This window comes from Olivibacter sp. XZL3, from assembly GCF_004368405.1.
In the GTDB taxonomy this organism is placed as follows: Bacteria; Bacteroidota; Bacteroidia; order Sphingobacteriales; family Sphingobacteriaceae; genus Olivibacter.
Genome location: NZ_SBJH01000041.1, coordinates 57,672 through 112,072 on the forward strand (window position 1 = coordinate 57,672; position 54,401 = coordinate 112,072).

Below are 54,401 nucleotides of genomic sequence, written 5' to 3' on the forward strand. Positions count from 1 at the left end.
CTATCGAAAAATGGGTATAGAGGCCTGTCTTTATGGACGGTTAATAAAAAATTCAGAAGGCACAAACCTCCAATATGCGGAATGTTCTTGGATGTTGGAAGATAACTATCTCATGAATCATGCCATTGAACAGATAAATGGCCAACAATATAAGCGCTACCGCTTATTTGAAAAGACCATTTAAGTTTAATTCTGTAATTGCTGATATACAGCTAGATCCTTACAGTAGTGGTTGTTTCTCTACCCAAGAGAAGAGTGCTGGATAATACGATCGTTTTTCTGCCCAACTGTATTAATGGCTGTGCGATGCTGGCTATTTTTGACTTTTTGACCACAATAGTCTTAAATGAAATCCTTTATTTTGCGGTGTAGGTGGTACACATCTAAACTAATTGAATTAAGAAGTGAAAATAATTATTGCAAAGATCCATAGCAGCTATACTCATATTTGCTTATTGTTTTTGTTCGCTTTATCTGCTCAAATAGCTGTAGCGCAAACGACTATCGTTCGCGGCGTTATAACGGATGCAGTAACGAAGGAAACACTCCCTTATGTAAGTATTCTAATACCCGGAACTACTATCGGCACATCTGCCGACGACGAGGGCCATTTTAGTATTAAGATAGATGGGAATTATTCGAAGCTTAAATTTGCCTATATCGGTTATGTCACTGTAGAAAAAGATATTAAGCCAGGGGAAGACCAAGTGGTGAATGTACAGATGAGCGTTGATGCCAAGATGTTGAACGAAGTAGTGGTCACAGGCAAAAGGGGACGATATAGAAATAAAAATAATCCAGCTGTTGAGTTGATTAGGCAGGTTATCGCTCACAAAAAGGAAAATCAAATGGAAAATTACGACTTTGTTCAATACGAGGAGTATAGTAAGTTGTCCATGGCTTTAAGTAACCTGTCGGATAAATTTAAAGAGAAGCGAATATTCAGAAATTACCAGTTTCTGTTTGCCGAACAAGATTCCAGTTCGATTGGCGGTAAAAACGTTTTGCCTGCCTATATGGAGGAAAAATTGTCTAACATCTATTTCCGTAAAAACCCATATAAAAAGAAGCGGTACGTTTTAGCGGATAAAAAGGCTGAGTTTGATCCGCACTTCATTGATAATGATGGCGTGAGCAATTACCTTCACCGATTGTACGAAGATATCAATATTTACGATAATGATATTTCGATTACCACTAATCTGTTCTTAAGCCCCATTGCCAATAATTCGCCTACTTTTTACAAGTTTTTTATTAGTGATACCGTAAAGACGGAACAACCATGGCTTGTTGAACTTAGTTTCGTTCCCCGTAACAAGGCAGATATGTTGTTTGAGGGTAAATTGTTCATCACTTTAGACGGCAATTATGCAGTCCAAAATGCCTATCTAACCGTAAATAAAGATATTAATTTAAACTTTATGCGGGATTTGCAGGCAAAGTTGGAGTACAGCAAAAATCCCGACGGGCGGTATCATTTAAGTAAAAGTACGCTTACCATGGAATTCGCGCTAGGGGATAAGGGCGGTGGCATATTAGGCGAGCGTACCGTTTCTTTTCAGAAATACCTGATCGGACAGTCGCAAGCCGATAGTATCTATAAGGGTCCAGATGAAGAAATTGCTTATAATCCCGAAGTCAAAACAACGGAGGAGTATTGGAAAAGTGTGCGTCACGTGCCCTTGGAACTTCGGGAAGTCGGTATCTATAAAAATGTAGATACGCTTCAAACGATCAAGTCTTTTAGACGCATCATGGACTGGGGAACGGTGCTGCTAGCTGGATATAAGTCGTTTGGCAAGTTTGAAATGGGGCCTGCTAGCACCTTTTATAGTTTTAATCCTGTAGAGGGATTTAGGTTACGTTTAGGAGGACGAACGACTACCGACCTCAGTAAAAGGATGTTTTTTGAAACCTATGGGGCTTATGGCTTTCGGGATGAAAAGTGGAAATACTTTTTAAGTGCTACATACTCGTTGAACAACAAATCAGTATATTCATTTCCGCTTCATTATATAAAAGCCAGTTATCAACACGATACAAAGATACCGGGCCAGGAACTGCAATTTGTTCAGGAAGACAACTTTTTACTTTCTTTCAAACGAGGTGATAATAACCGCTGGCTTTATAACGATATTGCTAAGTTCGAGTATGTGCATGAGTTACCGAGTAGGTTCTCTTACAAAGTTGGCTTTACACATTGGCGGCAGCGTCCTGCCGGCGTATTGGTTTATCAACGCGAAGATGCCAACGGGAATCTTTTTAACGTTAATGAACTTACTTCATCGGAGGTCAATGTTGAACTTCGCTATGCACCGAAAGAGCAGTTCTATCAGGGCAAAGTTTATCGCATCCCGATATTTAACAAATATCCGATATTTACCTTGCGCTATAATATGGGCTTAAAAAATGTATTCAACAGCACAAACGATTACCACAACTTTAGCGCAAACATCTTTAAGCGTGTATATTTGTCGCAGTTTGGCTACTCAGACGTAACCCTCGAAGGTGGATACATTTTTGGAGAGAACATCCCTTTTCCATTGCTTAGCATACATCGGGCGAATCAAACCTACGCGTATCAGCTAAACTCTTATAATTTGATGAACTTTCTTGAGTTCGTAAGCGACCACTATGCAGCTGTTAATGTACAATATTACCTGAACGGGTTTATTTTTAACAAAATCCCGTTGCTTAAGCGGCTAAAATGGCGTGAGGTTATCAGCTTCAAAGGTTTGTGGGGAGGTTTAAGAGATGAAAATAACCCGAATTATAATAATTCATTATACAAATTCTCCATGGATGAAAACGGCTTGCCTATAACTTATACGTTAGGAAGTACTCCGTATATTGAAGGAAGTGTTGGGATAGCGAATATTTTTAAATTAGTTCGGGTAGATCTAATAAGGAGATTTACTTATTTGGACAATCCGAATGTTTCGGAATGGGGTATAAGAGCCCGGGTCAAATTTGATTTTTAATCGTTTAACGACGCTTTTTTGTTTATTTTTGTCTATTCTTATTAGCTCATAGCTTAGGCCAATTAAGTTAATAGGTTTTATTTATCAATAGTAGTTGTCATGGCAAAGAATTATGTTTCTAACTCGCAGGAATCAGTAAGAATGTTTAAAAGCAACTTACTCGAACCTTTAACAAAGGTACATTTTACAGTGCCTTTGATATTGTTTGTGCCAGTTATCCTCTATTTTTCATGGCAGGCGTTTGCTACATATGAAGTTTCTGTTTGGTTCTACATAGGATACTTCATTATCGGCTTATTCGTTTGGTCATTCACCGAGTATGTAATGCACCGTTTCGTTTTTCATTTACCCCCTAAAGGGAAGGTGATGGAGCGTCTTCATTTCATATTTCACGGGGTGCATCACGATTATCCCATGGACAAACTCCGGTTGGTATTGCCTCCTTCAGTAAGTATCCCCCTTGCTCTAGCGCTATATTATTTGTTTAAGTTGTTTTTTAATGATATGCAGATGTCGGCGTTTTTTCCAGGTTTTATAGTGGGGTATCTTTTTTATGATATAGGGCATTATGCAATGCACCATTATAACTTTAAAAGCGGCATTATGAAAAGGATCAAGCAGCACCATATGCTTCACCATTATCAGGATGCAGACAAAGGTTATGGTGTGAGTTCCCCGCTATGGGATATGATCTTTGGTTCTAATTTTGAAAAGAAGAAAAAAGCAAAATAGCTGCTTTCTTCTTGTACCTGAAATGATACACAACCGTTGACTTGCTTAATGCGGTGAAGTAATCTAATCTCCTTATGAAAGAAAAGAAGACAATGATAGAAGGGCTTGAAAACAAGCATTTCGGTCAGGTGCAAGAAGAAGACGAGAAAAAGAAAAATATCTTTAAGGACCGGAAGCGCACCAATTTATTAAAGGATGCCGAACAGCGCTCAATTTCTTACTTGGTTACCAAAGTGCCAGATGCCATAACACCCAACATGCTTACTGGCATAGGCTGTTTTGGAGGGATGGTTGTGTTGCTGGGATTTGTGTTGGCAAGCTATGTGGACCGTTCGTATCTTTTATTAGGCGTATTAGGACTCTCTATTAATTGGCTAGGCGATTCATTGGATGGGCGGATCGCTTATTACCGAAATATCCCGCGAAAATGGTATGGTTTTTCTCTTGACATCATCATGGACTGGATCAATACTGTTATTATGGGCCTCGGTTTTATCGTCTATCTCGGCGAAGGATACGAACTGTTATCCTATTTTTTCGTTGCTTTATACGGATGGGCCATGATCATAACGCAGTTGCGTTATAAGATTACCGACAGATACACCATAGATGCCGGGACCGTAGGACCAACTGAAATTAGAGTCATCATCAGCATCATCTTTATTTTAGAAGTAATATTTGCGGGAGCCGTCAATATATTTTCAGCGCTTGTAGTCATTACTCTTTTTATTGTCAATATCGTAGACACAATAAAGTTATTGCGTTTGGGTGACGCGCGTGATATAGCAGAACGAGCGGTAAAGAGTGCTTCACCCGATGTTAAAGAAAAGTAGCATTTATACCTTCATAAAAGCCCAGTTTTCAGCTTTTTTAGGAGGGATAGTCGATTACAGTGTAATGGTTATATGTACAGAGTTGCTGTATATACATTATACCATTTCAATTATCGTTGGTGGAATGATCGGCGCGCTGATCAACTTTATGGTCAATCTTAATTGGACTTTCAAAGCTACGGCAAGGGTTGATCAGCGGGGCGGCATTTTGATTCAACTGGCTAAATTCGCTTCTATGGTAGGAGGGAGCGTTTTGTTAAAGTCATCGGGTACTTACTTGCTAACAGAGACTGTACAAATGGACTATCGGATAGGTAGAATAGTGGTTGACCTCCTTGTGTCGCTTGGCTTCAATTACACCTTGCAACGCTATTGGGTTTTTAAAAGAAATCCTTGATACAAGCTTAAGCTTGGTAAATAATAATTTATGAATATTCGTACGTTTAGCGCTTTATATTGTGCTCTTTTTTTGGGGGTAGGAAGCGTGGTTGGTTTCCCATATGCTAACCCTTCAAAGGTGATATATGAAAACGTTTCTACTGATGTAGATTCGTTTCCTATTCCGAAAGATGTAGCGCATTTGTTGTTTTATATACAGCGTGATCCTAACACCAATACAATCTGTTATACTTTAAACATTGACAATGCCGGCAGGCTTGATTTAGGAGACCCGATTCATGCCTTTTGGATACGTTATCCCGAAGGGGGCGTACGGAAAGAGTTAAATTTTATTCAACGCAAATTTGCCTACGGAATCAATACGAAGAAACTGGCGGATGGCAGTTATGACGTCAGGTCAGTTGCTTATAGCAAACTGCCATTAAAGCTAAAAAAGGATACGAGGGGCGTTTATCGCGTTTATGCTCAGATAAATGACAAAGAATCGGTGCTCGAGCGGATATTCATTCGAATTGGAGACGGCGGTACTTTTTGGAAGCCAGATGTTCAATATATTGAACTCAAGGGTATTGACGTGAAAACAGGTAAACGTGTCCTTGAACGATTTAAGCCGTAAGAAGCAGGCCCTAGTTCTGGGGCCTGCTTTTTATCCTCTAGTACTTCTCGATGCACTTGTTGGACGATCTTGACTACGCGATGACCGTTCACTGCCCCTAGAAGGCGTGCTCGATCGCGATTGCCGGACGTTTTGCGTGCGCGTTTGTGCGCTTGGTTTAGCACTGCTTCGTTCCGAGCGCTGTACGCTATTCCTGTTGGGCTGGGCTGCAGGCCGAGCGGACCTCTCTGCCGATGGCCTTTTCGCTGTATTATTTGTCCTCGCCTGTAAAGCTTGATTGCTCTCTTTAGCGCGGATTTCGTTATTTCTAGTTTTGGAGTCATTCGCGCGTACATTTGCTGCTCGTGTTGTGCTTGCTGGTCTGCGATCTACATTTTTATTTCGATTCGCAGAAGCAGTAGCAGTCCTTCCAGTAACCTTACCGGTATTTCTATTTGTTGATCTGCTTTCACTACGAATGCTGTTGGCCGATGCAATCCGAGTTGGCCTTGCTCGCTCATTTTTACTTATATTCGGGCGATAGATTTCAAGGGATTGTCCGTTTATTCTCCCCGAACCTGGCCGGCTGGCATTACTTATACGATGTACCGGTACGGAAGACCGTGTCACCCGTTGAATGTCAGTTCTTCTTGGACCGGCATAATATCGGTGGTTGTTGTAAACGTAGGTGTTGTTTATTATAGTGGTTCTGTTATAGACGTTCACCACCGTTCTCCTTGGCGCATAATAGCGATGAATAGATGCGCTTAAGATATGACGTTGCGGTACAAAGATCCAATAGGTGGACGGGATATTGACGCTTACGCCGATACTTAGGCCTGGGCCCAAAGGTGCCCAGCCATAGTAACCTCCACCCGAACGCCAGCTCACCCATGCAGGCCCCCATTCATAGCCCGGAACCCACGACCATCCAAATCGCTGATTGTAATTCCATCTTCCGTAGTGAAATGGAGCCCAGCCCCAGTTATAATTAGACACCCAGGTATTGCCATAATCCGTCATTACCCACCTGCCATTAGTCGCGTACGGTTGAAAATCGGGTTCTACATTCGGAACCCAGATATATCCGTAATCCGGGTCGTCTATCCACTCCCCATAAGGAGAAAGTTCATCGTAAAACTGCTGGAATGACACAGTTACCCCAGGTTGGGCATTTACTTTTCCAAGAAAGCCGATAGCAAATAAAATGCTAAAGGAAAAAAGTAGTATGCGTATATTATTTGCTGTTTTCATGGCTCAAAGTTTAATCCTACAAACTTGTTTTCTTAGTGTTATGACAGCAAGTGACAATAAAGGTTTAATAGGGAGCAATGATAGGGTGAGGATGAAACCTGTTAGGTAGTATGGAGCAGGCGAATGCGCTATCTTGCCTAACAGGTATGAATATCTACAAGTTGTTCTTTTTTAGTTCATTAACGGCGAAGTCTACCGATCTAGCTGCAAAAGCCATATACGTGAGGGACGGATTCTGTGTTGAAGTAGACGTCATACAGGCACCGTCTGTAATAAAAACGTTGCGACAATGATGGAGCTGATTCCATTTATTAAGTAAAGAAGTCTTAGGGTCATTACCCATACGGACACCTCCCATCTCGTGGATATCTAAACCGGGTGCTTGTCCAGCGGTATTTGCACGGATATTGGTAAAGCCGGCTTGTGTAAACATCTCTGTCATCTGCTCAACGTAATCCGCCTTCATTTTTGCGTCGTTCTCGTCATAATCCACCGATATTTTCAACAGCGGAATGCCCCATTCATCTTTCTTATCAGCATCTAAAGTAACATAATTGGATTCTTTCGGAATTGTTTCCGCCATCATATGCGAGCCCACACGCCAAGGGCCGAGTTTAGGATTTAATAATTGTTCTTTCAAATCCGTTCCCAGACTAGAAGTATCGCGATCAGCGGACCTATAAGCTGAAAAACCTGCGGCATAGCCCCTCAAGAAATCAGTTTCCTGTTTATGGAGATTTCTGAATCGGGGGATATAGCCGCCGCCGGCAGGGTTTCTGCCCTCCGTTTTATAGTCGGCCAAGCCATCGTATTCGGCACTGATGCGGGCGCTATAATTATGAAAAGCAACATATTTTCCTAACAAGCCCGTGTCGTTGCCCAATCCATTAGGAAAGCGGTTCGATTTCGAATTTAGGAGAATCAAGTTCGTGTTTAGGGCTGCCGCATTTACGAAAATAATGCGGGCAAAGTAATCTATTTCTTCTTTTGTGTTTGTATCGATCACCTTAACACCTACCGCTTTGCCTTTCTGTTCATCATAGATGATGGAATGTGCCACAGAAAAAGGACGTAAAGTCAGATTTCCAGTTTTTTGCGCCCAGGGAAGGGTAGACGCGTTGCTACTAAAATAGCCGCCAAAAGGACAGCCTCGCTGACAAAGCACTCGGTTCTGGCATTGCACACGTCCCTGCTCAATGTGAATAGGATTCGGTTGCGATAAGTGAGCACAGCGAGCACTGATTACATGTCGATCTGTATACTTTTTGCTCATAACTCCCTTAAAATAGTCTTCCACGGCATTCAAGGGATAGGCAGGTAAGAACTCGCCGTCTGGCAATTCTTTTAGCCCATCGCGATTTCCAGATATCCCGGCAAATTTTTCGACATAACTATACCAAGGGGCTATATCTTTATACCGAATGGGCCAGTCCACTGCAAAACCATCTCTGGCCGGACCCTCGAAGTCAAAATCCGACCATCGTTGTGTTTGTCGAGCCCATAGTAGAGACTTTCCACCTACTTGATAGCCTCGGATCCAATCGAAGGGCTTCTCCTGTACATAAGGGTGTTCATTATCTTTTACGAAAAAATGCATTGCATCTTCGCGAAAGGCGTAGCATCGGTTTACAATAGGCGATGATTCCTGTATTGCGAAAGGCACTTCCCCCCGGTGTTCAAATTCATAGGGATACATATTGGTAGTGGGATAATCCACGACATGTTTTACATCTTTGCCCCGTTCTAATACCAGTGTTTTCAGTCCCTTTTCGGTAAGTTCTTTCGCCGCCCATCCACCGCTGATTCCCGATCCGATCACGATGGCGTCAAATGTGCGCTCCTTTATAGTATCAATGTTTATATTCGACATCTGATATTTCCGTTAACCTAATTTTTCCATTGTTTTTTGTACCGCACTATATCCGTTATACTTTCCGGGTATCAGCTCATATTGTTTTAAGTCCTTCATGACATACTTTGAGTTCAAGAAGCCTTGGATCGTTCTTCTTTTGGTGATGCCGTAAAAACGTTGGCTGTCCGTTTCCGCTTCATTCGCCTCGAGGTTCTGTAAAAGCTGAATCCGCTGTGCTGAAGATAATTCCTTAAATTCGCTCGAAAATTTTTCTTTTGCGAAGCTGTTCAGGCTGTTAAGTCCCTTTACGAAGCTTTCTTGGTCGGATTTGCTATGGCAATCATCAACCATTTTCAACACAAAGAGATGTAAATTAAGGTCTTTAGCTCCGGGCGAACTTGTTTTGGGAAGTATGGTTTCGGTAACTTCCGCCAGCAGATTCTCTTGGACTGCTGTTATATCCAAATTGCTTAATTCAATGGATGCTTTCCCTGCTTCCCCGGAACAGGACGGTAATATAGCGATACCTCCGGCTATTATAAAAAGACTCTTAATTGCTGCTCTTCTTTTCATCCGATTTTGTAATGTTGTATAGTTTAGCGTTATGAAGCCGTTGGGCTTTCATTATTGAATCCAATATTAAGGAAAATATTTCAATAAAAAATCATCTATTCGTTATTCAATTTTTTCTTTCTGCGGTTAAAAGGGAGTTTTTATTCGGGCCTTCGATCGGTCGTGCGTTCGTCATAATAAGTGCAATTGGCGGTAAGGCATTAAACCTTTAACATCAAGAATTGTTCAACCATAAAAAAAATAAACATGCTAAGAAAGACAAGCTCCACCATCGTCGTTTTATTATTAATCGCCGTTCTCTTAATTTCCGGTTGGTTTATCTATTATAAATTCGATTTGGGGTCGTCTAAAGTGAAAGTGGCGGAAGACGTAATGATTGAGCGGATCACCGATATGGGGAAATTGGAGCTGGTGAAGTATTCCATGAAGGATGTCATCGAACGAAAAGAGCTGCGGTATTTCTTTCCCGATCAACGCGTACTTTTTATAGCTGTAGGAGAAGTGGCCGGCTGTATTGACCTACGAAAAGTAGAGCAAGATGATATTATTAGGCATAAAGTTGACTCCATCACGATATATCTTCCAGAACCGGAAATCTGTTACGTCCGATTGGACCACAAGAAGTCCAAAGTGTACGATATTTCAGGAGCTTGGTTACCGGGCGATACCCAAAATCTCGTTGAAGGCATTTATCAATTAGCTGAACAGCGACTGCTGAAAAACGCCGAAGAGATGAATGTATTAGGTAAAACAAAAGAAAATGCGAACATCATTTTCAAGCCCATGATTGAAAATATAACGGGTGCAAAAGTAAATATTGCTTTTAAATAGCAATGTTTCTTCAAAAAGCGCTACAAAATTGTTTATTTCGTGGGCTAAACACCAGATAAGACGTATATGGCGGAAGATTTGTTTATCATAAAAGGTACGAAAGAAAATCAATATCAATCTTTATTACCTCAAATAGAGGCTTTGTTAGTTGGCGAGGACGATTTGATTGCCAATTTGGCGAATATAGCCGCCGCTCTCAAAACACAGTTTAACTTTCTTTGGGTCGGCTTTTATTTGGTCAAAGACGATCAATTAGTTTTAGGTCCATTTCAGGGGCCGATCGCCTGTACGCGTATACAAAAAGGCAGAGGCGTCTGTGGGGTGGCCTGGCAGGAGAATAAGGTGCTGGTTGTGCCCGATGTCGACCAGTTTCCGGGCCATATAGCATGCAGCTCCGCCTCTAAATCGGAGATTGTCGTGCCTATAAGACAGGGCGACAATGTACTAGGCGTGCTGGATATAGACAGTGAGCAGTTAAATAGCTTTGATGAGGTTGATGAAAAATACTTAACGCAGTTGTTGCGACTTTTGCCAAGCTCGGTTTGAACATTCTACCACGCGCGTTGTTTAATAGCTAAAAGCTTTATTTATGCGCTACATTAAACAACTGGCGGTTATTAACTTCGTAAGCTATTGCTTTGCCTTCCTAATATCGATGTTGGGTCAAACCGGCGATGTTGGCGGATATACGATGGCAGAAATGGCTGCAAAATACAAGTCGGGCATCACACCCGCCGCCTTTACCTTTTCTATTTGGACTTTAATTTATATAGCGTTGTTCGTGATGTTGGTTGTCCATCTCGTCAAGGCCTTTACAAAGAGTCAGCAATACATAACGAATCAAGAGGTGTTCCTGATAGGTCTTTCATTCAGTGCCAATCAATTCGCTATTGCAACATGGGTATATACCTGGTTAAACGATATGCCCGGTTTATCCTTCGCCTTATTGATCGTACAGCTTTTTACGCTGTATTACATCGCCAGGCGTCTTCGCTTGTTATCCCCGGAAAAGGGAAAGCTTTCTCTTTTTGTAACTCAATTGCCCTTAAGTATCTACTTTGGATGGATTACCATTGCTTGTTTGGCTAATTTTGCGGCATGGCTGGTGTCTATGGGGTGGTTGGCAAATCCAGCAGCTGACCTTTATCTGTGTTACGCGCTGTTGCTAACGGCAGGCGCGCTTGGCGCTGTAATTGTCTATTTTAGGCACAACGTTTTTTACGGAATAGTTGTGATTTGGGGTATATACGGGATTGTTATGGGAAGATTTGAGGAGCAGGATGCTTATTACCATTCGTTGGTTTATGTTGGAGCTTTCGGTATCATCACTATTTTGTTGGCGATTATCCGGACGCTTCGGAATTATTCCATCACTCAAAAAAGTCTGCTAAAGTGAAAGCATGAACGGCAGGAGTTCATTTAATAGTCCAGTAAATTTACTATTTTAGTGCGGTTAAGCTTATCAATAAAGTAAAAGTGCTGAAGATTGCGTTTGATCCACTATATGTGCATCCTTTACCGGTAGGTCACCGGTTTCCCATGTTAAAATACGAATTGATTCCGGAGCAGCTCATCTATGAAGGAACAGCGCTACCGAATGACTTTTTTAAGCCACAAACCATAGATGAAAATTTTATCACGCTAGCTCATCGCCGTACTTATTGGGAAAAACTGAAAAACCTCAGCTTATCTCCCAGAGAAGTACGTCGAACAGGTTTTTCCTTAAATGAACAGCTAGTGTTGAGAGAGCTTAGCATCGCTCAAGGAACTATTGAATGTTGTGAATACGCTTTGCAAAACGGTGTCGCTTTCAATGTTGCGGGCGGTACTCATCATGCCGGAAGTGATTGGGGCGAAGGGTTTTGCTTGTTAAACGATCAGGCGATAGGCGCTCACTATCTTTTAAAACAAAAGGACATTAACAAAATACTGATTATCGATCTCGATGTACATCAGGGAAATGGTACTGCCGAGATATTTAAAAATGACAGGCGTGTTTTTACCTTTTCCGTGCATTGCCAACGCAATTTTCCATTTCGCAAGGAGCAGTCGGATTTAGACATCGGGTTATCGGACGGGGTAGAAGATGAGGAGTATTTAGCAATTCTCGAAAGTAATTTAATACAGCTGTTTAATTACGTAAAACCGCACTTTGTCTTTTATCTCGCTGGCGTAGACGTATTGGCAACCGATAAATTAGGTTGGCTAAATTTAACTAAGCAAGGTTGTAAAACAAGAGATGAGATTGTTTTCGACTTCTGTCGACGTTTTGGAGTCCCCGTACAGGTTAGTATGGGCGGTGGGTATTCCCTACTGATAAGGGATATTGTTGACGCGCATTGTAACACCTTCAAAGCTGCCATAGATAGGCTATTTTAAGTTTATAGTTATGTATAGAACACTCTTATTATTAAGCTTCTGCTTCGCTAAGCTTCTGGCAGAAGCTGCCACGGTAGACACTATCGAAACGATGAGTAAGGCCATGAACAAGCCGATTAAGGCTGTGATTGTCACGCCGCAGACCTATAATGAAACGAAGGAAATGCCCGTTGTTTATTTATTGCACGGCTACAGTGGCAATTACGCAGACTGGATAAAGAACGTGCCATCCATTCAACAGCTGGCAGACAATTACCAGTACATCATTGTATGTCCGGATGGCGGATTCAGCAGCTGGTACCTAGACAGTCCGGTTGATTCCCGCTACAAATATGAAACCTATATGATAAATGAGCTGATACCTTTTATCGATCAAACCTATAAGACGGTAAAATCTCGTAGCGGACGGGCCATTACCGGGCTCAGCATGGGGGGACATGGTGCGCTATACTTGGCATTCAAGCACCAAGATGTATTTGGCGCAGCAGGAAGTATGTCTGGCGGTGTTGATATCAGGCCTTTTCCAACTAATTGGGATTTGCCGAAGCGCTTGGGGGCCATGTCCGAGCATAAAGACCGCTGGGAACAGCATACAGTAACAAACCTGCTTCATTTATTGGTGCCTGATCAGTTGGCCATCATTATCGATTGTGGAACGGCGGATTTCTTCTATACGGTTAATGAACAGCTTCATGCAAAGATGATGGATCGAAATATTGCACACGATTATATAACGAGGCCCGGCGCCCATAATTGGACATATTGGTCGAACAGCATAGCTTATCAGCTGCTATTTATGCATCGTTTCTTCTCAGAAAAAGAATAATGTTATTTTTGCCGTCTTATCAAAAAGACTATGTTATCATTTTTTGAAGCATCCTTAACGCAGCTTGCTATTCACCGTGTTGGAAATAAAACGCTCGATGAACATTATATTCTCTCGGAACAACCCCTGCACTTACAGGACGAGTTGTTGCCGAAACTATTGATGCAATACTTTCTGACACCTTTTGAAAAGGTGAGTGAAGTTTATAGATTGGCCCATAGTAGCGGTGATTTAGAACTAAATGAACTCTATCATTTTGTGCGCCTATTTTTTGAGGGAGAGATTGATTTTCACACGATGAGCCAGCAAGTTACCAAACACCTGTACGAATCTTCCAATCATCCGAAGATAAAAGCGGGTGAGGTTTATGTCGCTCAATTTGATCAAGTTCAATTGGAGGGGGAGGTGCTTCGGGGTATCGGGATCTTTAAATCGGAGACCAAAGAAACCTATTTAAAAGTTTATCCCGAACAGGGCGCTTTTAAGATAGACTACGAAGAAGAAGCGATCAATATCCATAAACTAGATAAAGGCTGCTTAATTGTTGAATCAGAAAAAGAAGAGGGGTATAAGGTCTTGGCGGTAGACCAAACAAATCGTCAGAATGAAGCCGTTTATTGGAAAGACGATTTTATGGGAGTGGTAGTAAGAAATGATAGTTTTCATCAAACAGGAAACCTGATGCAGGTTTGTAAAACATTCGTGAGTGAGAAGCTGGACGAGGCCTTTGAAATGGAACGTGCCGATAAGATTGATCTTTTAAATCGTTCGGCCGCTTACTTTAAAGAAAAAGAAGTGTTTCAGTTGGACGAGTTTTCCGAAGAGGTTTTAGGGAATCCGGAAGCTATAACGATGTTTAAAGACTATAAAACAAGTTTTGAGGATTTGCATGATGTAGCGATAGGTGATAGCTTCGAAATTTCCAATCAGGCGGTGAAGAAGGAGTCAAAAATTTTCAAGTCTATTTTGAAACTTGATAAGAACTTTCACATTTATATTCACGGCAAACGGGAGTACATCGAAAAAGGGTTTGATGAAGAGAAAGGAAAAAGTTATTATAAACTCTACTTCGATCAAGAGAGTTAATATAGGGGTTCTGAAATGAAGGAAAAAATCATTCTACAACTAAAGTGGAACAGTTTGCTCCTTGTTCTTTTGGTAGTCATTTGGTGGCTGTCGACATATAGCGGTCTGGTTGAGCGGTTCTACAGCGGAAAGTTCTTTCCTGTGTACTCTATTATTGCACAGACGTTAACCGTTTGGATTCCCTTTAGTTTAGGCGATTACCTGTATGGCCTCTTGGTAGTGGTTTTTTTAGCCTTTTTCGTAAAAATTGCACGGGGCGTTTTCGGAAAGAACTACTTGTTGGCTCTTTATTACGTATTGAAAGCAATAAAAGCTGTCTTAATTTTAGCGATTTGCTTTTATTCTTTTTGGGGCATGAACTATTTTAGGTTGCCTCTTGAAACCAGGATGGGGCTTAATATGGATGTTAGTGAGCCCTGCGAACTTTTAGAGACCACAGCAATATGTATCGATAGGGCAAATCTATTCAGGAAGAAATTAAATGAGGGAGATCTTCAAATGACTAATAACGAGATCTTTCGAAAAGCTGAAGCTTTGGTGTCGGGCAACAGTAGTTTACAGCCCTATATCTTCAGCTATCTGCCGACTGTAAAAAGTCCGGTTACCGATCTCCTTGTTAATTATACGGGAATAGCCGGTTATTTTAACCCATTCACGCAAGAAGCACAGGTCAATACATCGATGCCTATCTTTTCCAAACCCTTTACGGCCTGTCATGAACTCGGTCATCAAGCCGGAATTGGCTTTGAGGATGAAGCCAATCTCGTTGGATTCATCTTGTGTACAGAAAGCGAAGACGCTCTTTTTCAATACGCAGCTTATTACAACGCCGTCTTTATGCTGCTTAAGCAACTCGCTTTCCAAGACGGCGAAGCCTATCTTCATCTGTTAAAACTGGTGGATTCCGCCGTATTGCAAGACGCAAAGGAAGAAGAGCGGTATTGGAGACAATTCGACGGTATTTTAAACGATGCAAGTTCTAGGTTTTACAATGGATATCTTCAATTCAACAATCAGCCCGAAGGTTTAAGAAGATATAGTCGAATGACTAAGTTGCTAATTGCATGGAGAAGAAAAAACGCGTCTGGCTTTTAATGTGGAAAAATTAGTCAATATATTTTGTTTCATTTGTTTTAATAACTATCTTTGCAGCCTTAAAAGAAATTAACAATTAAAAATATATACATCGTCAACCCTTAATATTATTTACCACGACTGTAAAATGACAAAGAGGGGCGTGATGTTAGTAAACTGGTTATCATAATGAAGAAAGATTTGCATCCATCAAATTACAGACTAGTGGTGTTTAAAGACATGTCGAATGACTATGCTTTTATTACTAAGTCTTGTATCGACACGAAAGAGACTATCCAATGGGAAGATGGTCAAGAATATCCTTTGGTTAAATTAGAAATTTCGCACACTTCTCACCCGTTTTATACAGGTAAGATGAAGTTGGTTGATACTGCAGGACGTATTGATAAGTTCCGCAACCGTTACAGCAAAAAGTAATTCGGTTCAATTAATAAAACAGAGTCTCGATAATATTTATCGGGACTTTTTTTATTTTTAGCCTATAAGGCGGTCCACGTAAACCAATAAAATTTGAATGTATGCATATCATCTTGTATGACCATCCAGCACAGCGAATAAATCTATATCCTTTGAGTCTGACCAGGCCAATAGGGGATCTACGCATTGGTATATTGACCATTGCCGAAAAGTGGGCAAAATGGATGAATGTCTCGGTGTCTCATCTTACGGCGGATTATTTACAGCAGAAATACCCCTTGTCCACATCAGAAGGAGAAGTGTTGGTTATTAATGGCGGTGTGTGTCCGGATGAAGCATTATGTGCGGTGCTCGCCGGCCTAAAAACGGGCGAGCGCCTCGCCGACAAGTGGCAGTTTATTGCTGCAAAGATGAATCGGAGTGACCTCGAAATCGCCCTTGGTAACGAATTCGCAGGTTGCAAACGCATTACTTACGAACGGAATTATACCTTTATCCGTTATCCGGAAGATATTTTTTTACAAAACGGCTTGGAGATCAGAAAAGATTTCGAGGCTATCACGAAGGGCAGAAGCTCTGCTACAATAAGCTCTTCTGTTACGCTATTAGGCGATGATATTTTTTTAGAGGAAGGTGCCTCTGCCGAATGTTGTACAATCAATACCTTAAAAGGGCCGGTTTATCTCGGGAAAAATAGCGAAATATGGGAAGGCGCATTGATGCGTGGCCCCTTTTCCCTAGGCGAAAACTCGCAAGTTAAAATGGGTACGAAGATATACAGTAATGTAACCGTTGGCCCTGGCTGTCGCGTAGGCGGTGAACTAAATACCTGCGTAATCTGGGGGAATTCATCAAAAGGCCATGAAGGGTATTTTGGAAGCGGTGTAATGGGCGAGTGGTGTAATTGGGGCGCAGACAGCAATAACTCCAATCTCAAAAATAATTATAAAAATGTGAAGTTATACCATTATGGGACAGGCAGCTATAGAAACACCAATCTGCAGTTTTGCGGACTCATTATGGGAGATCATGCAAAGTGTGCCATTAACACCGCTTTCAATACAGGCACCGTAGTAGGGGTTTCTGCCAGTATTTTCGGCGAAGCAGCGCCTCCTACCTTCGTTCCCGATTTTTCGTGGGGTGTGGGAAAAAACGCGAGCGTTTATGAACTGGAAAAAATGTTTGAGACCGCCGAGTTGGTTTTTGCTAGGCGTAATTGTAAATTTGACCCTATTGAAGCATCTGTCTTACGAGAAGTTTTTCAGATAACAGTTAAACAAAGAAATAACAAAATTTAATTAATCATGCGAAAAAAAATCGTTGCAGGTAATTGGAAGATGAACATGGATTACCAAGAAGGAATAAGTCTTTTCTCTGAAGTGGCTAACATGGTAAAAGACGAGGTTATCGGTAATCAGCTAGTAATTGTTTGCAGTCCTTTTATCCATTTACATAGTATTGCTTCCTTGGCAAAAGACAACAATAACGTGTTTGTCGGTGCTCAGAACATTCACCAAGAAGAAGCTGGGGCTTATACGGGGGAGATTTCTGCTAAGCAAGCTCGTTCTACGGGCGCTGAGTACGTAATATTAGGACATTCCGAAAGAAGGGCCTATTTCGGTGAGTCTGATGAGTTGCTGGCGAAGAAAGTAAATGGAGCACTTGCGCACGGACTAAGTCCAATTTTTTGCATCGGAGAAACAAAAGAAGAAAGAGAATCAGGTCAGTTCTTTGAGGTGATTAAAAGTCAACTTGAGAAAGGAGTTTTCCATCTTTCAGCTAGCGACTTTTCAAAAGTAGTTCTTGCATATGAGCCGGTTTGGGCAATTGGGACAGGACTAACGGCCAGCCCTGAGCAAGCGCAGGAAGTGCACGCTTTTATCAGAAAGGAAATCGCAGCAAAATATGGTGCTGCCGTGGCGGACGACACAAGCATTTTGTATGGCGGAAGCTGTAACCCAAAAAATGCACCGGATCTGTTCTCACAAACCGATATCGATGGTGGATTAATTGGCGGAGCTTCATTAAAGTCAAGAGACTTTACAGATATAGTAAAGGTTTTTAACTAATTCTATAACCACAAAAAGGTTTCCGATTGATTGATTTGGAGACCTTTTTTTTGTTTAAAAAAAAATGGACTACAGTGAACTTACCTTTTGTTGCATAGGCGAGGAGGAGTGGCAAAGAGATTTATTTATCAATGATTTAGCAGCTTTAGGCTTTGAGACTTTTGAAGATACAGCATCTGGCTTCAAAGCCTATATTGCCAGCGCTTCATTAGATATTGTTGCTGTTGAAAACGTGCTACTGACCTTACCAGAAAATTTCCAAGTTTCTTATACCATTCGACAGATTGGCCCTGAGAACTGGAATGCCGTTTGGGAAAGTAACTTTGAGCCAATAGTGATCGACAAACGCTGTTATGTTCGTGCTACTTTTCATGAAGCGAAGCCGGATTTCCCATACGAGATAATCATTGATCCAAAAATGGCTTTTGGTACCGGACATCATCAAACAACTTCACTTATGATGGAGTATCTGTTAGATGCACCGGTGGCGGGAGCGAGCTTGCTTGATATGGGATGTGGTACCGGTATACTGGCTATTTTGGCTGCTAAACTTGGTGCCAAAGAGGTAATGGCGATCGACTACGACCCGGTTTGTTATGATAGCGTTAAGGAAAACATTGAGCTAAATCAAGTTTCTTTTGTTAAGGTACGCTGCGGCTCTAAAGAGGCTATTCCGCAAGATGAATACGATTTTATCTTTGCAAACATCAATAGAAATATATTGTTAGATCAGTTAGCCGATTATTCGGAGGTTTTAAAGCCTGACGGGCAGTTGTTTTTAAGTGGTTTCTATGACGGAGATGATTTAAAACAGTTGGTGGAGACGGCTAATACGTTGGGATTGGTCTTTTCTGATAAGAAGGTAAAAGACAATTGGGTTGCTGCAAGGTTCAAACAGACTAATAAAAGACAAAAATAATATGCGTGTCCATTTTATAGCTATAGGCGGAAGTGTTATGCATAATTTGGCCATAGCATTGGCAGACAAAGGCTACCTGGTAAGTGGATCTGACGACTTCATATATGAGCCATCAAGAACTAATTTAGCAAACAAGGGCTTGCTGCCTGAGCAGCTCGGTTGGCACCCTGATAGGATTACGGAGGATATCAATGCCGTTGTATTGGGGATGCACGCCAAAGCGGACAATCCGGAACTGTTGAAAGCGCAAGAACTAGGCCTTCAAATTTATTCTTATCCTGCTTATATTTATGAGCAATCCAAAGAAAAAACGCGGGTTGTTATAGGAGGGAGCCACGGTAAGACGACTATTACCTCCATGATCATGCATGTGTTGAAAGTGTTGGAGCGCGACTTTGATTATGTCGTGGGAGCCAAGTTAGAGGGCTTCGACACGATGGTCAGAATCACCAAGAACGCCCCTTTGATTGTTATTGAAGGAGACGAGTACCTTGCGTCGGCGATTGACAGAAGGCCGAAATTTCTACTTTATCATGCGAATATCGCGTTGATAAGTGGTATAGCTTGGGACCATATCAATGTTTTTCCGACATACGAGGAATATGTTGAACAATTCCGCCACTTTATCGAGAGTATAGAAGAGAAAGGTACCTTGGTATATAACAAAGACGACAAGGAAGTACAGGCCTTGGTGTCTGAGAACAATTCGAACATCAATAAGCACGGATACAAGATGCCAGCGTTCACCATCAATAAAGGGGTGAGCTATTTGAAAACAGGAAAAGGTGAAGTTGCGCTACAAATATTTGGAAAGCATAACTTATCAAACCTCGCCGGAGCCTTTACCGTTTGCGAATGGTTAGGTGTAAGCAGGGATGACTTTTATAAGGCCATAGGGAGTTTTAGAGGCGCTGCAAGAAGGCTTGAATATGTTGCCGATTATGGTGGTAGCGTTGTTTATAAAGACTTTGCACACTCCCCTTCAAAGGTTAGGGCCTCCATCGATGCTGTCAAGGAACAATATCCAACCAGTAAATTGATCGCGATTGTTGAATTACACACGTTTAGTAGTTTAAATGAAGAATTTTTACGGGAATATCGCGATACGATGAGACAGGCAGATGAGGCGGTTGTATTTATCGACCAAAATTCTTTTAGGCAAAAAAATATAAAGCCCATAGAAACGTTAACTATTAAGAAAGCCTTTAATAGAGAGGATATAATTTATTTGAATGACGTGCAAAGCCTGGAGACTTATGTTGGTCAGTTATCCCCAAAAGGTAAGAATTTATTATTTATGAGCTCCGGAAATTTTGGTGGTATAAATCTTGTTAACTTATCAGATAAGTTTTTTAATTCTTAAATACTTTATATATTTGATATAATAAATGCTATTAGGGGTTAATGTCATTTCTTTTTATATAGGCTTTATGTATGTCAAGCTACATGCGGTAAAAAAATAGTTGAATGAAATCTTTAGGAAAAAAAATAAGGTTGTTGAGGCATCAAAATGGGTGGAGCCAAGAGGACGTAGCTAAAAGGTTAGATATATCTATCCCCGCTTTTTCGAAAATTGAGACGGGTATAACTGACATCAATCTTTCTAGACTGCAACAGATTGCGAAGCTTTTTGACATGACAGTGGTCCAGCTACTTAATTTTAATGATGCAGATGAGCAGAAAAAATACAACTCAGATTTAGAAGCGGCAAACAAGAAGCTGCAGGAAAGAAATAATGAAGTGATTGAACTGCAAAAGAAAGTGATTGAACTTTATGAAGAGTTAAGAAAGCTCTATCCTAAATAAGGAAAAAACACGCTGGCATTAAAAAATATACCTTAATGTAGCGTGTTTTTTGCCAAAATGAGCCCCTGTAGCTTTATGAATAGACAGCATCTCCTTATTGAAATCGCCTACCCAGGAAAGTTCCAATTCTGTATATTGCTTTAAGGGGAGCACATATTCCTTTAGCTTTATGAAAAGTGCAGACTCCAGTCCATGTTTCTGAAAGCTCTTCTTCGTACCCATAACGATGGCACGCATCCGATTCACTTTACGTCGATTCATTAGAAACTTAATACCGTTCCACCAATTCATTTTACCGTTAAAAGCTTTTATCAGTTGATTAGCATCCGGTAAAATTAAAATAAAGGAGGCGGGTTCATTATTGACGTAAGCAAACCAGATTAAACGTTCATCCATGATCAGTTTCATCTTCTTAAAGGATTCCATGATCGTGTCCATTTTTATAGGCTGGAAGTTTTCAAAGTCGCCCCAGGCGTCATTATAAATTTCCATAAAATCCTGGGCGAAGGTTTGTAGGTTGTTTTTTTCAAAATGCTTGAACCGATACCCCGGTTTTTCCATGACCCAGTTCGCAATGCGGGTGAAGCGCTCAGGAAAGGGTTTGTTTACTTCCAGATAATTTGTAATCTGTTCATAAATGGTTTTAAATCCGTAGTTCTGAAATAGATCTAAATAATAAGGCTTATGATAATTCATACCATAAGAGGGCCTTGTGAAGCCATCCACCAGCAAGCCCCAAAAATTGTCGTTTTCGCCAAAATTAATCGGTCCATCCATTGCTCTCATCCCTTTGTCGGCCAACCAGTTTTTTGCGGTATTAAACAAAGCGTTAGCAGCCTCTTGGTCTTCTATACATTCAAAAAAGCCAATCCCACCTGCGGCCAGTGCTGAGTTATAAGTCTTTTCATGGTTAATAAAGGCAGCGATTCTACCAATGGGTTCGTTGCCCTTCATTAATATCCAACGAACGGATTCTCCGTGTTGATGAAAATTGTTTTTTTGAGGATTAAAGATTTGGCGTATGTCGTTGTCTAGTGGACAAATCCAGTTGCTGTCATCTTTATAAATTTTCTTCGGAACATCTAAAAACTGTTTTTCCCTTCTTTTGTCGTTTACCTGAATGATCATTCTTACCCCGAAATCATTAACAAAAAAGCACCCAGTATAAAATACTAAGTGCTTTATATTTTATAAAACGGTGACTGCATGACTATTAATAGTCATCGTCATCGTCAAAGTCGTCAAAATTATCAAAATTATCCAAGTCATTAAAGTCAAAGTCATCTTCGTCCTCATCGTCAAAACGTTTCTTTGGTTTTGAATCACTAGGGTTAATGCCCGATTTGCCTGCTTTCTTCGCTGGACTATTTGATCCAATTTTCTTGTCTGCTTTCTTTGGCGTTTTCATTTCCAATTCTACTAGTTACGCTTGTTTTATACTGTTTGGTTTGTGCTGATAAAATTACAAAGATTTTAAAACAGTCAAGTAATTTATTGAAAAAATAATCTTTTAAAAAAGCGCTATTCCGCTGATTCTCCTATACTTTGTTCTTCTGTCAAGATGTCTTTTAATTTTGGCAAATCAGCCGTTGAGTTGATGCCAAAGTAGTCCATAAAGACTTTGCTGGTTGAATATAAGAGAGGTTTTCCTATGGCCTCCGATTTACCGGCGATTTGTATAAGGTCTTTTTCCAACAGCTTTTGTATAGAATAGTCGCAACTTACGCCTCTTATTTGTTCAATCTCAAGCTTGGTAATGGGCTGTCGATAAGCGATGATTGCAAGCGTTTCAAGCGCAGCCTGACTCAATTTCTTTTTCGATCGATGAACCTGAAGTTGGTTAATAATTTTATTGTATTGTTTCTTAGTAAGGAACTGGTATCCATCATTGATATGATATAGCTGAATAGCAAATGCGTCGTCACCGTATTTCGATTCAATCGCACTGATTGCATCTTGTATTTCTTCGGTCGATAATTCCAGTTCCAGCGCGTCTCTAATGACTTGTTTTATGTCAAAGATTTCAACGCTTTGTTCCGATGCAAAGATGAGTGCTTCTATATGCTGTATAATGCTATCCATGGGATGCTAAACTTTTAGTAGTCGATAACTTGCTCTTGAATACCGGCAGGAATTTCCCTGAAATCATACTTTTGTGTACGCAACTGAGGTTCGAAACCGGCCTCTATAATGGCTTCCTGTATGGAGCGAGAAGTAAATCGATGCGGAGCGCCGGCAGCAGAAACAACGTTTTCTTCAATCATGATAGAACCGAAATCATTGGCGCCTGCATGCAGACAAAGCTGTGCCACTCGTTTACCTACCGTTAGCCACGAAGCCTGGATGTTTTTTATGTTAGGAAGCATGATCCTACTCAATGCAATCATCCGAATATACTCTTCGCCGCTTACATTATTGGTGATGCCTCTTACTTTCTTTAAAAGGGTTCCGTCATCTTGGAAAGGCCAAGGAATAAAAGCAATGAAGCCATAACTGTCCGCCGGTTTTTCACTTTGGACATCTCTAATCCACACAAGATGTTCAAAGCGTTCTTCCACGGTTTCAATATGCCCAAACATCATAGTAGCAGAGGTTGGAAGATTGATCTGATGTGCTGCTCGCATTACATCCAACCATTCTTTTCCGCCGCATTTGCCTTTGGAGATCAATCGCCGAACGCGGTCGTTCAGTATTTCCGCCCCCGCTCCGGGAAGCGAGTCTAAGCCCGCCTCTTTGAGCGCGGTGAGCACATCAATATGGCTCATGTTTTCTAATTTAGCAACGTGCGCTATTTCCGGTGGCCCCAGCGCATGCAGCTTTATCGTAGGATATAAGTCCTTCAATTGCCTGAATAAGTTTGTGTAAAAACTTAAACCCAGGTCGGGATGGTGACCGCCTTGCAGCAATAACTGATCCCCGCCGTATTGTACCGTTTCCTCGATCTTTTTTTTGTAAGTTTCGATGTCGGTGATATAACTTTCCTCGTGCCCGGGTCGTCTAAAAAAATTGCAGAATTTACAGTTTGCGATACACACATTTGTCGTATTCACATTTCTATCAATCTGCCAAGTGACTTTCCCGTGGGGGACCTGTATTTTCCGAAGCTCGTTGGCCACATAACTCAGCTCAGCAGTAGCGGCGTGGTGGTATAGAAATAGCCCTTCCTCTTTTGATAAAAATTCAAAATTGAGCGCCCTTTGAAGTAATTGTGTAGTATCCATTGAAATACGTAATTATACATTGCAACGTTACTCTATAATGTTCAGATGCACTGTAAACCATGCAAACTTAGCTAATTTTGCGAGGATATCCAACGCTGCCACTATATATAAAACTCGTAAATGCTTCGTGAACGGCATTTTACAATTGTCATAACGGTATCTAAACTAGTCGTTTTTATATAAAAAGTTAGATCCTTCTTATAATAAGCATAAAGAAAACCGTATTTTTGCCACTGACGAATTTTTGCCGGTTTACGGTATACAGTAAGATGCGGGAGTTTAAGTACCTTCCTGCAAATTTAAACACAAAAACTACACTAGTTAATGAATAAGACAGTAGCGTTTTATACACTTGGCTGCAAACTTAACTTTTCCGAAACTTCTTCGATTGGACGGATTTTTCAGGACGCAGGTTATCAACTTGTGTCTTTTAACGAAGGGGCCGACGTATACGTTATAAATACTTGTTCGGTGACTGATAATGCGGATAAGAAGTGCCGGAAAGTAGTAAGAGAGGCGTTAAAATACGCTCCGGAAGCGTATATCACCATTGTTGGTTGTTATGCGCAGCTAAAACCGCAAGAGATTGCCGGAATTCCGGGGGTTGATATGGTGTTAGGGGCAGCGGAGAAGTTCAATATTATTGAACATATCAATGACCTAACCAAGCAGAAAAAAGCCATTGTACATAATGCGCCTATCGAAGATACCAACGTGTTTGTTCCCGCCTTTTCTTTCGGCGATAGAACAAGGACGTTCCTCAAGGTGCAAGACGGATGTGATTATTCTTGTACTTTTTGTACCATACCACTTGCTCGAGGTGCTAGCAGGAGCGGAAGTATTGAATCGCTGGTTAAACAAGCCGAAGATATTGCCGCTTCCGGAGTGAAGGAAATCGTATTGACAGGAGTGAATATCGGTGATTTTGGCATTAGAGGGGGTAAACGGGAAGATCGCTTTTTAGATTTAGTGCGCGCCTTGGATCTAGTCGAAGGGATTGAACGCTTTCGTATTTCGTCGATCGAACCGAATCTTTTAAGTGATGAGATTATCGACTTTGTTGCATCGTCCAAACGCTTTGTGCCGCACTTTCATATGCCTTTGCAATCTGGATCGAATAAGATATTAGGATTGATGCGCAGAAGGTATAAAAGAGAGCTTTATGCCGAAAGGGTGAAACGCATCAAGAGCTTAATGCCGGATTGTTGCATAGGCGTGGACGTTATTGTCGGGTTCCCTGGTGAAACCCGTGAAGACTTTTTAGACACCTATGCGTTTCTGGCGGATTTAAATATCTCTTATTTACACGTTTTTACTTATTCGGAGAGAGATAATACCATCGCTGCGCAGATGGAAGGAGCTGTACCCGGTAGTGCCCGGTCTGACAGAAGTAAAATGCTACATATTCTGTCGGAGAAGAAAAGGAGAGCCTTTTACGAGTGCCAGTTGGGAAATACAGTCGACGTGCTTTTTGAAAGCGACGTAAAAGACGGCTACATGCATGGGTTTTCAAAAAATTATGTCAAAGTACGCGCGCTATACGATCCACTATTGGTGAACGAAATAAAAGCAGTTAGATTGATGCATATAAGCGACCAGGGTGATGTAGATATTGAAGAAGTGGAGCCATTTGTTGTACATTAAAAGAAGTACATGCGAGTGCCTATTAAAAATACAATCTTTATTTTACTGGCTTTTCTATCGATAGGATCTTTATCGAGCTGTCTAAGTAGACGTAAAGCTACATCGCATGTTTTGACGCGGGGAAATCAACCCAACAAAAGGGGAGACATCTTAACAGACGTTTCAGGAACTTCGGGGTCTTATACTAGTTCGGGTAATTTGTTAGCTGATTATGCCGGTGTACTAGGCGTCGATCGAAAAGCGCTTAAAAACGAAAAACTTTATAAGCTGATAAATGACTGGATGGGCACGCCCTACGCTTATGGAGGAACGACGAGAAGAGGTGTAGATTGTTCCGGTTTTGCAGCGATGCTGATGAGCGAAATTTATGGGAAAGATCTTCCAAGGAGCTCCGAAGAACAGGCAGGCATGATTAAAAGGAAGTATGAGCGGCAACTAAAGGAAGGTGATTTAGTCTTTTTCAGCTTTGGCGGCTCAAGGATAAACCATGTTGGAATTTATCTTCATAATAGTCGGTTTGTCCATGCATCAACATCTAAGGGCGTTATTATAAGTAATTTGAAGGATAGCTGGTATTATAAATCGTTCAAAAGAGCCGGAGAGGTTAGGTAATTATGGAAGAAAAGGATAAAGAAGATTTTAGTTTTTGGACACGTTATAAGCAGTTTGCGGGAAATGAGGTACTGTTATATGCCATCATGATCATAGGAATTCTGTTGGGAATCGTTATTTTCGGATAAACCTGCGGTGTTCAATAATGCGCCAGTTAACGAATATCTTTTCTGTCGTGCTAATCAAATGAAATAATAAGAATTTAAATAAAGAAAAAATGATCTTAAACCTAAGACGCCCATTGGCAATTTTTGATTTGGAAACAACGGGAGTAAATGTTGCTTCGGACAGAATTGTGGAGATTTCAATCCTGAAAGCGATGCCAGATGGAAGTGAACAGGTTAAAACCTTACGTGTTAATCCGGAAATGCCTATTCCTTTAAGTTCCTCGCTTTTACACGGCATATATGATGAAGACATAAAAGATGCGCCTACTTTCAAGCAGGTTGCGCAGGAGATTGCCGACTTTTTGGACGACTGCGATCTTGCTGGTTATAACTCTAACAAATTCGATATTCCCGTGTTGATGGAGGAATTTTTGCGAGCCGGCGTAAACTTTGACATCGAAAACAGAAAATTTGTAGACGTTCAGAACATCTTCCATCAGATGGAGCAGCGGACCTTAAAAGCGGCATATAAATTTTATTGCAATAAAGCCTTGGAAAATGCACATAGTGCCGAAGCAGATGTTCGGGCTACGTATGAAGTATTGTTGGCACAAGTGCAGCGTTACGAGGGGGTAGAATGGGAAGACAAAAGTGGCGTTAAATCTAAGCCTGTCAAGAACGACGTCGAAGCACTTCATCAGTTTACCAATTTAAATAGGCCAGTAGATTTTGCCGGTCGCATTATCTACAATGAGGATGGCGTGGAAGTGTTCAGTTTTGGCAAACACAAAGGCAAAAGTGTAGTTGAAGTGTTCAAAATCGAGCCAAGTTATTACTCATGGATGATGCAAGGCGACTTTCCGTTATATACAAAGCGCTGTGTGGAAAAAATTTGGACCGACTTCCGTAACGTGCAACATAATAGGGGGGCTAACGTTAAGCCTTCTAATGCTGCTGACGTTGCTATACAGCCGAAATCAAAGCCTTACAGTGCGAACAGAGTGCATAATGGCAACCAACAAGTTCAACATCATCAGAAGCCGAAAGAAAAGAGTGGCCCTATCACCGAAGATATGCTGAAAAGCTTAAAGGATAAGTTTAAGAAATAGGTGATTAAGTTATCAGGACATAGTTAAATAGGGGAATAGTAAAATAAAGTTTCAACTATTTTCCTATTTAACTATGCTACTTCACTAAATAAATAGCGCTTAAAAAGGTGCTTCATCATCCATATCATTCATTCTGGAAGGACGGGTAATGATTCCGCCCATGTTTCCGAATTCTGAAGACGGCATCATACCGGCAGAGAATGGATTATCGTCGCCCATACCGCTGGGTTCTGCAAATGAGCCACCTCCAAAATCTTCCTCCAAGTCTTGAAATTTAACATACTTTCCGACGAATTTCAACGGAACAATGGTCGTTTCACCGTGCCTATTTTTGGCAATGATTACTTCGCCTACACCGGCAGTTGGCCTGCCCTCTTCATCTTCAGTCATTCCATAATACTCAGGTCGATATAAAAACAGTACCATATCTGCATCCTGCTCAATAGAACCAGACTCACGTAAGTCAGAAAGCATTGGCCTTTTAGAGGCCCCCGGTCTACTCTCAACAGCACGACTCAGCTGAGAGAGCGCTAATACCGGAATATTAAGCTCTTTCGCGACCGACTTTAATGCCCGTGAGATACTACCTATTTCCTGTTCGCGGTTTCCGCCTCCTTTTCCTTCAGCCTTTCCGTGCATCAGCTGCAAATAGTCGACTATAACCATCTGTATATCATACTGAGCCTTTAGCCGCCTACATTTTGCCCTGAACTCAAAAACATTAAGAGCAGGTGTATCATCAATTAATAAAGGCGCTTCCGTTAGTTTCCCGATACGCGAGTGCAGCTGTGTCCACTCATGGTCTGCTAAGGTTCCTTTCTTTAATTTTTCTTGCTCTATTTCAGTTTCGCCCGAAATCAGACGATTAACTAATTGAACAGACGACATCTCCAAGGAAAAGACTGCTACCGGTTTGTCATGCAATACGGCCGCGTTGCGCGCGCAGGTTAATACGAAGGCAGTTTTACCCATTGCCGGACGTGCGGCGATAATAACCAAGTCGGACGGCTGCCAACCAGAAGTAATGCGATCTAAGGCGGTAAAGCCTGAAGGAACGCCAGTAAGCGAATCCGTTCTGTCACGCAGTTGCTCTAAGTTGTTAACAGCTTCTCGCATGATGTCGTCCATCTTACGGGTGTCACGTCTTAAGTTGTTCTGAGCAATGTCAAATAAGCTTTTTTCAGCCGTGTCAAGCAAGTCGAAAATATCGGCCGTGTCTTCGTAGGCGTTATTGATGATCTCGGTTGAAATCTTTATCAACTCTCGTTGTATATACTTTTGCGAGATAATACGCGCGTGGTATTCAATATTGGCTGCTGAAACGACCCGGTCGGTTAATTGTGTAATATAATAAGCGCCGCCTACCATTTCGAGTGCTCCCATTTTCCTCAATTCTGCAGTAACTGTCAGTAAGTCAATGGGCGACGATTTTTGAAACAAGTTGACAATCGCCTCGAAAATTTTTTGATGTGCGTCTTTATAAAAAGTATCCACCTTTAGGATGTCTATAACGGTCGATAAGGCATCTTTTTCAACCATCAGCGCTCCTAGAACGGCTTCCTCTAAATCTACGGCTTGAGGAGGCAGCTTGCCGAGGCCACTAACCATATTGCCAAGTCGATTTTTACGCTCTGCAAATGATCCTTTTTTAGCGGTATTTCTTGATGGATAGTTTTCGTTTTCGGAGTTCATAGCGCAAATGTACTCAATTTATAATCCCTTCGCGCGATGAGTTTCTCACAATGGTGGATAATGAAAAATGCTATGCGTTGAATTTGTTCCCCTTAGCTGGCCAGATATTGACAAGGTCTGTGGATAAAATGTTGATAGCTGGCTCATCTGCCTAAAAATCAATGGGTTGAAATTTGTGTTAAAAACTTTCCAACTGTTAGTCTAGAAACACTGAGCAGCAATTTTGCTGGTGATGAGCTTGCAAGCAGCTCGCTTTTTGAATGGAGTTTATAAAGCGGGCCTTTAGTTACGAGTCTGTCTGTCGACAAAAATACCCACATTAAAATACAGGTAATTTTGAGAATATATTGGTAACTTGCGCCCTAATTTTAAATGAGCATGCGTCAATTTTCAAAACCAGTAAAAAGAGAAAGTAATCAAATGGTTTTCGGTATCAGAGCGGTTATTGAGGCCATTGATAGTGGAAAGGAAATAGAGTCTCTATTCGTTCAACGGGGGCTAGGTGGCGAGCTGTTTAAAGAACTGAAAACGCTTTTGCTTGATCGAGGTATTAGTTATCAGCAGGTTCCGGTGGAAAAACTGGATCGTATTACTAAAAAAAACCACCAAGGTGTAATTGCTGTTATTTCTCCAATTATTTACCAGAAGATTGAAGACGTTATTCCTGCAATATACGAACAGGGAAAGGTTCCGTTGATATTGATGCTTGATGGTATTACCGATGTTCGGAACTTAGGCGCAATAGCGCGTACAGCCGCTTGTGCCGGTGTAGATGCTATTATAGTTCCTAGCAAAGGGTCGGCGGAGATCAATCCTGACGCGATAAAAACTTCGGCCGGGGCCTTGTACAAAATAGCTGTCTGTCGTCATGAAAGTCTCGCACACATTACCAAGTTTCTTCAGGAGAGCGGTCTACAGGTTGTCGCGTGTACCGAAAAAACGGATGATACCATTTATAAGCCTGACTTTACAGTGCCTACCGCAATTGTTATGGGAGCGGAAGATACCGGTATATCTGATAACATCATAAGACATGCCGATTATTTAGCTAAGATACCCATGTTCGGCGATATCGCCTCATTGAATGTATCTGTAAGCGCCGGCGTAATTATTTACGAGGCTATTAGGCAACGGTTCAAGTAATCTAGTTAAGAGATGGCTTTTGCTTCATTCATTTCTTCCAATGCGGAAGGGTCGTGTTTGTGCTTAAAGAGAAAGGAGAACAGAAAAGCGATAACCAAGGCATAAGCTGCGAAGCAAATCCAGATTTCCTGCCACATCATCTGTCCGTTTGCTGTGGTGAAGTAACGCTCTATTACATAACCGCTAACGGAGCTTCCCAATATGGCCCCGAAACCATTTGTCATCATCATGAATAAGCCCTGTGCAGACGAACGTATGCCTGCGCTTGTGTTGGTTTCTACGAAGAGTGACCCCGATATATTGAAAAAATCAAAAGCCATTCCATAAACGATGCAGGAAAGAATAATCATCCACAGGCCGCTAATCGGGTCGGCGTAAGCGAGCAGCCCAAAGCGGAGTACCCAAGCCAACATACTGATCAGCATGACCTGTTTGATGCCAAAGCGCCGTAAAAAAAAGGGAATGGCCAGAATGAAGATCGTCTCGGAAATTTGTGAAATAGATAAGATGATGGTGGAGTGTCTTACAACAAAAGAATCTGTATAGGCGGGAATATTACCGAAATCGGATAAATAAGCGTCACCATACATGTTCGTTAACTGCAGTGCACCGCCCAAAAAAATTGAGAAGACGAAAAATAAAGCCATTTTTGGACTTCGGAACAGTTTAAAGGCATTCAGTCCTAAACGCCCCGAAAGGGAAGCATTTTCGGACTTTGATTTCAGCGGTGGGCAGGGCGGCAAGGTAAACGAATAAATACCCAAAACAATAGCAGCAAAGGCTGAAATATAAAATTGTCCTTCTAAGGCTTTATTACCTGTAAGATCCGTTATCCACATGGCGGCAATAAAACCGATCGTACCCCATACACGTATTGGAGGAAAATCTTTAATAATGTTGTAGTTGTTTTTTTTCAGCAGGATATAAGCAATCGAATTAGAGAGCGCTATGGTTGGCATATAAAACAACATTGCCAATAGGATAACCCAAAAGAAGGTTTGCGGATCTTGTACTTGCGGCAGATACAAAAAAGTGCATCCAAAAAGAATATGCAAAATGCCATAGAGAAATTCAACATTGATCCATTTGTCTGCTATAATGCCGGTTAATGCTGGCATAAATAAAGAAGATAAGCCAAGCGTAGAAAATATGGCGCCGAACTCACTGCCCGACCACTGTTTGTTTTGAAACCAATATACACCGATCGTAATCATCCACGCTCCCCACACAAAAAATTGCAGGAAACTCATGAGCGTTAATCTAAATCTGATAGACATATTATATAAAGCTCGCTTTATGTTGCATGTTCCTATTCGTGTTTATGACGATTTTCTTCGTGATATTTCATCACGGATTTTAGCGGCTTTTTCGTAAGCTTCTTCCTGAAGCGCCTGTTGAAGTGCTGCCTTCAGTTCGTCGTCGGTGTAGGATGCATAGGCAGTTTTTGAACTCTCTCCGGTAGCAGCTTGTTCCTCTTTTGGTGTTTCCAAGTTCTCCAAAAACACAAAATCATTACCTTCAATAACGATTCCAGCAGATGCAAGAATGAACTCATACGTGTAAATAGGGCAATCAAATCGTATTGCCAACGCGATGGCATCAGAGGTGCGGGCATCTATTTCAATGTCTTTTTTCCCGTTATTACAGATTAACTTCGCATAAAAAATTCCGTCAACCAGGTTGTAAATAATCACTTCATTGATGGAAATCCCAAAGGTGGAAGCGAAAGTTTTGAACAAATCATGTGTCAGAGGCCGACTTGGAGTAAGCTTTTCAATTTCGATTGCAATCGCTTGCGCTTCAAAACCGCCAATGATGATAGGAAGTCTTCTGCGGCCGTTCACTTCACCTAATACCAAAGCATAGGCCCCCGACTGCGTCTGGCTGTAGGATAGTCCGACTATTTCTAACTTGATCTTATTCATTTCTCGCAGGCAAATATGCAAAAAGCATTTCATAGAGGCGCTATTTTTTTTACAATAACGCCTTATGAATATAAATCAATACTATGTAAATAACACCTTCCTGATCGAACGAACCATCACCCCAGTATCAAGGTGTCATGAAGGTTCTAGAAGGTCTTTGAACCGACTGCAGCGAGCTCATTCATGCCACTGAGAACAAGAACGTGGATGAATAAATAGACACTTTCAGAGAAACGTCGTCTTTTAGTCATCGAAAGCGCATCGGGCCGCATTTAGTCATTCTTCTTACATAAACCTAGAATAAAAGAAAGTTGTTTGCTGTCATTGTGAAATGAAAGTGTACTTTTTTATCTTTGGCATGTAAGTTCTAAAGATAAAAAAAATCACATAAATAATAAACAGTAACCGTCAAATCTATGAGTAACGACCGTTTGGAGCAACTTTTCGATTTTTTGAAAACGAGCCCCGATGAGCCTTTTATTTTGTATGCCATTGCAAGCGAGTATGTTAAACGAGGTGATTCAGTCAACGCCTTGTCTTACTTTCAAGCGCTTATAGACAAAAGGCCCGACTATGTGGGAACCTACTATCATTTTGGCCGATTATACGAGTCGTTAGGCAGGAAGGACGAGGCAATAGCGATTTATCAAAAAGGTATGACAGTAGCAAAACAAGCGCATGACATGCATGCTTATTCTGAACTTCAAACCGTTTATCAGAGTGCTTCCGGTATCGAGCCGGACGATGAAGATTGGTAATTGACGCGGCCAAGCGAAATAATAACAGAAAGTGCGGGTCGCTTATTCCTAATTTTGTTTTATTTTTACGCCCCTAAAGAAAGTAGATTTTGGCAAAGACAGTAAAGAAAGAAACTCCATTAATGCAGCAATATAACAGCATCAAAGTGAAATATCCTGGTGCTTTGTTATTGTTTAGAGTAGGCGATTTTTATGAAACCTTCGGCTCTGATGCGGTTAAAGCGGCGGAGATCTTAGGCATCGTTTTAACGAAACGCGGAAATGGCAGTGCTTCTGAAACTGAATTGGCAGGCTTTCCCCATCATTCTTTGGAGACGTACTTGCCAAAGCTCGTACGGGCTGGACAACGGGTGGCCATTTGCGACCAGTTGGAAGACCCGAAAACGGTAAAGACCATCGTGAAGCGAGGGGTTACCGAGCTGGTAACTCCGGGTGTATCGTATAACGATAATATCATTCAACAGAAGGCTAATAATTATTTGGCTTCTTTGTTTTTGGACAAAAATGCCATGGGCGTTGCCTTCCTGGATATTTCAACCGGCGAATTTTTAGTGGCGCAGGGAAGTAGCGACTATATTGATAAATTACTGCAAGGCTTTAAGCCGAGCGAAATCATTTTGCCTAAGCGATCGTTTAAGGATTTTGTAGAGCAATTTGGCGACCGGTTTTATACCTATACATTAGACGAATGGCCTTATAGCGGCGATTATGCAAAGGAGACGCTTTTAAAGCACTTTGAAGTAAGTTCCTTGAAAGGATTTGGGATTGACCGTATGCACCTGGCCATTGTTGCCGCCGGAGTTGCACTGCATTATCTGAATGAAGCTGAACATAAAAATTTACAGCACATTTCTAATATTGCCCGTATTGAGGAAGAGCGTTATATGTGGTTGGATAGGTTCACGATTCGTAATCTCGAGTTGATTGGCTCAACCAATGAAAATGCCACTACACTGGCTGACGTGTTGGATTGCACTTCTTCACCGATGGGAGCCAGGTTACTGAAACGTTGGATGGTGATGCCCTTAAAAGACAAGGGGCCTATCACGGAAAGGTTAGAGGTCGTCGCATATCTTTTAAAGCACGAAAATTTAAGAGAACAATTAGTTCAGGAAATTAAGCAAATAGGGGATTTAGAACGATTAATCAGTAAAATAGGGCTCCAAAAAGCAAATCCGCGGGAACTGGTTCAGCTAAAAAGAGCTTTACTGTCTATCGAACGGCTTAAAGAGCTCACAGCCGCCGCCGACACGCGGGCATTAAACGTGATTGCGGAGCAACTCAATCCCTGCGAACTCATTCGCGACCGAATAGAAAAAGAACTGCAACCGGAACCTCCCGTTTTATTAACAAAAGGGAATGTGATTGCCGATGGCGTCGATGCGGAACTCGATCGTTTACGTAAGGTCGCTTTCGGCGGAAAAGATTATCTGCTAGAAATCCAAAGACGTGAATCGGAAATTACGGGTATTCCCTCCTTAAAGATCTCCTTCAATAATGTGTTTGGTTATTATCTTGAAGTAACCAACGCGCATAAAGACAAAGTGCCGGCCGATTGGGTAAGAAAGCAAACGTTGGTAAATGCCGAGCGTTACATCACTAATGAGCTGAAAGAATACGAAGAACAGATTTTAGGGGCTGAAGACAAAATACAAATAATAGAAAATCGCGTATATGGCGAATTGCTCGCGGCCTTAATAGATTATATTAAGCCCATTCAGCTGAATGCCAATTTGATTGCCCAGCTCGATGTACTGTTAAATTTTGCGACCATTGCTCATAAAAACCATTATGTTAGGCCCATAATCAACGACGGTAAACTGATCGATATTAAGGGTGGGCGTCACCCCGTAATCGAAAAGAATTTGCCGATTGGCGAACAGTATATTACCAATGATGTCTTTTTAGATAGTGATAGCCAGCAGATTATTATTATAACCGGGCCTAACATGGCTGGTAAATCGGCCTTGTTACGACAAACTGGATTGATTGTTCTCATGGCCCAAATGGGATGTTTTGTTCCGGCAAAGCATGCTGAAATCGGTCTGGTCGATAAGATTTTTACGCGGGTCGGCGCTTCTGACAACTTATCATCGGGCGAATCGACCTTTATGGTAGAAATGAATGAAACAGCAAGTATTCTTAACAACTTGTCTGACCGGAGCCTTATTTTATTGGATGAAATCGGCCGTGGAACCAGTACCTATGACGGGATATCCATTGCCTGGGCTATCGCCGAGTATCTGCATAATCACCCTTCGGCGAAGGCGAAGACCCTTTTTGCAACGCACTATCATGAGTTAAACGAATTAACCAACTCGTTTAACCGAATAAAGAATTTCAACGTGTCGGTCAAAGAGGTAAACAATAAGATCATCTTTCTTCGGAAGTTAGTGCCAGGAGGAAGCGAACATAGTTTCGGGATACACGTTGCGAAGATGGCCGGTATGCCAACGAAGCTGGTAATAAGGGCCAATGAAATACTAAAGCGTCTTGAGCAGGAGCGCACGGGGGGCGAGCATATTAAGGATAGTATGAAAAAGATACAGAAACAGGCCTATCAACTGCAAATGTTTTCAATTGATGACCCGGTGCTAGTCAAAATCCGCGATATGCTCAACAATTTGGATGTAAATGCGTTAACTCCTGTAGAGGCGCTGATGAAACTTGACGAAATCCAACGCCTGCTTAAGAACTAATCGCGCAAAGACAGCCTAACGAGATACTGGTCATCCGGATCCTCATAAAGCACTTGGACTACCCAACCGTCTTGCTGGGCTATCTTTATCATGGTGTCCTGATCAATGTACAGCCATCCGAAAGGGTCACCCAATTGGCCTTGGTATTCATATTGAAACCTGACTTCTCCGTAGTATACATCGTTAGGCGGAATATTGCCTTCATAAAGATAGGCGATATCCGAAGAATCGAACAATAGCTGCCCGCCCTTCCTCAACATCTTTTTACAATGAGCAAGGAGCTGCTTGAAACCGTTAATAGTTTCTGCCAGGCCAATGCCGTTCATTAAAAACAGTAAAGTGTCAAATTTTTTGCCGCGGTAATCGAAAATATCCTGATTCACTACATTTCTAACGCCGCTATCTTTCATGATTTTACAGGCTATAGTGGAAATTTCCAGAGCCGTTACGTCGAATCCCTTTTTTTGTAGATATAAGCAATGGCTGCCCGCTCCGGCACCTACGTCTAGCACGCTTCCGTCACAGAGAGAAAGGGCAATGAATTCCAATTCCGGAAAATCTTCTTCCTTCCGGAAAAAAATCTCGATAGGCATCTCTTCATCTTCGCCATAATTGTTGTGTAGTATCAAAGGGGCCGTTTCGCTGCCTTTATAGTAGTCGAGCAGGGCGGCTCCGTAAACATCTTTGTTCATGTAAAGTAACTTACTACTGTGTTGAATCGTTAATACCTAAAATAGTTTTACTCAGCTCTATCATCTTCGGGTCTCCGGTATATTTTCCCTTTACATCGGAAAGTTTTACCACAGGTGTCCAATAGGCACCCTCCGGATAAGCCTCTGTCATCTTAATGACGATGTTCATCGGGTCGAGCCCCACATCGTTCGTGAAATTAGTGCCAATTCCGAACGAAATGCCAATTTTTCCCTGGCAGTGCCTAGCAATGCGTACCACCTTCTCATAATCTAAACCGTCAGAAAAGATAATCGTCTTCGATAGTGGATTGATTCCCTTGCTTTTGTAGTGAGCGATGGTTTTATCGGCAAAGAGAATAGGGTCTCCACTGTCATGACGAACGCCGTCGAAAAGTTTGGTGAACATTTTATCAAATTGAGAGAAAAACACATCGGTGGTATAGGTATCGGAAAGTGCAATTCCCAAATCGCCTCTATACACATTCACCCAATGCTCCAGGCTCAAGCCATTCGCCGTCTTAAAGCCATATTTAGCGGCGTGGAACATAAACCACTCATGGGCATGGGTTCCTATCGGTTTCGTTTGATTGAGCATGGCCATGTGTACATTGCTGGTGCCGATAAAACTTTTGCTGCCATACTGTTTTAAGGCCTGAACAACCAACCGATGGGTATGGTAGGCGTGGCGTCTTCGTGTGCCGAACTCGGCAATGGTGACTCCTAAAGCGTTATATTTTTCGATCTTATTTTTTGCCGTTCTGATGATTTGCTCGTCACTGTCACCACTAAGATGATTCAATTTATAATAAAGTTCGGATATCAAGGACATGAGTGGCACTTCCCATAAAATGGTCCGATACCAATAACCCGTTATCTTTACAGAAAGATTGTCGGCATTTTGCGAAACGCTTACTTCATCGGGATCATAGCGGTAGCCTTGAAGAAAATCAAGATAAGTAGGATCTAAATATGGACAAGTGTCTTTTAAATATTGTTTCTCTTCACGTGTTAGGTGAAGGGTTGCCATTTTGTTGATCGATGTTCTAAGTTCTTCCGCAAAACCTGCCGGAAAGCGATGCTTACCACGATTGATAAATTCATATTTTGCTTGAGCCTTAGGAAATAGTTTGAACACCGCATGTTGCATCGTGAATTTATAAAAGTCATTATCCAATAGGGAATTCAGTATAGTGTGCGAAGGTGTCATTGTATGTATTGCTGCGCAGGCTAGTGTTTTAATGTGAATTAGATACCGACTACTTTAAGCCACGCCTCGGCCATCAATGCAGCGCCGGCAAGACTGGGGTGTACACCATCGCCTGTCCAATAGTTGGCAGGTGCATGCTTAATTGCCTCATCAAATATTTGTTGATACGGAACAAAAACAGCGTTGAAATCTTTGGCAATGTCTTTCGCAGCAAGTCGATATGCGTCGAAGGCGGGATACCATTCGTCTGTTACCGCCCGCACATCTTTTACGGCAAATGGTTCGCCTATCACTAATTGTACGTTAGGCAAATCTTTTTTTGTTCGCGTTAATAAGTCTTTTAAATCGCGTTTATAGGTTTCAACTGTGCCGCTGTAGGCGTTTTCTTTGGCCAACGTGTGCCAATAGTCGTTCACGCCAATTAAGATGCTTAGCACGTTCGGCTTTATTTTTAAGCAGTCTTTATCCCAGCGTTCCGCCAATTGATAAACTTTATTTCCGCTGATGCCTTTGTTGAATATACGGAGATTGAGGGGCGCTTTTTTCAACAGCACTTGGGAAGCAGCAATGAAGGCATAACCGGTACCTAGGGTCCTAGGATCGTTTGCGTCGTCTTTGCTTTTATCTCTACCTGCATCGGTAATGGAGTCCCCTTGAAACAAAATCACATCATTGGCGTTTATGTTAATCGACGTTCTTTTTATACCGGCCGCAGTAACGATCTCAGGTAGACTAACTGCCAAGGTGGTACCAAGGGCTAAATTTTGAATAAATTTCCTTCTACTGGACATAGATTTAAATTAGTTAAGATAATGGTTAAAAAATGCGTTAACGTGTTATGATAATCGAATGCAAAAAATATCAAATGAATGGTTAAAAGTAATTGTTTTAAAACTAACGACAGAAGCAAAGATCAAAAAATTCATGAAAATATCATAAAAAGCGAAAACAGCGAAAGCTTTTAACTTTTATGTTACTAAATCGGGAATTTGTTTAATAAAAAACTACTTTTGCAAAAAAAGGCACTTGGGGTCCTATGTGTCCATAGCGGATAGACAGAACAGATGATTTCTAAGAAAATAGACCAAAAGCTTATTCAGCTAGGTGATTTACACCATTTTATCATGCGATTCTTCAAGGAGTTATTTATGCCGCCTTATGAATTTAAGGAGATCATAAATCAATGCTACGAGATCGGCGTCAAGTCTTTACCTTTAATCTCTTTAACGGGTTTTATTACCGGTATTGTATTTACGAACCAGTCGCGGCCTTCCCTGGAGGATTTTGGAGCGACGGCCATGTTGCCCTCACTCATCGCGATTGCAATCGTTCGGGCACTTGCCCCGTTGGTAACGGCTTTAATTGCTGCCGGAAAGGTGGGGTCTAATATCGGGGCTGAATTGGGGTCGATGAAAGTGACTGAGCAAATTGACGCCATGGAGGTGTCGGGAACCAATCCGTTTAAATTTTTGGTGGTCAGTAGGGTCTTAGCAACAACGGTCATGATTCCGATTTTAAGCTGCTACACCGGATTTGTCGGTTTAATGGGCTCTTTTCTTAACGTATACCAGCACGAATCGGTCAGCTTTATAAGCTTTTTTGATCAAGTGTTCGAAACAGTGACCTTCCTCGATATCTTTCAGGCAATTATAAAAGCCGCCTTTTTCGGTTTTACTATCGGTATTGTAGGTTGTTATCAGGGATATAACTCTTCTAAAGGAACAGAAGGTGTCGGTAAAGCGGCCAATGCCGCCGTTGTTGCCTCTATGTTTCTTATTTTCATTGAAGAGCAGTTGGTTGTTATGATTGTTCAAGCCATACGAGGATAAAGATGGAAAAACAGCTATCGCATATTAATTATCAGAACCCGGTTATCAATATAGTGGGGCTTCGTAAATCTTTCGGCGATCTGCATATATTAAGAGGTGTGGATTTAAAGCTGTTCGAGGGGGAGAACTTGGTGGTTTTGGGCCGTTCCGGTACCGGTAAATCGGTTTTGATCAAGATTGTGTCTGGCTTGTTGTCGGCAGACGAAGGAAGCGTCAATGTACTAGGGCAAGAAGTGGGCGATCTGGATGAAAAGGCTTTAATGTCCTTACGATTGAGAATCGGATTTTCTTTTCAGAATAGTGCGTTATATGATAGCATGACCGTACGTGAAAACCTCGAATTTCCGCTGGTGAGGAATAAGCGGTCGTTAACGCGGACCGAAATCGATCGGGAAGTACATGAAGTATTGGATTCAGTCGGTTTATTACAAGCTTTAAATCAAATGCCTTCCGAATTATCGGGCGGACAACGGAAACGTATAGGAATCGCCAGGACACTAATATTACGGCCGGATATTATGCTATACGATGAGCCAACGGCCGGTTTAGATCCCATTACATGTACTGAGATCAATAATTTGATTAACGAAGTTCAACAGATATATAAAACATCTTCCATTATCATCACGCACGATCTTACCTGTGCCAAGGAGGTAGGCGACCGTATCGTGATGTTGTTGGATGGCAAGTTCGAAAGACAGGGTAGGTTCAACGATATTTTCGATTCAGATGACGCTCGTGTCAAGGCATTTTATGATTATAACTTTATTGCATAGTATATGGCTAATAATTCAGATAGTAAAAAGTCAGTTATTGTAGGTTTATTCACCTTATTAGGGATTATATTTTTTGTGTCGGCGATCTTTGTTCTTGGGGGAAACCAGAAGCGCTTTACGAAGACTATCAGTCTTAGGACGATCTTGGATAACGCGGGTGGATTAAAAGCGGGTAACAATGTCTTTTTTTCGGGTGTAAAAATTGGGACCATCAAAAAGATTAAATTAGTTGAGAACTCCCATGTGGAAATTGATTTCAGCATCGAGCAGAAATCGCAAGATTACATTCGAAAGGACGCGGAAGTACGGATAAGTTCCGAAGGTTTTATCGGGAATAAGATTATCGTGATTCAAGGCGGGAGCCCTAATGTTGCAGTGGTTGAGGAGGGAGACCTGTTGCAATCGGTAAAAAGTATTGACACGGAGGAGATGATGGCCACCTTACAGGTAAACAACCAGAATTTAGTGGCCATTACAAACGACGTGAAAAAGCTAAGCGAAAAAATCGCCAGTGGGGAAGGTACAATTGGCGCCATCTTAACAGATTCCACCATGGCTTTGCAAGTAAAAGCGATTATGGCTAGTTTGACGCAGACAGCGAGCAATACAGCAAAGGTGTCAAGTGCGTTAAATGCTTTTACCACCAAACTCAATACGAAAGGCTCCCTGGCCAATGAAATTTTAACGGATACCAGCGTTTATAAAAGTCTACGTAGCTCTGCTGCCCAGCTGCAGGGAATTACACAAAGTGCAACTGCTTTAACTGAAAACCTGGCCAGTGCAAGTGAAAAGATGAACAGCAAGGATAATACGTTGGGCGCACTTTTAAATGATGAAGAGATGGCGGTTACGATGAAACAGACCATGTGCAACCTGGAAGAGAGTACCGACAAATTAAATCAAAACATGGAAGCTCTTCAGCATAATTTCTTATTTAGGGGCTTCTTTAAAAAGCAAGCGAAGGAAAAAGAAAAAGAAGCAAAAGCAGCTGCGGAAGAAAGTAAATAGAAGGGATTTTGGTGTTTTACTCTGAGTCGCTGTGCTTGAATTTATTTTGGCCTTTCACCTCGGTTTTAAAGCTGTTAAATCGGGGTTTTACTATTTTAATACTTTGTTTGGACAAAGCGATGCTGGCATTGAGTTCAAAGCCGATCAGTAAAATAAGCGAGTTTAAGTATAGCCAAACCATAATAACAATCAGTGTACCGATAGAGCCGTAAAGCTTGTTATATGTGTTAAAGTTGTTGATATAAAAAGCGAATCCCCAAAATGTAAGCGCGGCCAATATCGTGGCTAAAGTAGCTCCGGGACTAAAGAAGCTCCACCTTTTCGACGAAGACGGACCATATTTATAAAGGATACTGAGCGTGAAGAAATATATACTCAGCAATATAATCCAACGGGTAACTCCTATGAGCCATGACCAAAATCCGCCTGTAATCTCGATGGTGTTTTTCAAATGATTGATAACAAAAGAGGCCATTGTAACGATGCCCATTCCTATGGTTAAAGCCATTATAATCATAATGGTTAAGGTAAGTGCAACGATTCGTTGTTTGACAAAGCTTCTGCTTTCCAGTACCAGAGACGATTTATTGAATGCCCGCATCAAGCTGTGAATGCCGTTGGTTGCAAAGATCATAGCCATTAAAAAACCGAAGGAAAGCAGCCCGCTATTTTGATTGGTAACGATATCCAATAGCGTCGATTCGATAGTTTTATAGGCGTTTTCGGGTAAAATCATCTGCATAAACTCCAGTAATTGTTCCTGAAAATCGTCAATAAAAACTTTAATATAAGGTATCAGGGTGAATAGAAATATGATGCCCGGGAAAATAGCCAACATAAAGGAGTAGGCTAGGGAAGAAGCTTTGTTCAAGAGCGATTCCCGGATTATTTCCTGAAAGAAAAAGAGACCTACTGTGTACAGCGGTAGCTTTCCAAAACCAGGTAGCACCACAATTTTGGTCCACTCAATAAAAAGGTAGTAAGGTTTAAAGTTTAGTAGTTTTCGGTGTAACCAATTCATCTGCTCTCCTCAAAATGTGGCGCCAATCGGTTCAGGAAATCTTGTGGAGGAAAACAGGGTTTATTTTTGTCCATGTCAATAAACACAAGCGTTGTGGCTCCAATATTGATCAATTCCTTTTTTTCATTAAACAGCTCGTAGTCGAATTTCATTCGTAATGAGGGCATATTGCGAATGGATACTTTTATGGTGAGCAAGTCGTCATACTTCGCCGGTTTAACGTATTTACAGGTCAAGTCTAACACGGGCATCATAATTCTGCCTGCTTCCATCTCTTTATAAGAGGTTCCCAAACTGCGGAGCATTTCTACCCGTGCCACTTCATAATACGCCGCATAATTACCATAATAAACATAGCCCATTTGATCGGTTTCACTGTATCTGACTCTAACCTGGGTTTCGAATGTAAGCATTATCTTTTGATATTTCGTTCGTTTAAAGCTTGTTGAAATTTCCTTGCGTTCACTAAATGTTCTGCCTGATTCGTTGAAAAATTGTGATAGCCCGAAAAGTCTTCTTTCGCGCACATATAAATATAATTGTGCTTCTGATAATTTAAAACCGCGTCAATAGCGGCAATACTAGGCATCATAATCGGCCCCGGAGGTAAGCCCTTATAAATATACGTGTTATAAGGCGAGTTTGTGCGCAAATGCCTGTTCAATACCCGCCGAATGGTGAAGTCGTTGGTGGCGAATATTACGGTAGGATCTGCTTGCAATAAGATTCCCTTTTGTAACCGATTGATATACAATCCCGCTATTTTCGGCATTTCGTCGGTATGTAAAGCTTCGCCTTTTACAATAGATGCCAATATGCTTACCTGAATAGGGCTTAAATTGATGGTGCTTGCTTTCTTTTTACGTTCCTCTGTCCAAAATTTATCGTATTCAGTATGCATTCGGTCGAAGAAGTCAGTAGCGGAGACATTCCAATACAGTTCATACGTATTTGGAATAAACATCGTGAAAAAGTTATCCGTATTGAAACCGTATTTAGTCGCGAGGGTATCACTGTTCAATAATCCCATCAGTGTTGACGAATCCGGTTCAATCTGCGTAGCCAGATAACCTGCAAACTGGTCTTTTAGTCGGATGTTCTGAAAACGAAGCTTAACAGGCTCCTGAAATCCGCCTCCAAGCATGTTGATCAAAGAACGGTTGTTCATGCCTTTTTCAAGCTTATATTTTCCCGGTTTGATACGAGCGGGGTATTCCATTTTCTCGGCAGCCCACCGAAAACTGGCGGTGTCAGAGACAATATTCTTCTCTCCCAGCTCTTCCATCAGGTCTTCAAAGTTCGATGCCGTTTTGACGTACAGGTACTCTTCGGTATCGGTCACATTAGGAGCAAAATACCTTCTATAATATGTGTAAGCAATGACACTACCAATTAATAATGCAACCACTACAATGACACTAATTATCCGCTTGCCTATCGATTTTTTCTTTGGTGTAGGAACTGTCTCCATTACGCGATATTTATCAATTAGATGGTTAATTGCTCAAAGCTAAATTTACGGGTGTGCCGATGCTCACTTTTTTCATGTTCGCGGTATCCGCTTCGGGCGTTTGGCTAATTACGCGGGCGCTTGCACTATCCACAATAGGGCCCATATAGTTGACCGTACCTAGTGTTAACGAGGCGCCCTTAAGTGAGAAGATGGCCTCATCAAGTGTATATCCAGTTAAATCCGGAATAGCGACTTCACTTTCGCCCATGCCATTTCCGAGTACTAAGTCGATTTTACTGCCTTTTGGGATCGGTTGCCCTGCATTAATTTTTTGTCCGGCATACTTCACGTCCAATACGCGGTCGCGCGCTATATCCGGTATATAAATAGTATCTCCCAGTTTTAGTCCATAATTATTTAAGGTTGAAACCGCTTCTAAGAGTGCCATCTCCGTTAAGTTCGGCAGCTGTACTTCGGGGGCGTTCTTCGTAATGATTGTCAAATACAGCGTCCGATTCAATTTAACCTTGGTGCCCGGATCGGGATCCTGTTCAATGACTAAGCCCGGTTGCTTATCCGCTTGATAAACAGAATCCACTTGATATCTGAAGCCTTGTGCTTCCAATTTCTGAATCGCATTTTCGATACCAATTCCTTTTAGGGTAGGAACTTCTATTGACTCTCCGTGACGGGTATAAAATCTTAAACTATAGAAAAGTAAGAGAAGAAAGACGATACCGGATATGATAGCGATGATCAGGTTCTTTCTGAATGTTTGGGTCCTTAAGTACTGAAAAAGTTTGCTCATCTAAGACGTCCTCGTTGAAGTTTTTGCTTTATTCTAAACGTAAAAAGTATGCCAATTCGTTTAAGATGATGAATAAAGATAACAATATTCAATTATCTTTGCTTGTATACTTTACTAATATATGAACGCAAAAATAGCATTAATTACCGGTGGATTTACGGGCGAAATCGAAATTTCCTTAAAAAGTGCGGCTTTCGTTGAGCATAAACTCCGAGCAAGTCACTATGACGTTTATAAAATTATCTTGACACCGCAGAGTTGGTATTACGTTGACGACGCAGGGATTAAATACGAAGTAAACCGTAATGATTTTACGCTGCCGCTAAAAGAGGGGATCATTAAGTTCGATTTGGCGTTTATTATGATACATGGTTCGCCCGGAGAGGACGGAAGGCTGCAAGGATATTTGGATATGATTGGGTTGAAATACACTTCCTGTGATACGTTGACATCTGCTTTGACGATGAATAAAGCCTATACCAAATCTTTGTTACAGGGAATCGACGATTTGTATTTGGCTCAGTCGGTATGTTTTTCTCCTGACCGCAGGAACGGAGCGGAAACAGCTATAAAAAGTAAGCTCAGACTTCCCTATTTTGTAAAACCAAATGGGGGCGGAAGCAGTATAGGAATGACCAAGGTAAAGGAACTGGCAGAGCTTTCGGAAGCGATAGATCGGGCATTTAATACCGAAAATTCGACGAAGCAGGTGCTAGTGGAAGAGTTCATCGCTGGAAGGGAATTTTCTGTCGGTATTTACAATAGTAAAGAAGGCTTGAAGGTGCTTCCTGCAACGGAAGTAATTACTACGCGCGAATTTTTCGATTTTGAAGCAAAGTATATTCCCGGTCTCACGAACGAAGTCACCCCAGCCGACTTGACGGGTGAGCAACGCGAACGAGTAGAGCGATTGGTAAAGGATGCGTATATCAAGTTGAATTGTAAAGGACTTGTACGAATAGATTTTTTCTTGGAAAAGGAGACAGACAGATTTTATTTCATCGAAGTCAATACGATTCCGGGGCAAACCGAAACCAGCTTTATACCACAACAGGTACGGGCAGCTGGGTTAGAAGAGGGCGCGTTTTATGCGGAACTTATAGAGCAAGCGCTCGCTTGATTTCTCTGTTCGGATAACGATCGATTCGTTGCATGAAACATCGGATCAATCATTATCATCCGAGCGGTAATTTCGCTCGCTTTAAGCCTCTTTTTACTTGTTTAGCTAGCTGAGCATCAGCTAGCTAAATAGAGTACTTCTCCATCATCTCTTCCGTTATAAATGCCGACCTTCCTGAATTTAGGTCAATCAGCGCATAGTCGAACCACCCGTCGCACGATATTTTCCCTGAATCTTTAAACTTTATTGCAAATGTTACAACGCAACCCTTGTCTTTCATCTCCTCTATTCCTGTCTCTACGACAAAATGTTGCCCTAACTTTAGCGGACGTTTGTAGTTGACATGCGCGGTACGGACTACCCAACCGAAGCCTTGCGCCATAAACTCTTCCATCGTCATGCCATAAAACACCTCCATTTGTTCGTACCTTGCGGCTAATACATAATCGAAGTACTTGCTATTATGTACATGTTGAAACATGTCTATTTCATCCGGTCTCACCTTAAATTCGCTCTCAAAGCGCGCATAATTATTTATCATTTCTGCTAATATAGAGATTTTTTCGACTTAGCAACCTATTTTGCTGTCTTTCTGTACAATGTTTCATACAGACTTATAAAATAATTTGTTTGCCGTACTTTGAAAGCAGAGCTAATTGTGTTACCTTTGCAGCCAATTAATAATTTTTTTTAACGCTTTAATATTATTCAGGTAATGTATTTAAGTAAAGAGTACAAAGAAGGGATTTTTGCAGAGTTTGCAGGAAATGCTCAAAACACCGGTTCAACAGAAGGACAAGTAGCATTATTTACTAAACGTATTGCTCATTTAACTGAACATTTGAAAAAAAACCGTAAGGACTTTTCCACTCAGTTAGCTTTGCAGAAATTGGTAGGTAAACGTCGTGCCTTATTATCTTATTTATATAAAAAAGATATCGAAAGATACCGTGCAATTATCAAAGCTTTAGAACTGAGAGATATCATAAAATAACTTTTAGTTTAAAAGAACAAGAAGAAAGCCGTTACGTTTTGTGTAATGGCTTTCTTGTTTTTAACCGTTAGCAGGCCGTCGCAATTTTAAATGTCTGATTCCTGCTCTCTTTTTCTTCCTTTTGAAGCGTGTATCAAATGCGGTAAGGCGTCAGGTTACTGCGCTTCCTTAAAATCTGTAAACTTCCACATGCCTTCTTCATCTTGCTCATAAGAAACGCTATATTTTTTTTCGCCAATCTCGATCTCAAAAGAAAAAGGACTACCTTTTGATAGTTCTGGTTTGTGTTGATTGAGCTTTACATCGGCAATTTCCTGAATTTGTTCTTTGCTATATACTTGGTCCATATCTGCTTTGATTTAAAAGTAATACAATAAAGCAACAATTTTCTGCCTGCTATGTTGTTTTTTTTTCAAAAAAGGTGCTTGCTTGCCTTCATCTGAAGGGGCAGGCCGACATAGATGATGCCAATGGCGTAAAGCCAACCGTACCTTGCAAGGCAACAAAATCCACTAGCCTTGTTAATACATTGTTAAATCCATGTTTAAGCCTGTTGACTTGCTCACCTCTTCGATATCTTTGCGACACTGTTTTAGTGATTTACCTTTAATTTCTGACCATGACTATTTTTCGGAAAGTTTTTTTTGCTTCGTTTTATCTGCTATTGTTAACCTGTTATGCCTCTCGAGGACAAACGGTTGATCGTACGGAAGTGCATGACATTATACAGACGCTTACGAATAAATTAACCGAAGTATATCCTTTTCCCGAAATAGCCGAGAAATACGAAAGAGCGATCTTAAAAAACGAATCTCAACATCAATATGAAGGCTTGTCTGAGGATTCCTTAGCCAGTAAGCTTACCCGCGATTTACGTGCGGTCCATAAGGACGTGCATTTACGGGTAATGAAAAATGACGAAACATTTAAACGTTTAACCACACCGGAAGAAAACAGAGGACGTGATCATTCAGAAGAGATGCGCATGATCAAACAGAATTATGGCTTTCAGCGGGTAGAAGTAGACGGTAAAACGTCTACTGCTTACATCGATATTCCGGGGCCATTTTGGGGTAATCAGGAAGCGTTTGAAATGGCAGCGGCAGCGATGAACATGGCGGCTTACAGCAAATATGTGATTTTAGATATTCGTCACAACCCGGGAGGTACCGGTCATATGGGACGTTTCATAGCATCCTATTTTTATTCGGCAGGTAATGAAAAATATTATCTGAACGGTTTTTACAAAGATCGGTCAAAAGATGAACAGGAATGGACTTATTCTTATGTCCCGGGAAAGAGAAATCCTAACGCCAAAGTTTTCATTTTGGTAGGCCCCGGCACGGGCTCTGCCTCCGAAGGTCTAGCCTACGCCATGCAAAAGCTGGGGCGGGCTACGATTGTGGGCGATACGACAGCCGGCGCTGGCATAGCGGGAACCTTTGTCCCTTTAAAACGCAATCTCATTGCTTTCGTTCCTTTCAAAATGGTGGTAGCTCCAAACTCAAATGAAGGGTGGGAGGGTGTAGGCGTTATTCCTGATGTTCTGGTTGGGGATAAAGACGCGTTAGCGGTTGCTCGGGAATTGATTGAAAAAGATAGTAACGCGAAGCCTCAGTGATTCGTAAGTGCTATATTTTGGGATGTCAGGCAATCCGTGTTAGCGGAATTAAGCTAATGATTTTAATAAGGACTAGCCTTATATAACGCCTACCTGATTTTGTTTATATAGGCCTTTGGCCCTCTCTGCAAGGCCTCTGTGTTTCCTATTGCGTGATATAAATTAACGAAGCCGTACTATAAAGTGATGGCTTTTTTTATTTACCTTTGTGCCAAAATAAGAGTCTAATAATTTTAAATGGATGCGTTTTTAAAGACGACCAACGCATCACTGAATGAAAACATGAGTTATAACGCAATTAAAAAAGCATTCGATATTGGCGATGGACGCCAGATCGAGATTGAAACCGGTAAATTGGCTAAACAGGCCGACGGTTCTGTAGTGGTAAAAATGGGTAATACCATGCTCTTGGCTACTGTAGTGTCTGCTCACGAAGCCAAGCCGGGTACCGATTTCTTACCTTTATCAGTTGATTACCAAGAAAAGTATGCCGCAACGGGACGCATACCCGGGGGCTTTTTAAGAAGAGAAGCACGCTTATCCGACTATGAGATTTTGATTTCCAGGTTAGTCGACCGGGCGCTTCGGCCTTTATTTCCAGATGATTATCACGCAGATACGCAAGTGATGATCACACTTATATCTGCCGATAAGGATATTATGCCGGACGCCTTAGCGGGATTAGCAGCATCTGCAGCCTTAGCCGTATCAGATATTCCGTTTAACGGACCGATCTCAGAAGTTCGCGTAGCTAAAATAGACGGTAAGTTAATTATCAACCCGCTTCTTAGCGAACTGGAGCGAGCAACGCTCGAATTTATCGTAGCTGGTTCTGCGAACGATATTGTGATGGTGGAAGGAGAGGCGAAGGAAATTTCTGAAGAAGAAATGGTAGAAGCCATCGCATTTGCCCATGAAGCCATTAAAATTCAAGTTCAAGCTCAAATTGAATTAGCGGAGATGGTAGGTAGTTCAGAAAAGCGGACCTATAACCACGAACCTAGTAACCCAGAGCTGAAAGAACGTGTGTATGCCGCCACGTATGAAAGTGTATATGCCGTTGCCAAATCAGGATTATCTAAAAAAGAGCGCTCGGCAAAGTTCGCTGATATTGCCGAAGCGTTTGCTTTAACCTTAGGTGAAGAAGCGGATGAAGAGACAGTATTTTTGGCAAAAAAATATTTCCATGACGTACAATATGACGCTGTTCGGAACTTGATCCTTAACGAAGGTATACGTCTTGATGGGCGCGATGTTCGTACTGTTAGGCCAATTTGGAGCGAAGTTGACTATTTACCGGCAGCACATGGCTCTGCCATTTTCACCAGAGGTGAAACGCAGTCACTTACTTCGGTTACATTAGGTGCAAAGGAAGACGAGCAAATGATTGACGGCGCCTTTATCAACGGCTATAGCCGTTTTATTTTGCATTACAATTTTCCAGGTTTTTCTACTGGCGAAGTAAGGCCAAACCGTGGTCCGGGAAGAAGAGAAGTAGGACATGGTAATCTGGCTATGCGTTCATTGAAGCAAGTATTGCCAAGTCAGGAGGAAAATCCTTATACCATCCGCATAGTTTCTGATATTCTTGAATCAAACGGTTCTTCTTCTATGGCAACTGTGTGTGCAGGAACGCTGGCATTGATGGACGCTGGGGTGAAAATCACTGCTCCCGTATCAGGTATTGCTATGGGACTAATTACCGACGAAAAGACCGGTAGATATGCGGTACTAAGCGATATTTTAGGCGACGAAGATCATTTGGGCGATATGGACTTTAAGGTTACCGGTACAAACAAGGGTATTGTTGCCTGTCAAATGGACTTAAAAATCAATGGCTTGAAATGGGAAGTGTTGAAAGAAGCTTTATACCAAGCCAAAGAATCGCGTTTGCATATTTTGAACGAGATGCTTAAAACAATTGAAGCTCCTCGTGAAGACTTTAAGCCACACGCTCCACGGATTGTTAGCTTAACGATCGACAAGGAGTTTATTGGCGCTATTATTGGGCCTGGTGGTAAAATTATTCAAGAGATGCAACGTGAAACAGGCACTACCATCTCCATTGAAGAAGTTGAAGGCAAGGGTATTGTTCAGGTATTTGCAGATAACAAAACGTCAATCGACGATGCGGTAAGGCGTATCAAAGCTATTGCTGCAAAACCCGAGGTGGGTGAGCTTTACGAAGGTAAGGTGAAATCTATTATGCCTTTCGGTGCGTTTGTTGAAATCTTGCCCGGTAAAGACGGTTTGCTTCATATTTCAGAAATCGATTGGAAACGCTACGAAACGATGGAGGGTATCTTCCAAGTCGGAGAAATCGTTAAAGTAAAATTACTGGATATTGATAAACAAGGTAAGTTGAAGCTTTCCAGAAAGGCCCTTTTGCCGCGTCCGGAGAAAAAGCAAGAATCAGAAAATAAACAAGACTAACGGCAGCATAATGAATAGCCACTACTTCGTAAAGTAGAGGGAGTGGCTTTTTCATACCATGTTGTAGCTAGTTGCGAACTTAAAAAATCTATAGTGCAAGCGCATATACGCTCGACGCTATAGATTTCATTTTTTATAAAGTTTTTAAGCGATGAAACACTTAGTAGCTCCTTCTATCTTATCAGCAGATTTTGCTAATCTTCAGCGGGATATCGAAATGCTCAACAATAGTGAGGCCGACTGGATTCATGTAGACATTATGGATGGTCTGTTTGTTCCAAATATTTCTTTTGGTTTTCCGGTTGTCAAAGCGGTGAAACACCATGCCGCTAAACCGCTAGATGTGCATTTAATGATAGTCGAGCCTGATCGGTATCTCGGTCAGTTTAAAGAGGCGGGAGCCACTAATATATCCGTTCATTTTGAAGCCTGTATACATTTGCACCGCACTATACAGAAAATTAAGGAGTTGGGATGTAGAGCGGGCGTTGCTATTAATCCGCATACGCCGATTGCACATTTGAATGATATTGTCGAAGACATTGACTTGGTTTGTATGATGTCGGTAAACCCAGGCTTTGGCGGTCAGCAATTTATTGAAAGTACTTATCGTCGTATTCGGGAACTTCGTCTTCTTGCAGAAGGTAAAAATCCGGATCTGTTGATTGAGATCGACGGAGGGGTGAATCACCAGAATGCTCTGCCTTTATTGCAAGCCGGGGCTAATGTGCTGGTTGCTGGAAATACTGTTTTTTCAGCGGCCGACCAGTTGAAGTCGATCAGGCAACTCAAGGAGCTGTCGCCAACCGCCAAAACGATTTGATCACGTCTACTACTGAAAAAGGGGGAGCTGAGGCTCCCTTTTTCAGTAGTAGACCTTTTTGTAAAATTTAATTTTGTTATCTCTTTAAGTCAACGAAAAGATTGTCATTATTTTGACAATAAAACATTAAAAACTTTGAGTTTTTTTTATAAAAACTTTACATTTGCCTAATCGAGATAATTTTATTGCTAGACCGGTATAAAGCTATTTTATAATGCAATTGTTAATTTAATGCTCACTTTTTAAATCTATAGAAAGAATAATGAAACATAATTTTGGTGCGGGGCCATGCATACTTCCTCCGGAGGTCTTTAAAGAAGCTTCTCAAGCTATAATTGATTTTAATGGTTCAGGTTTGTCAATTTTAGAAATTTCCCATCGTTCGAAAGCCTTTGAAGCCGTTATAGAAGAGACCGAGGCATTGGTGAGGGATTTACTTGCTGTTCCGGAAGGGTATTCTGTGTTGTTTTTACAGGGAGGGGCAAGTCAGCAGTTCGCAATGGTGCCCATGAACTTGCTTCCGCAAAGCGGAAAAGCAGCTTATCTCGATTCGGGAACGTGGGCGTCAAAAGCTTATAAGGAGGCGCAGAAACTTGGAACAGTGCAGGTCGTCGCCAGCTCTAAAGATGCAAATTATTCTTATGTACCGAAGGAATACGTCATACCGACTGATGCCGCCTATTTTCATTATACTTCTAACAATACCATCTATGGAACTGAGCTGTTTGAAGCGCCTCAATCGCCTGTTCCCTTAGCATGTGATATGTCGTCTGACATTTTAAGCCGAAAAATTAACGTCGCTGACTATGGCATAATTTATGCCGGTGCACAGAAGAATATGGGGCCGGCGGGTGTGACACTTGTTATTGTAAAAGATGATGTGCTGGGGAAAACCGGTCGAGATATCCCATCTATATTCGACTACCGTAAACATGCCGAGGCCGGTTCTATGTACAATACACCGCCGGTTTATGCTATTTATGTGTCTCTGTTGAATTTACGTTGGCTGAAAGCAAAGGGCGGTATACAGGAAATTGAGCGTGAAAATATCATCAAAGCGCGTACTTTATACGATGAAATTGATCGTAACCCACTGTTCAAAGGCACAGCAAACGTTGAAGATCGTTCCAGAATGAATGTGACCTTCGTTATGGAAAATCCTGAATTGGAAAAGTCCTTTTTAACACTGGCAGAGGAAAGGGGGCTGGTAGGATTAAAGGGACATCGGAGCGTAGGCGGATTTAGGGCTTCCATTTATAATGCGCTTACCATTACAAGCATTAATACCTTGGTTGATTTAATGCAGGAATTTGCCGAGAATAACGGCTAGCAGTAGGAAGTGGATAAACGGTTATGTATCGCTGCTTCTTATGCTATACATGCGTCTCCTAACGCCAGGCGTATCCTATAGGGCTTTAAACTAAATGTTAACATAAACCGTCGATTTCAAAATATTCGCCGTTTTGTATGGGAGAGTTTTGAACAGGGATTACCTTTGTAGATTAGGAAGGGTGCCTGAAAGATGGACAAAAATAAATTTATTTACAAATGAAACTATTAGCGAACGATGGGATAGATCCGGTAGGAAAGGAATTGTTAGAACAAGCTGGATTTACCGTTGATACCGTTCATATTCCCCAAGATGAATTGGCTGTAAAGCTGCAAGCTTATGACGCGATAACGGTTAGAAGTGCTACTAAAATCAGGCAGGATTTAATTGATGCCTGTCCTAATTTGAGATTAATTGGCAGAGGCGGTGTCGGTATGGACAATATCGATGTTGAATATGCCCGGTCGAAAGGTATCGCTGTGGTGAATACGCCTGCGGCATCTTCACAATCGGTAGCCGAGCTTGTTTTTGCACATCTCTATAATGGCGTTCGGTTCTTATACGACTCAAATCGTAAGATGCCCCTTGAGGGAAACACAAACTTTGCAGGTCTAAAAAAGGCTTACGCTAAAGGAATTGAGTTAAAAGGTAAGACATTAGGTGTGATAGGCTTTGGCCGTATCGGACAGGAAACTGCAAAAGTTGCTTTAGGAGTGGGAATGAACGTGATTGCCAGTGACTTTGTCGCGATTCCTAAGACCTTAACACTCAGATTATCGGGTGGCATTTCGGTGGATGTTCCCGTTAACCAGGTAAGTACCGATGAATTGATTAAGGAGGCCGACTTTATTAGTTTACACGTTCCTTTTCTGGAAAGGCCTGTTTTAGGCAAAGAGGAGTTTGCTTTGATGAAAAAGGGAGTAGGTATTGTGAATGCGTCACGAGGCGGTACCATCGATGAATTGGCTTTGATAGAGGCCTTGGATAATGGAATTGTTTCCTTTGCCGGTTTGGATGTATTCGACAGCGAACCAACGCCAAGAAAGGAAATACTGAACCATCCAAAGGTGTCACTAACTCCTCATATTGGCGCAGCAACCAACGAGGCACAAGAAAGGATAGGTGAAGAATTAGCTGAACTTATCATCGGATATTTTAAAGGGTAATTTCGACAACGATTTAGGTTAGTTTATGAAAAGGGAGGCAAAATGCGTTTTGTCTCCCTTTTTTTGTGTCTATAAAGCGGATTACCTTCGCTTTGCTCGGTGATCTTAACAAACGGCACCTTGTGCAGTATTTGATCCAGCGGAAAGTGAGGGATTACCTTCGCTTCGCTCGGTGATCCCTTTGAAGGGGAGGCTTCAGGTTAAATGCTGGTCGCTAGGCGCCCAAATCTTTATATTTACGCCTCGCCGGGGCCCGCTCGGCTTACCTAGATAACAAATGGCACCTTGTGCAGTATTTGATCCAGCAGAAAGTGAGGGATTACCTTCGCTTCGCTCGGTGATCCCTTTAAAGGGGGAGGCTTCAAAGCTTCGCAAGCCTTCGCTTCGCTCCGTTATTTTTTCGTTTAATGTTTTCGCTCAAGCGAGCTTGGCAAATCCATTAAACGAAAAAACCCGACTATCGTCGGGCTTGCGGGGCTTTGGCGGAAAGTGAGGGTCTTGAACTCGCTTCCTAATTCCTTGATTTAATATCTTTTATAAGTGCTGGTTTTTTGAGGTCTCGC

At 41.6% G+C, this 54,401-nt stretch carries 56 protein-coding genes (1 of these 56 only partly in view); 37 read left to right on the forward strand and 19 right to left on the reverse strand.

From position 1 onward, the window contains the following. From EPX21_RS09090 to EPX21_RS09115, 6 genes are all read left to right on the forward strand, one after another. Positions 1-184, forward strand: the end of a protein-coding gene (locus tag EPX21_RS09090) for a hypothetical protein (RefSeq protein WP_134089356.1). 935 nt of this gene lie to the left of the window's left edge; only the last 184 of its 1,119 coding nucleotides appear in the window; its start codon lies beyond the left edge, outside the window; the stop codon is at positions 182-184. Between the two features lie 220 nt (positions 185-404). Next, the gene (locus EPX21_RS09095; protein WP_134089357.1) at positions 405-2,981 is read left to right on the forward strand and encodes a DUF5686 and carboxypeptidase-like regulatory domain-containing protein; all 2,577 of its coding nucleotides are present in this window, start codon (positions 405-407) and stop codon (positions 2,979-2,981) included. Between the two features lie 99 nt (positions 2,982-3,080). Next, entirely contained in the window at positions 3,081-3,713 is a 633-nt protein-coding gene (locus tag EPX21_RS09100) for a sterol desaturase family protein (protein ID WP_134089358.1), read from the forward strand. A gap of 74 nt (positions 3,714-3,787) precedes the next feature. Continuing rightward, the gene (locus tag EPX21_RS09105) at positions 3,788-4,546 is read left to right on the forward strand and encodes a CDP-alcohol phosphatidyltransferase family protein (RefSeq protein ID WP_240768628.1); all 759 of its coding nucleotides are present in this window, start codon (positions 3,788-3,790) and stop codon (positions 4,544-4,546) included. After that, positions 4,530-4,943 (forward strand): GtrA family protein, encoded by a 414-nt coding sequence (locus EPX21_RS09110; RefSeq protein WP_134089359.1) that lies wholly within the window; start codon positions 4,530-4,532, stop codon positions 4,941-4,943. Before EPX21_RS09105 ends, EPX21_RS09110 begins: the two co-directional genes overlap by 17 nt. 30 nt (positions 4,944-4,973) lie before the next feature. After that, positions 4,974-5,561: a DUF4833 domain-containing protein gene (locus EPX21_RS09115; protein ID WP_134089360.1), complete on the forward strand. Its 588-nt coding sequence runs from the start codon at positions 4,974-4,976 to the stop codon at positions 5,559-5,561. Between the two features lie 30 nt (positions 5,562-5,591). Here EPX21_RS09115 and EPX21_RS09120 read toward each other — a convergent pair whose 3' ends face one another. From EPX21_RS09120 to EPX21_RS09130, 3 genes are all read right to left on the reverse strand, one after another. Then, on the reverse strand, positions 5,592-6,794 hold the full coding sequence (locus EPX21_RS09120; protein WP_134089361.1) for a DUF6600 domain-containing protein: 1,203 nt from the start codon (positions 6,792-6,794) through the stop codon (positions 5,592-5,594). 154 nt (positions 6,795-6,948) lie between these two features. Beyond that, positions 6,949-8,664 (reverse strand): GMC oxidoreductase, encoded by a 1,716-nt coding sequence (locus tag EPX21_RS09125; protein ID WP_134089362.1) that lies wholly within the window; start codon positions 8,662-8,664, stop codon positions 6,949-6,951. Between the two features lie 12 nt (positions 8,665-8,676). After that, positions 8,677-9,219: a gluconate 2-dehydrogenase subunit 3 family protein gene (locus tag EPX21_RS09130; RefSeq protein WP_134089363.1), complete on the reverse strand. Its 543-nt coding sequence runs from the start codon at positions 9,217-9,219 to the stop codon at positions 8,677-8,679. 246 nt (positions 9,220-9,465) lie between these two features. Here EPX21_RS09130 and EPX21_RS09135 point away from each other — a divergent pair, with 246 nt between their 5' ends. The 13 genes from EPX21_RS09135 (at position 9,466) to EPX21_RS09195 (ending at position 20,647) form a co-directional block, all read left to right on the forward strand. After that, positions 9,466-10,050, forward strand: coding sequence for a DUF4230 domain-containing protein (locus EPX21_RS09135; RefSeq protein WP_134089364.1), 585 nt, complete (start codon positions 9,466-9,468; stop codon positions 10,048-10,050). 66 nt (positions 10,051-10,116) lie between these two features. Next, the gene (locus EPX21_RS09140; RefSeq protein WP_134089365.1) at positions 10,117-10,596 is read left to right on the forward strand and encodes a GAF domain-containing protein; all 480 of its coding nucleotides are present in this window, start codon (positions 10,117-10,119) and stop codon (positions 10,594-10,596) included. A gap of 43 nt (positions 10,597-10,639) precedes the next feature. Then, the gene (locus tag EPX21_RS09145) at positions 10,640-11,446 is read left to right on the forward strand and encodes a hypothetical protein (protein WP_134089366.1); all 807 of its coding nucleotides are present in this window, start codon (positions 10,640-10,642) and stop codon (positions 11,444-11,446) included. Positions 11,447-11,526: 80 nt separating this feature from the next. Next, positions 11,527-12,429 carry a histone deacetylase gene (locus tag EPX21_RS09150; RefSeq protein WP_134089367.1) on the forward strand — a complete coding sequence of 301 codons (903 nt, stop codon included), beginning with the start codon at positions 11,527-11,529 and terminating at the stop codon, positions 12,427-12,429. Positions 12,430-12,439: 10 nt separating this feature from the next. Then, on the forward strand, positions 12,440-13,255 hold the full coding sequence (locus tag EPX21_RS09155; RefSeq protein WP_134089368.1) for an alpha/beta hydrolase family protein: 816 nt from the start codon (positions 12,440-12,442) through the stop codon (positions 13,253-13,255). A gap of 30 nt (positions 13,256-13,285) precedes the next feature. Continuing rightward, the gene (locus EPX21_RS09160) at positions 13,286-14,341 is read left to right on the forward strand and encodes a nucleoid-associated protein (RefSeq protein ID WP_134089369.1); all 1,056 of its coding nucleotides are present in this window, start codon (positions 13,286-13,288) and stop codon (positions 14,339-14,341) included. 15 nt (positions 14,342-14,356) lie between these two features. Then, entirely contained in the window at positions 14,357-15,436 is a 1,080-nt protein-coding gene (locus EPX21_RS09165; RefSeq protein ID WP_134089370.1) for a DUF3810 domain-containing protein, read from the forward strand. Between the two features lie 168 nt (positions 15,437-15,604). Continuing rightward, positions 15,605-15,853 (forward strand): type B 50S ribosomal protein L31, encoded by a 249-nt coding sequence (locus EPX21_RS09170; RefSeq protein WP_134089371.1) that lies wholly within the window; start codon positions 15,605-15,607, stop codon positions 15,851-15,853. Between the two features lie 101 nt (positions 15,854-15,954). Further along, on the forward strand, positions 15,955-17,151 hold the full coding sequence (locus EPX21_RS09175; protein WP_134089372.1) for a putative sugar nucleotidyl transferase: 1,197 nt from the start codon (positions 15,955-15,957) through the stop codon (positions 17,149-17,151). Between the two features lie 6 nt (positions 17,152-17,157). Further along, positions 17,158-17,922 (forward strand): triose-phosphate isomerase, encoded by a 765-nt coding sequence (gene tpiA, locus EPX21_RS09180; protein ID WP_134089373.1) that lies wholly within the window; start codon positions 17,158-17,160, stop codon positions 17,920-17,922. Positions 17,923-17,986: 64 nt separating this feature from the next. Then, the gene (prmA, locus tag EPX21_RS09185; RefSeq protein WP_134089374.1) at positions 17,987-18,841 is read left to right on the forward strand and encodes a 50S ribosomal protein L11 methyltransferase; all 855 of its coding nucleotides are present in this window, start codon (positions 17,987-17,989) and stop codon (positions 18,839-18,841) included. Position 18,842: 1 nt separating this feature from the next. Beyond that, a complete protein-coding gene (gene murC / locus EPX21_RS09190) occupies positions 18,843-20,204 on the forward strand; it encodes a UDP-N-acetylmuramate--L-alanine ligase (protein ID WP_134089375.1) in 1,362 nt (453 codons plus the stop codon). A gap of 104 nt (positions 20,205-20,308) precedes the next feature. Next, positions 20,309-20,647 carry a helix-turn-helix domain-containing protein gene (locus EPX21_RS09195; protein WP_134089376.1) on the forward strand — a complete coding sequence of 113 codons (339 nt, stop codon included), beginning with the start codon at positions 20,309-20,311 and terminating at the stop codon, positions 20,645-20,647. A gap of 18 nt (positions 20,648-20,665) precedes the next feature. Here EPX21_RS09195 and EPX21_RS09200 read toward each other — a convergent pair whose 3' ends face one another. From EPX21_RS09200 to mqnC, 4 genes are all read right to left on the reverse strand, one after another. Next, a complete protein-coding gene (locus tag EPX21_RS09200) occupies positions 20,666-21,775 on the reverse strand; it encodes a GNAT family N-acetyltransferase (RefSeq protein ID WP_134089377.1) in 1,110 nt (369 codons plus the stop codon). Between the two features lie 85 nt (positions 21,776-21,860). Beyond that, positions 21,861-22,055: a hypothetical protein gene (locus tag EPX21_RS09205; protein ID WP_134089378.1), complete on the reverse strand. Its 195-nt coding sequence runs from the start codon at positions 22,053-22,055 to the stop codon at positions 21,861-21,863. A gap of 113 nt (positions 22,056-22,168) precedes the next feature. Then, positions 22,169-22,729: an SMC-Scp complex subunit ScpB gene (scpB, locus tag EPX21_RS09210; protein ID WP_134089379.1), complete on the reverse strand. Its 561-nt coding sequence runs from the start codon at positions 22,727-22,729 to the stop codon at positions 22,169-22,171. Between the two features lie 14 nt (positions 22,730-22,743). Continuing rightward, positions 22,744-23,868: a cyclic dehypoxanthinyl futalosine synthase gene (gene mqnC, locus EPX21_RS09215; protein WP_134089380.1), complete on the reverse strand. Its 1,125-nt coding sequence runs from the start codon at positions 23,866-23,868 to the stop codon at positions 22,744-22,746. Between the two features lie 324 nt (positions 23,869-24,192). On the opposite strand from mqnC, the gene mtaB reads away from it, so the two are divergent. From mtaB to EPX21_RS09230, 4 genes are all read left to right on the forward strand, one after another. Next, the gene (mtaB, locus tag EPX21_RS09220) at positions 24,193-25,512 is read left to right on the forward strand and encodes a tRNA (N(6)-L-threonylcarbamoyladenosine(37)-C(2))-methylthiotransferase MtaB (RefSeq protein ID WP_134089381.1); all 1,320 of its coding nucleotides are present in this window, start codon (positions 24,193-24,195) and stop codon (positions 25,510-25,512) included. Between the two features lie 111 nt (positions 25,513-25,623). Beyond that, positions 25,624-26,124, forward strand: coding sequence for a C40 family peptidase (locus tag EPX21_RS09225; protein WP_240768634.1), 501 nt, complete (start codon positions 25,624-25,626; stop codon positions 26,122-26,124). Between the two features lie 2 nt (positions 26,125-26,126). After that, positions 26,127-26,252: a hypothetical protein gene (locus EPX21_RS23255; RefSeq protein ID WP_255502073.1), complete on the forward strand. Its 126-nt coding sequence runs from the start codon at positions 26,127-26,129 to the stop codon at positions 26,250-26,252. Between the two features lie 89 nt (positions 26,253-26,341). After that, on the forward strand, positions 26,342-27,340 hold the full coding sequence (locus EPX21_RS09230) for a 3'-5' exonuclease (protein WP_134089383.1): 999 nt from the start codon (positions 26,342-26,344) through the stop codon (positions 27,338-27,340). A gap of 99 nt (positions 27,341-27,439) precedes the next feature. Here EPX21_RS09230 and dnaB read toward each other — a convergent pair whose 3' ends face one another. Beyond that, positions 27,440-29,032, reverse strand: coding sequence for a replicative DNA helicase (gene dnaB / locus EPX21_RS09235; protein WP_134089384.1), 1,593 nt, complete (start codon positions 29,030-29,032; stop codon positions 27,440-27,442). Between the two features lie 378 nt (positions 29,033-29,410). Between dnaB and rlmB the strand changes: the two genes are divergently transcribed. Beyond that, positions 29,411-30,175: a 23S rRNA (guanosine(2251)-2'-O)-methyltransferase RlmB gene (rlmB, locus tag EPX21_RS09240; RefSeq protein ID WP_166670721.1), complete on the forward strand. Its 765-nt coding sequence runs from the start codon at positions 29,411-29,413 to the stop codon at positions 30,173-30,175. Between the two features lie 5 nt (positions 30,176-30,180). On the opposite strand, the gene EPX21_RS09245 is transcribed toward rlmB, so the two are convergent. Together EPX21_RS09245 and EPX21_RS09250 are read right to left on the reverse strand one after the other, a co-directional pair. After that, on the reverse strand, positions 30,181-31,452 hold the full coding sequence (locus EPX21_RS09245) for a nucleoside permease (protein WP_134089386.1): 1,272 nt from the start codon (positions 31,450-31,452) through the stop codon (positions 30,181-30,183). 42 nt (positions 31,453-31,494) lie between these two features. After that, positions 31,495-32,100, reverse strand: a complete 606-nt coding sequence (locus EPX21_RS09250; protein ID WP_134089387.1) for a bifunctional nuclease family protein — start codon at positions 32,098-32,100, stop codon at positions 31,495-31,497. Between the two features lie 416 nt (positions 32,101-32,516). Between EPX21_RS09250 and EPX21_RS09255 the strand changes: the two genes are divergently transcribed. After that, positions 32,517-32,858 carry a tetratricopeptide repeat protein gene (locus EPX21_RS09255; protein WP_134089388.1) on the forward strand — a complete coding sequence of 114 codons (342 nt, stop codon included), beginning with the start codon at positions 32,517-32,519 and terminating at the stop codon, positions 32,856-32,858. Positions 32,859-32,947: 89 nt separating this feature from the next. Continuing rightward, positions 32,948-35,557, forward strand: coding sequence for a DNA mismatch repair protein MutS (mutS, locus tag EPX21_RS09260; RefSeq protein ID WP_134089389.1), 2,610 nt, complete (start codon positions 32,948-32,950; stop codon positions 35,555-35,557). Here the strand turns inward: mutS and EPX21_RS09265 are convergent. Genes EPX21_RS09265 through EPX21_RS09275 form a run of 3 tightly spaced genes read right to left on the reverse strand, consistent with a single transcriptional unit; the run spans position 35,554 to position 38,247 of the window. Continuing rightward, complete coding sequence (locus EPX21_RS09265) at positions 35,554-36,249, reverse strand: bifunctional 2-polyprenyl-6-hydroxyphenol methylase/3-demethylubiquinol 3-O-methyltransferase UbiG (RefSeq protein WP_134089390.1); 696 nt, start codon at positions 36,247-36,249, stop codon at positions 35,554-35,556. The two genes, mutS and EPX21_RS09265, sit on opposite strands and share 4 nt — an antisense overlap. Before the next feature lie 13 nt (positions 36,250-36,262). After that, positions 36,263-37,456: a nicotinate phosphoribosyltransferase gene (pncB, locus tag EPX21_RS09270; protein WP_134089391.1), complete on the reverse strand. Its 1,194-nt coding sequence runs from the start codon at positions 37,454-37,456 to the stop codon at positions 36,263-36,265. A 38-nt stretch (positions 37,457-37,494) separates the two neighbouring features. Next, complete coding sequence (locus EPX21_RS09275; protein WP_134089392.1) at positions 37,495-38,247, reverse strand: SGNH/GDSL hydrolase family protein; 753 nt, start codon at positions 38,245-38,247, stop codon at positions 37,495-37,497. Positions 38,248-38,520: 273 nt separating this feature from the next. Here EPX21_RS09275 and EPX21_RS09280 point away from each other — a divergent pair, with 273 nt between their 5' ends. The 3 genes from EPX21_RS09280 to EPX21_RS09290 are packed head-to-tail and all read left to right on the forward strand — an operon-like array spanning position 38,521 to position 41,069. Next, on the forward strand, positions 38,521-39,285 hold the full coding sequence (locus tag EPX21_RS09280; protein WP_134089393.1) for an ABC transporter permease: 765 nt from the start codon (positions 38,521-38,523) through the stop codon (positions 39,283-39,285). 2 nt (positions 39,286-39,287) lie between these two features. Then, positions 39,288-40,061 (forward strand): ABC transporter ATP-binding protein, encoded by a 774-nt coding sequence (locus EPX21_RS09285; RefSeq protein WP_134089394.1) that lies wholly within the window; start codon positions 39,288-39,290, stop codon positions 40,059-40,061. A 3-nt stretch (positions 40,062-40,064) separates the two neighbouring features. Beyond that, on the forward strand, positions 40,065-41,069 hold the full coding sequence (locus tag EPX21_RS09290) for an MlaD family protein (protein WP_134089395.1): 1,005 nt from the start codon (positions 40,065-40,067) through the stop codon (positions 41,067-41,069). Between the two features lie 16 nt (positions 41,070-41,085). On the opposite strand, the gene EPX21_RS09295 is transcribed toward EPX21_RS09290, so the two are convergent. Genes EPX21_RS09295 through EPX21_RS09310 form a run of 4 tightly spaced genes read right to left on the reverse strand, consistent with a single transcriptional unit; the run spans position 41,086 to position 44,351 of the window. Continuing rightward, entirely contained in the window at positions 41,086-42,090 is a 1,005-nt protein-coding gene (locus EPX21_RS09295) for a YihY/virulence factor BrkB family protein (RefSeq protein ID WP_134089396.1), read from the reverse strand. Next, positions 42,087-42,503, reverse strand: a complete 417-nt coding sequence (locus EPX21_RS09300) for a thioesterase family protein (protein ID WP_134089397.1) — start codon at positions 42,501-42,503, stop codon at positions 42,087-42,089. Before EPX21_RS09300 ends, EPX21_RS09295 begins: the two co-directional genes overlap by 4 nt. Then, positions 42,503-43,561: an endolytic transglycosylase MltG gene (mltG, locus tag EPX21_RS09305; protein ID WP_134089398.1), complete on the reverse strand. Its 1,059-nt coding sequence runs from the start codon at positions 43,559-43,561 to the stop codon at positions 42,503-42,505. Before mltG ends, EPX21_RS09300 begins: the two co-directional genes overlap by 1 nt. A 25-nt stretch (positions 43,562-43,586) precedes the next feature. Beyond that, positions 43,587-44,351: a PASTA domain-containing protein gene (locus EPX21_RS09310; protein ID WP_134089399.1), complete on the reverse strand. Its 765-nt coding sequence runs from the start codon at positions 44,349-44,351 to the stop codon at positions 43,587-43,589. A gap of 121 nt (positions 44,352-44,472) precedes the next feature. Between EPX21_RS09310 and EPX21_RS09315 the strand changes: the two genes are divergently transcribed. Next, entirely contained in the window at positions 44,473-45,471 is a 999-nt protein-coding gene (locus EPX21_RS09315; RefSeq protein ID WP_134089400.1) for a D-alanine--D-alanine ligase, read from the forward strand. Between the two features lie 124 nt (positions 45,472-45,595). Here EPX21_RS09315 and EPX21_RS09320 read toward each other — a convergent pair whose 3' ends face one another. After that, on the reverse strand, positions 45,596-46,012 hold the full coding sequence (locus EPX21_RS09320; RefSeq protein ID WP_134089401.1) for a thioesterase family protein: 417 nt from the start codon (positions 46,010-46,012) through the stop codon (positions 45,596-45,598). 174 nt (positions 46,013-46,186) lie between these two features. Here EPX21_RS09320 and rpsO point away from each other — a divergent pair, with 174 nt between their 5' ends. Then, entirely contained in the window at positions 46,187-46,465 is a 279-nt protein-coding gene (gene rpsO, locus EPX21_RS09325) for a 30S ribosomal protein S15 (protein WP_134089402.1), read from the forward strand. Positions 46,466-46,620: 155 nt separating this feature from the next. Here rpsO and EPX21_RS09330 read toward each other — a convergent pair whose 3' ends face one another. Further along, positions 46,621-46,812 carry a hypothetical protein gene (locus tag EPX21_RS09330; RefSeq protein ID WP_134089403.1) on the reverse strand — a complete coding sequence of 64 codons (192 nt, stop codon included), beginning with the start codon at positions 46,810-46,812 and terminating at the stop codon, positions 46,621-46,623. Between the two features lie 272 nt (positions 46,813-47,084). On the opposite strand from EPX21_RS09330, the gene EPX21_RS09335 reads away from it, so the two are divergent. The 6 genes from EPX21_RS09335 to EPX21_RS09360 all read left to right on the forward strand — a co-directional run bounded on the left by EPX21_RS09335 (position 47,085) and on the right by EPX21_RS09360 (position 54,331). Beyond that, entirely contained in the window at positions 47,085-48,086 is a 1,002-nt protein-coding gene (locus EPX21_RS09335; protein ID WP_134089404.1) for a S41 family peptidase, read from the forward strand. A 282-nt stretch (positions 48,087-48,368) separates the two neighbouring features. After that, positions 48,369-50,519 carry a polyribonucleotide nucleotidyltransferase gene (pnp, locus tag EPX21_RS09340; protein ID WP_134089411.1) on the forward strand — a complete coding sequence of 717 codons (2,151 nt, stop codon included), beginning with the start codon at positions 48,369-48,371 and terminating at the stop codon, positions 50,517-50,519. Positions 50,520-50,670: 151 nt separating this feature from the next. Then, positions 50,671-51,342 carry a ribulose-phosphate 3-epimerase gene (gene rpe / locus EPX21_RS09345; protein WP_134089405.1) on the forward strand — a complete coding sequence of 224 codons (672 nt, stop codon included), beginning with the start codon at positions 50,671-50,673 and terminating at the stop codon, positions 51,340-51,342. A gap of 262 nt (positions 51,343-51,604) precedes the next feature. Then, positions 51,605-52,672 (forward strand): 3-phosphoserine/phosphohydroxythreonine transaminase, encoded by a 1,068-nt coding sequence (serC, locus tag EPX21_RS09350; RefSeq protein ID WP_134089406.1) that lies wholly within the window; start codon positions 51,605-51,607, stop codon positions 52,670-52,672. 218 nt (positions 52,673-52,890) lie between these two features. Then, entirely contained in the window at positions 52,891-53,838 is a 948-nt protein-coding gene (locus EPX21_RS09355; protein WP_134089407.1) for a D-2-hydroxyacid dehydrogenase, read from the forward strand. Positions 53,839-54,115: 277 nt separating this feature from the next. Next, positions 54,116-54,331: a hypothetical protein gene (locus EPX21_RS09360; RefSeq protein WP_134089408.1), complete on the forward strand. Its 216-nt coding sequence runs from the start codon at positions 54,116-54,118 to the stop codon at positions 54,329-54,331. Positions 54,332-54,401 lie beyond the last annotated feature (70 nt).

Coding starts and splice junctions, on each gene's coding strand:
- EPX21_RS09100 (WP_134089358.1), top strand. CDS start 3,081: ATGGCAAAGAATTATGTTTCTAACTCGCAGGAATCAGTAAGAATGTTT.
- EPX21_RS09105 (WP_240768628.1), top strand. CDS start 3,788: ATGAAAGAAAAGAAGACAATGATAGAAGGGCTTGAAAACAAGCATTTC.
- EPX21_RS09110 (WP_134089359.1), top strand. CDS start 4,530: ATGTTAAAGAAAAGTAGCATTTATACCTTCATAAAAGCCCAGTTTTCA.
- EPX21_RS09115 (WP_134089360.1), top strand. CDS start 4,974: ATGAATATTCGTACGTTTAGCGCTTTATATTGTGCTCTTTTTTTGGGG.
- EPX21_RS09120 (WP_134089361.1), bottom strand. CDS start 6,794: ATGAAAACAGCAAATAATATACGCATACTACTTTTTTCCTTTAGCATT.
- EPX21_RS09125 (WP_134089362.1), bottom strand. CDS start 8,664: ATGTCGAATATAAACATTGATACTATAAAGGAGCGCACATTTGACGCC.
- EPX21_RS09130 (WP_134089363.1), bottom strand. CDS start 9,219: ATGAAAAGAAGAGCAGCAATTAAGAGTCTTTTTATAATAGCCGGAGGT.
- EPX21_RS09135 (WP_134089364.1), top strand. CDS start 9,466: ATGCTAAGAAAGACAAGCTCCACCATCGTCGTTTTATTATTAATCGCC.
- EPX21_RS09140 (WP_134089365.1), top strand. CDS start 10,117: ATGGCGGAAGATTTGTTTATCATAAAAGGTACGAAAGAAAATCAATAT.
- EPX21_RS09145 (WP_134089366.1), top strand. CDS start 10,640: ATGCGCTACATTAAACAACTGGCGGTTATTAACTTCGTAAGCTATTGC.
- EPX21_RS09155 (WP_134089368.1), top strand. CDS start 12,440: ATGTATAGAACACTCTTATTATTAAGCTTCTGCTTCGCTAAGCTTCTG.
- EPX21_RS09160 (WP_134089369.1), top strand. CDS start 13,286: ATGTTATCATTTTTTGAAGCATCCTTAACGCAGCTTGCTATTCACCGT.
- EPX21_RS09165 (WP_134089370.1), top strand. CDS start 14,357: ATGAAGGAAAAAATCATTCTACAACTAAAGTGGAACAGTTTGCTCCTT.
- EPX21_RS09170 (WP_134089371.1), top strand. CDS start 15,605: ATGAAGAAAGATTTGCATCCATCAAATTACAGACTAGTGGTGTTTAAA.
- EPX21_RS09175 (WP_134089372.1), top strand. CDS start 15,955: ATGCATATCATCTTGTATGACCATCCAGCACAGCGAATAAATCTATAT.
- tpiA (WP_134089373.1), top strand. CDS start 17,158: ATGCGAAAAAAAATCGTTGCAGGTAATTGGAAGATGAACATGGATTAC.
- prmA (WP_134089374.1), top strand. CDS start 17,987: ATGGACTACAGTGAACTTACCTTTTGTTGCATAGGCGAGGAGGAGTGG.
- murC (WP_134089375.1), top strand. CDS start 18,843: ATGCGTGTCCATTTTATAGCTATAGGCGGAAGTGTTATGCATAATTTG.
- EPX21_RS09195 (WP_134089376.1), top strand. CDS start 20,309: ATGAAATCTTTAGGAAAAAAAATAAGGTTGTTGAGGCATCAAAATGGG.
- EPX21_RS09200 (WP_134089377.1), bottom strand. CDS start 21,775: ATGATCATTCAGGTAAACGACAAAAGAAGGGAAAAACAGTTTTTAGAT.
- EPX21_RS09205 (WP_134089378.1), bottom strand. CDS start 22,055: ATGAAAACGCCAAAGAAAGCAGACAAGAAAATTGGATCAAATAGTCCA.
- scpB (WP_134089379.1), bottom strand. CDS start 22,729: ATGGATAGCATTATACAGCATATAGAAGCACTCATCTTTGCATCGGAA.
- mqnC (WP_134089380.1), bottom strand. CDS start 23,868: ATGGATACTACACAATTACTTCAAAGGGCGCTCAATTTTGAATTTTTA.
- mtaB (WP_134089381.1), top strand. CDS start 24,193: ATGAATAAGACAGTAGCGTTTTATACACTTGGCTGCAAACTTAACTTT.
- EPX21_RS23255 (WP_255502073.1), top strand. CDS start 26,127: ATGGAAGAAAAGGATAAAGAAGATTTTAGTTTTTGGACACGTTATAAG.
- EPX21_RS09230 (WP_134089383.1), top strand. CDS start 26,342: ATGATCTTAAACCTAAGACGCCCATTGGCAATTTTTGATTTGGAAACA.
- dnaB (WP_134089384.1), bottom strand. CDS start 29,032: ATGAACTCCGAAAACGAAAACTATCCATCAAGAAATACCGCTAAAAAA.
- rlmB (WP_166670721.1), top strand. CDS start 29,411: ATGCGTCAATTTTCAAAACCAGTAAAAAGAGAAAGTAATCAAATGGTT.
- EPX21_RS09245 (WP_134089386.1), bottom strand. CDS start 31,452: ATGTCTATCAGATTTAGATTAACGCTCATGAGTTTCCTGCAATTTTTT.
- EPX21_RS09250 (WP_134089387.1), bottom strand. CDS start 32,100: ATGAATAAGATCAAGTTAGAAATAGTCGGACTATCCTACAGCCAGACG.
- EPX21_RS09255 (WP_134089388.1), top strand. CDS start 32,517: ATGAGTAACGACCGTTTGGAGCAACTTTTCGATTTTTTGAAAACGAGC.
- EPX21_RS09265 (WP_134089390.1), bottom strand. CDS start 36,249: ATGAACAAAGATGTTTACGGAGCCGCCCTGCTCGACTACTATAAAGGC.
- pncB (WP_134089391.1), bottom strand. CDS start 37,456: ATGACACCTTCGCACACTATACTGAATTCCCTATTGGATAATGACTTT.
- EPX21_RS09275 (WP_134089392.1), bottom strand. CDS start 38,247: ATGTCCAGTAGAAGGAAATTTATTCAAAATTTAGCCCTTGGTACCACC.
- EPX21_RS09280 (WP_134089393.1), top strand. CDS start 38,521: ATGATTTCTAAGAAAATAGACCAAAAGCTTATTCAGCTAGGTGATTTA.
- EPX21_RS09285 (WP_134089394.1), top strand. CDS start 39,288: ATGGAAAAACAGCTATCGCATATTAATTATCAGAACCCGGTTATCAAT.
- EPX21_RS09290 (WP_134089395.1), top strand. CDS start 40,065: ATGGCTAATAATTCAGATAGTAAAAAGTCAGTTATTGTAGGTTTATTC.
- EPX21_RS09295 (WP_134089396.1), bottom strand. CDS start 42,090: ATGAATTGGTTACACCGAAAACTACTAAACTTTAAACCTTACTACCTT.
- EPX21_RS09300 (WP_134089397.1), bottom strand. CDS start 42,503: ATGCTTACATTCGAAACCCAGGTTAGAGTCAGATACAGTGAAACCGAT.
- mltG (WP_134089398.1), bottom strand. CDS start 43,561: ATGGAGACAGTTCCTACACCAAAGAAAAAATCGATAGGCAAGCGGATA.
- EPX21_RS09310 (WP_134089399.1), bottom strand. CDS start 44,351: ATGAGCAAACTTTTTCAGTACTTAAGGACCCAAACATTCAGAAAGAAC.
- EPX21_RS09315 (WP_134089400.1), top strand. CDS start 44,473: ATGAACGCAAAAATAGCATTAATTACCGGTGGATTTACGGGCGAAATC.
- EPX21_RS09320 (WP_134089401.1), bottom strand. CDS start 46,012: ATGATAAATAATTATGCGCGCTTTGAGAGCGAATTTAAGGTGAGACCG.
- rpsO (WP_134089402.1), top strand. CDS start 46,187: ATGTATTTAAGTAAAGAGTACAAAGAAGGGATTTTTGCAGAGTTTGCA.
- EPX21_RS09330 (WP_134089403.1), bottom strand. CDS start 46,812: ATGGACCAAGTATATAGCAAAGAACAAATTCAGGAAATTGCCGATGTA.
- EPX21_RS09335 (WP_134089404.1), top strand. CDS start 47,085: ATGACTATTTTTCGGAAAGTTTTTTTTGCTTCGTTTTATCTGCTATTG.
- pnp (WP_134089411.1), top strand. CDS start 48,369: ATGAGTTATAACGCAATTAAAAAAGCATTCGATATTGGCGATGGACGC.
- rpe (WP_134089405.1), top strand. CDS start 50,671: ATGAAACACTTAGTAGCTCCTTCTATCTTATCAGCAGATTTTGCTAAT.
- serC (WP_134089406.1), top strand. CDS start 51,605: ATGAAACATAATTTTGGTGCGGGGCCATGCATACTTCCTCCGGAGGTC.
- EPX21_RS09355 (WP_134089407.1), top strand. CDS start 52,891: ATGAAACTATTAGCGAACGATGGGATAGATCCGGTAGGAAAGGAATTG.
- EPX21_RS09360 (WP_134089408.1), top strand. CDS start 54,116: ATGGCACCTTGTGCAGTATTTGATCCAGCAGAAAGTGAGGGATTACCT.